Origin of the sequence: Dermacoccus sp. CCH2-D9 (genome assembly GCF_001556795.1) — a bacterium.
Lineage (GTDB): Bacteria > Actinomycetota > Actinomycetes > Actinomycetales > Dermatophilaceae > Dermacoccus > Dermacoccus nishinomiyaensis.
On record NZ_LSJT01000009.1, the window covers coordinates 1 to 56367 of the forward strand.

General features: G+C 69.3%; 53 protein-coding genes and 2 pseudogenes (1 of these 55 only partly in view). 17 read left to right on the forward strand and 38 right to left on the reverse strand.

Annotated features, from left to right (window positions below; genetic code table 11):
• Positions 1-115: 115 nt before the first annotated feature.
• From hemB to AX669_RS00775, 14 genes are all read right to left on the reverse strand, one after another.
• A complete protein-coding gene (hemB, locus tag AX669_RS00715; RefSeq protein ID WP_006943473.1) occupies positions 116-1081 on the reverse strand; it encodes a porphobilinogen synthase in 966 nt (321 codons plus the stop codon).
• Positions 1081-2730, reverse strand: coding sequence for a bifunctional uroporphyrinogen-III C-methyltransferase/uroporphyrinogen-III synthase (locus AX669_RS00720; RefSeq protein WP_062255976.1), 1650 nt, complete (start codon positions 2728-2730; stop codon positions 1081-1083). Before AX669_RS00720 ends, hemB begins: the two co-directional genes overlap by 1 nt.
• Complete coding sequence (hemC, locus tag AX669_RS00725) at positions 2727-3710, reverse strand: hydroxymethylbilane synthase (RefSeq protein ID WP_062255978.1); 984 nt, start codon at positions 3708-3710, stop codon at positions 2727-2729. Before hemC ends, AX669_RS00720 begins: the two co-directional genes overlap by 4 nt.
• A complete protein-coding gene (locus AX669_RS00730; RefSeq protein ID WP_062255980.1) occupies positions 3707-5008 on the reverse strand; it encodes a glutamyl-tRNA reductase in 1302 nt (433 codons plus the stop codon). Before AX669_RS00730 ends, hemC begins: the two co-directional genes overlap by 4 nt.
• Positions 5005-5679, reverse strand: a complete 675-nt coding sequence (locus AX669_RS00735) for a redox-sensing transcriptional repressor Rex (protein ID WP_006943965.1) — start codon at positions 5677-5679, stop codon at positions 5005-5007. Before AX669_RS00735 ends, AX669_RS00730 begins: the two co-directional genes overlap by 4 nt.
• 196 nt (positions 5680-5875) lie before the next feature.
• The gene (locus AX669_RS00740) at positions 5876-6178 is read right to left on the reverse strand and encodes a glutaredoxin family protein (RefSeq protein WP_006944000.1); all 303 of its coding nucleotides are present in this window, start codon (positions 6176-6178) and stop codon (positions 5876-5878) included.
• Between the two features lie 85 nt (positions 6179-6263).
• A complete protein-coding gene (locus AX669_RS12850; protein ID WP_003792170.1) occupies positions 6264-6362 on the reverse strand; it encodes a 30S ribosomal protein bS22 in 99 nt (32 codons plus the stop codon).
• Between the two features lie 236 nt (positions 6363-6598).
• On the reverse strand, positions 6599-7795 hold the full coding sequence (locus tag AX669_RS00745) for an acetoin utilization protein AcuC (RefSeq protein WP_062255982.1): 1197 nt from the start codon (positions 7793-7795) through the stop codon (positions 6599-6601).
• 4 nt (positions 7796-7799) lie between these two features.
• Positions 7800-8357: a GNAT family N-acetyltransferase gene (locus tag AX669_RS00750; RefSeq protein ID WP_062255984.1), complete on the reverse strand. Its 558-nt coding sequence runs from the start codon at positions 8355-8357 to the stop codon at positions 7800-7802.
• Positions 8358-8622: 265 nt separating this feature from the next.
• Positions 8623-9432 (reverse strand): pyrroline-5-carboxylate reductase, encoded by an 810-nt coding sequence (proC, locus tag AX669_RS00755; RefSeq protein ID WP_038569452.1) that lies wholly within the window; start codon positions 9430-9432, stop codon positions 8623-8625.
• A 1-nt stretch (position 9433) separates the two neighbouring features.
• Positions 9434-10378, reverse strand: coding sequence for a hypothetical protein (locus AX669_RS00760; RefSeq protein ID WP_156444877.1), 945 nt, complete (start codon positions 10376-10378; stop codon positions 9434-9436).
• Between the two features lie 93 nt (positions 10379-10471).
• Positions 10472-11278, reverse strand: coding sequence for a sugar phosphate isomerase/epimerase (locus AX669_RS00765; RefSeq protein WP_062255988.1), 807 nt, complete (start codon positions 11276-11278; stop codon positions 10472-10474).
• The gene (locus tag AX669_RS00770; protein WP_006944028.1) at positions 11275-12198 is read right to left on the reverse strand and encodes a Ppx/GppA phosphatase family protein; all 924 of its coding nucleotides are present in this window, start codon (positions 12196-12198) and stop codon (positions 11275-11277) included. The genes AX669_RS00765 and AX669_RS00770 overlap by 4 nt, the downstream gene beginning before the upstream one ends.
• Before the next feature lie 18 nt (positions 12199-12216).
• A complete protein-coding gene (locus AX669_RS00775; protein WP_062255990.1) occupies positions 12217-13068 on the reverse strand; it encodes a hypothetical protein in 852 nt (283 codons plus the stop codon).
• An 88-nt stretch (positions 13069-13156) separates the two neighbouring features.
• Here AX669_RS00775 and AX669_RS00780 point away from each other — a divergent pair, with 88 nt between their 5' ends.
• From AX669_RS00780 to AX669_RS00810, 8 genes are all read left to right on the forward strand, one after another.
• Entirely contained in the window at positions 13157-14008 is an 852-nt protein-coding gene (locus AX669_RS00780) for a hypothetical protein (RefSeq protein WP_062255992.1), read from the forward strand.
• Between the two features lie 264 nt (positions 14009-14272).
• The gene (locus tag AX669_RS14120; protein WP_369815047.1) at positions 14273-14413 is read left to right on the forward strand and encodes a hypothetical protein; all 141 of its coding nucleotides are present in this window, start codon (positions 14273-14275) and stop codon (positions 14411-14413) included.
• A gap of 24 nt (positions 14414-14437) precedes the next feature.
• On the forward strand, positions 14438-14506 hold the full coding sequence (locus AX669_RS14125) for a hypothetical protein (RefSeq protein ID WP_235006304.1): 69 nt from the start codon (positions 14438-14440) through the stop codon (positions 14504-14506).
• Between the two features lie 27 nt (positions 14507-14533).
• Complete coding sequence (locus AX669_RS00790) at positions 14534-15526, forward strand: phosphotransferase enzyme family protein (protein WP_006943978.1); 993 nt, start codon at positions 14534-14536, stop codon at positions 15524-15526.
• 189 nt (positions 15527-15715) lie between these two features.
• The gene (gene radA / locus AX669_RS00795; RefSeq protein ID WP_006943940.1) at positions 15716-17095 is read left to right on the forward strand and encodes a DNA repair protein RadA; all 1380 of its coding nucleotides are present in this window, start codon (positions 15716-15718) and stop codon (positions 17093-17095) included.
• Positions 17096-17453: 358 nt separating this feature from the next.
• A complete protein-coding gene (locus AX669_RS00800; RefSeq protein WP_006943934.1) occupies positions 17454-18299 on the forward strand; it encodes a CoA ester lyase in 846 nt (281 codons plus the stop codon).
• Between the two features lie 132 nt (positions 18300-18431).
• On the forward strand, positions 18432-19529 hold the full coding sequence (gene disA / locus AX669_RS00805; protein ID WP_062255994.1) for a DNA integrity scanning diadenylate cyclase DisA: 1098 nt from the start codon (positions 18432-18434) through the stop codon (positions 19527-19529).
• On the forward strand, positions 19526-20422 hold the full coding sequence (locus tag AX669_RS00810; RefSeq protein WP_006943954.1) for an A/G-specific adenine glycosylase: 897 nt from the start codon (positions 19526-19528) through the stop codon (positions 20420-20422). The genes disA and AX669_RS00810 overlap by 4 nt, the downstream gene beginning before the upstream one ends.
• Before the next feature lie 41 nt (positions 20423-20463).
• On the opposite strand, the gene AX669_RS00815 is transcribed toward AX669_RS00810, so the two are convergent.
• From AX669_RS00815 to AX669_RS00830, 4 genes are all read right to left on the reverse strand, one after another.
• Positions 20464-21051 (reverse strand): gluconokinase, encoded by a 588-nt coding sequence (locus AX669_RS00815; RefSeq protein WP_006943996.1) that lies wholly within the window; start codon positions 21049-21051, stop codon positions 20464-20466.
• A gap of 160 nt (positions 21052-21211) precedes the next feature.
• The gene (locus AX669_RS00820) at positions 21212-22666 is read right to left on the reverse strand and encodes a GntP family permease (RefSeq protein ID WP_006943952.1); all 1455 of its coding nucleotides are present in this window, start codon (positions 22664-22666) and stop codon (positions 21212-21214) included.
• Between the two features lie 157 nt (positions 22667-22823).
• Positions 22824-23324 (reverse strand): amino-acid N-acetyltransferase, encoded by a 501-nt coding sequence (locus tag AX669_RS00825; RefSeq protein ID WP_038569464.1) that lies wholly within the window; start codon positions 23322-23324, stop codon positions 22824-22826.
• 164 nt (positions 23325-23488) lie between these two features.
• Positions 23489-26113: an ATP-dependent Clp protease ATP-binding subunit gene (locus tag AX669_RS00830; RefSeq protein WP_038569468.1), complete on the reverse strand. Its 2625-nt coding sequence runs from the start codon at positions 26111-26113 to the stop codon at positions 23489-23491.
• 249 nt (positions 26114-26362) lie between these two features.
• Here AX669_RS00830 and AX669_RS00835 point away from each other — a divergent pair, with 249 nt between their 5' ends.
• A complete protein-coding gene (locus AX669_RS00835; RefSeq protein WP_062255995.1) occupies positions 26363-27817 on the forward strand; it encodes a hypothetical protein in 1455 nt (484 codons plus the stop codon).
• A 72-nt stretch (positions 27818-27889) separates the two neighbouring features.
• On the opposite strand, the gene AX669_RS00840 is transcribed toward AX669_RS00835, so the two are convergent.
• Positions 27890-28396 (reverse strand): DinB family protein, encoded by a 507-nt coding sequence (locus tag AX669_RS00840; RefSeq protein WP_082740416.1) that lies wholly within the window; start codon positions 28394-28396, stop codon positions 27890-27892.
• 39 nt (positions 28397-28435) lie between these two features.
• Complete coding sequence (locus tag AX669_RS00845) at positions 28436-29230, reverse strand: Ku protein (protein WP_062255998.1); 795 nt, start codon at positions 29228-29230, stop codon at positions 28436-28438.
• A 49-nt stretch (positions 29231-29279) separates the two neighbouring features.
• Between AX669_RS00845 and ligD (AX669_RS00850) the strand changes: the two genes are divergently transcribed.
• Both ligD (AX669_RS00850) and ligD (AX669_RS00855) read left to right on the forward strand, forming a co-directional pair.
• Positions 29280-30260, forward strand: a complete 981-nt coding sequence (gene ligD / locus AX669_RS00850; RefSeq protein ID WP_062256000.1) for a non-homologous end-joining DNA ligase — start codon at positions 29280-29282, stop codon at positions 30258-30260.
• Entirely contained in the window at positions 30257-31135 is an 879-nt protein-coding gene (ligD, locus tag AX669_RS00855) for a non-homologous end-joining DNA ligase (protein ID WP_062256001.1), read from the forward strand. Before ligD (AX669_RS00850) ends, ligD (AX669_RS00855) begins: the two co-directional genes overlap by 4 nt.
• Before the next feature lie 121 nt (positions 31136-31256).
• Here the strand turns inward: ligD (AX669_RS00855) and AX669_RS00860 are convergent, their stop codons facing one another.
• The 5 genes from AX669_RS00860 to AX669_RS00880 all read right to left on the reverse strand — a co-directional run bounded on the left by AX669_RS00860 (position 31257) and on the right by AX669_RS00880 (position 34726).
• Positions 31257-31592, reverse strand: a complete 336-nt coding sequence (locus AX669_RS00860) for an Lsr2 family protein (RefSeq protein ID WP_006943971.1) — start codon at positions 31590-31592, stop codon at positions 31257-31259.
• Between the two features lie 160 nt (positions 31593-31752).
• Positions 31753-32007, reverse strand: a complete 255-nt coding sequence (locus AX669_RS00865) for a hypothetical protein (protein ID WP_062256003.1) — start codon at positions 32005-32007, stop codon at positions 31753-31755.
• 71 nt (positions 32008-32078) lie between these two features.
• The gene (panC, locus tag AX669_RS00870) at positions 32079-32936 is read right to left on the reverse strand and encodes a pantoate--beta-alanine ligase (protein ID WP_062256005.1); all 858 of its coding nucleotides are present in this window, start codon (positions 32934-32936) and stop codon (positions 32079-32081) included.
• 90 nt (positions 32937-33026) lie between these two features.
• Entirely contained in the window at positions 33027-33977 is a 951-nt protein-coding gene (locus AX669_RS00875; RefSeq protein ID WP_062256007.1) for a Rossmann-like and DUF2520 domain-containing protein, read from the reverse strand.
• A gap of 191 nt (positions 33978-34168) precedes the next feature.
• Positions 34169-34726 carry a hypothetical protein gene (locus AX669_RS00880; RefSeq protein WP_006943968.1) on the reverse strand — a complete coding sequence of 186 codons (558 nt, stop codon included), beginning with the start codon at positions 34724-34726 and terminating at the stop codon, positions 34169-34171.
• Between the two features lie 70 nt (positions 34727-34796).
• Here AX669_RS00880 and AX669_RS13505 point away from each other — a divergent pair, with 70 nt between their 5' ends.
• Entirely contained in the window at positions 34797-35945 is a 1149-nt protein-coding gene (locus tag AX669_RS13505; protein WP_062256009.1) for an SAM-dependent methyltransferase, read from the forward strand.
• A gap of 131 nt (positions 35946-36076) precedes the next feature.
• On the opposite strand, the gene AX669_RS00890 is transcribed toward AX669_RS13505, so the two are convergent.
• The gene (locus tag AX669_RS00890; RefSeq protein ID WP_006943974.1) at positions 36077-36619 is read right to left on the reverse strand and encodes a CGNR zinc finger domain-containing protein; all 543 of its coding nucleotides are present in this window, start codon (positions 36617-36619) and stop codon (positions 36077-36079) included.
• 83 nt (positions 36620-36702) lie between these two features.
• On the opposite strand from AX669_RS00890, the gene AX669_RS00895 reads away from it, so the two are divergent.
• From AX669_RS00895 to AX669_RS00905, 3 genes are all read left to right on the forward strand, one after another.
• A complete protein-coding gene (locus AX669_RS00895; RefSeq protein WP_006943939.1) occupies positions 36703-37788 on the forward strand; it encodes a DMT family transporter in 1086 nt (361 codons plus the stop codon).
• A 452-nt stretch (positions 37789-38240) separates the two neighbouring features.
• Positions 38241-39416 (forward strand): NADH-quinone oxidoreductase subunit D, encoded by a 1176-nt coding sequence (locus AX669_RS00900; protein WP_062256011.1) that lies wholly within the window; start codon positions 38241-38243, stop codon positions 39414-39416.
• A gap of 334 nt (positions 39417-39750) precedes the next feature.
• Positions 39751-40659 carry a DUF6801 domain-containing protein gene (locus tag AX669_RS00905; RefSeq protein WP_156444878.1) on the forward strand — a complete coding sequence of 303 codons (909 nt, stop codon included), beginning with the start codon at positions 39751-39753 and terminating at the stop codon, positions 40657-40659.
• 182 nt (positions 40660-40841) lie between these two features.
• Here the strand turns inward: AX669_RS00905 and AX669_RS00910 are convergent, their stop codons facing one another.
• The 10 genes and pseudogenes from AX669_RS00910 to dacB form a co-directional block, all read right to left on the reverse strand.
• A complete protein-coding gene (locus AX669_RS00910; protein WP_062256014.1) occupies positions 40842-41375 on the reverse strand; it encodes a DUF3180 domain-containing protein in 534 nt (177 codons plus the stop codon).
• On the reverse strand, positions 41372-42343 hold the full coding sequence (gene folK / locus AX669_RS00915) for a 2-amino-4-hydroxy-6-hydroxymethyldihydropteridine diphosphokinase (RefSeq protein WP_062256016.1): 972 nt from the start codon (positions 42341-42343) through the stop codon (positions 41372-41374). Before folK ends, AX669_RS00910 begins: the two co-directional genes overlap by 4 nt.
• The gene (gene folP / locus AX669_RS00920) at positions 42340-43293 is read right to left on the reverse strand and encodes a dihydropteroate synthase (protein ID WP_369815048.1); all 954 of its coding nucleotides are present in this window, start codon (positions 43291-43293) and stop codon (positions 42340-42342) included. The genes folK and folP overlap by 4 nt, the downstream gene beginning before the upstream one ends.
• A 29-nt stretch (positions 43294-43322) precedes the next feature.
• Positions 43323-43916 (reverse strand): GTP cyclohydrolase I FolE, encoded by a 594-nt coding sequence (gene folE / locus AX669_RS00925; RefSeq protein ID WP_006944026.1) that lies wholly within the window; start codon positions 43914-43916, stop codon positions 43323-43325.
• A 5-nt stretch (positions 43917-43921) separates the two neighbouring features.
• Entirely contained in the window at positions 43922-45970 is a 2049-nt protein-coding gene (gene ftsH, locus AX669_RS00930) for an ATP-dependent zinc metalloprotease FtsH (RefSeq protein ID WP_006944042.1), read from the reverse strand.
• A gap of 237 nt (positions 45971-46207) precedes the next feature.
• Positions 46208-46759 carry a hypoxanthine phosphoribosyltransferase gene (gene hpt / locus AX669_RS00935; protein WP_038571717.1) on the reverse strand — a complete coding sequence of 184 codons (552 nt, stop codon included), beginning with the start codon at positions 46757-46759 and terminating at the stop codon, positions 46208-46210.
• Between the two features lie 73 nt (positions 46760-46832).
• On the reverse strand, positions 46833-47894 hold the full coding sequence (gene tilS / locus AX669_RS00940) for a tRNA lysidine(34) synthetase TilS (protein ID WP_062256018.1): 1062 nt from the start codon (positions 47892-47894) through the stop codon (positions 46833-46835).
• Positions 47891-48946 carry a zinc-dependent metalloprotease gene (locus AX669_RS00945; protein ID WP_062256020.1) on the reverse strand — a complete coding sequence of 352 codons (1056 nt, stop codon included), beginning with the start codon at positions 48944-48946 and terminating at the stop codon, positions 47891-47893. The genes tilS and AX669_RS00945 overlap by 4 nt, the downstream gene beginning before the upstream one ends.
• Before the next feature lie 91 nt (positions 48947-49037).
• Positions 49038-49211 (reverse strand): annotated as a pseudogene (locus AX669_RS00950) (ferritin); the annotation flags it as partial.
• A 781-nt stretch (positions 49212-49992) separates the two neighbouring features.
• Entirely contained in the window at positions 49993-51390 is a 1398-nt protein-coding gene (dacB, locus tag AX669_RS00955) for a D-alanyl-D-alanine carboxypeptidase/D-alanyl-D-alanine-endopeptidase (protein WP_171969843.1), read from the reverse strand.
• 124 nt (positions 51391-51514) lie between these two features.
• Between dacB and AX669_RS00960 the strand changes: the two genes are divergently transcribed.
• The gene (locus AX669_RS00960; RefSeq protein ID WP_006943947.1) at positions 51515-52105 is read left to right on the forward strand and encodes an inorganic diphosphatase; all 591 of its coding nucleotides are present in this window, start codon (positions 51515-51517) and stop codon (positions 52103-52105) included.
• 366 nt (positions 52106-52471) lie between these two features.
• A pseudogene (locus AX669_RS13735) lies at positions 52472-53671 on the forward strand (CapA family protein).
• A gap of 36 nt (positions 53672-53707) precedes the next feature.
• Here AX669_RS13735 and AX669_RS00975 read toward each other — a convergent pair.
• Together AX669_RS00975 and AX669_RS00980 are read right to left on the reverse strand one after the other, a co-directional pair.
• Positions 53708-54961: a TerD family protein gene (locus AX669_RS00975; protein ID WP_006944027.1), complete on the reverse strand. Its 1254-nt coding sequence runs from the start codon at positions 54959-54961 to the stop codon at positions 53708-53710.
• A 38-nt stretch (positions 54962-54999) separates the two neighbouring features.
• Positions 55000-56367 carry the 3' portion of a nitrate/nitrite transporter gene (locus AX669_RS00980; RefSeq protein WP_062256028.1) on the reverse strand. 21 nt of this gene lie beyond the right edge of the window, so only the last 1368 of its 1389 coding nucleotides appear in the window; the start codon falls outside the window, past its right edge; its stop codon occupies positions 55000-55002.

Genomic DNA, 56367 nt, shown 5'->3' on the forward strand with positions numbered 1-56367 from the left:
TCGTTAAAACCTTCGCAACCTCAGGCCCCAACGAGCCAGATCGCCAGCGCACGATTTTTTTTGACGCGCTTCCTCAACGCTCGTTGGAACCTTCGCAAGCTCAGGCCCCAACGAGCTAGATCGTCAGCGCGTAGTACGTCAAGATGATCGACGCGCCGGCACGCTTGATGCACGTCAACGACTCGCGGATCATGCGCTCACGATCGATCCAACCGTTCGCTGCAGCCGCCTCGATCATCGCCATCTCACCCGACACCTGATACGCCGCGACCGGCACCGTCGCGGCAGCCGCGACGTCCGACAGCACGTCCAGGTACGGCAGCGCGGGCTTCACCATGAGGATGTCGGCACCCTGCTCCTCGTCGAGCATCGCCTCACGCAACGACTCGGTGCGGTTGCGCGGATCCTGCTGATACGTCGCGCGATCACCCTGCAACGAACTCTGCACGGCCTCACGGAACGGGCCGTACGCCGCCGACGCGTACTTCGCCGAGTACGCCATGACGGCGACGTCGTCGTGCCCCGACAGATCGAGCGCCGCACGGATGACACCGATCTGGCCGTCCATCATGCCGCTCGGCGCGAGCACATGCGCACCGGCCTGCGCCTGCGCCACCGCCATCTGCGCGTACACGTCGAGCGTCGCGTCGTTGTCGACCCGACCCGCGTCGTCGAGAACCCCGCAGTGACCATGGTCGGTGAACTCGTCGAGGCACAGATCACCCATGACGAGCAGGTCGTCACCCACGGCGTCACGCACGGCACGCAGCCCGACGTTGAGGATGCCGTCAGGATCGAGCGCACCCGAACCCACGGCGTCCTTCGACTCCGGCACGCCGAACAGCATGACGCCTGCGATGCCGGCGTCACGCGCGCGCTTCGCCTCCGCGACGAGCGAGTCGAGCGTGTGCTGCACGACGCCCGGCATCGACGCGATCGGCGTGTTCTCCGAAGCGTTCTCGCGCACGAACACCGGCAGGATGAGGTCGGACGGCGAGACGACCGTCTCGGCGACCATGTCGCGCATCACCGGCGACGTGCGCAGCCGCCGCGGACGGTGCGTCAGATCGTAGCTACCCATCAGGCCTTCACCTTTCGTCGGGCCGCCCCGCGTCGATCGCTCGGGCGGCGTACCTTCTCCCCAGACTCCGCGGCCTCGTGGGCCAGCGACCGGCCGTAGCCGGCGAGAGCGTCGACGAGGGACGCCGCCGACGCCTCGGGCGCGACGACGTCGACGCGCAGCCCGTGCTCCTCGGCGGTCTTCGCCGTCGCCGGGCCGATGCACGCGACGACGGTCGACGTGTGCGGCTTGCCAGCGATGCCGACGAGGTTGCGTACCGTCGAACTCGACGTGAAGCACACGGCGTCGAACTTGCCCGACTTGATCGCCTCACGCACCTCCGGCGCGGGCGGGGCCGCGCGCACCGTGCGGTACGCGGTGACGTCGTCGACCTCCCAGCCCATCTCCTCGAGGCCCGCGACGAGTGTGTCCGTCGCGATGTCGGCGCGCGGCAGGAAGACGCGGTTGATCGGGTCGAGATCCTCGTCGTAGTCGGCCCACACCTCGAGCAGACCCTGTGCCGACTGCTCACCCGACGGCGTCAGGTCGGCCTCGAGGCCCCACTCGCGCAGCGCGTTCGCCGTCACCCCGCCGACGGCCGCGATCTTGACGCCCGCGAACGCGCGCACGTCGAGCCCGAACTCCGCGAACTTCTCGCGCACGGCGCGCACGGCGTTGACGGACGTGAATCCGACCCACTCGTAGCGCCCCGTGACGAGGCCCTTGACGGCCTTCTCCATCTGCTGCGGCGTGCGCGGCGGTTCGACGCTGATCGTCGGCACGACGGTGCTCGTTGCGCCGTGCGTCGCGAGACGCTCGATCATCGAACCCGACTGCTCCTTCGTGCGCGGTACGAGCACGTTCCAACCGAACAGCGGCTTGTTCTCCCACCACGACAGCAGGTCGCGGTGCGCGACCGTCGAGCCGACGATCGCCATGACGGGCCCGTCGAACGAGGATCGCTTGAGCACGGCGGGCACCTCGTCCAGCGTCGTCGTCACCGTCGACTGCGTGATCGTCGTGCCGTTCTCCGTCAGCGCGACGGGCGTGTTGCCCCGTCGGCCGGCCTCACGCAGTTCGCACAGCGACGTCTTGAGCGCGTCGGCCTGGCCGAGCACGACGACGGTGATGCACGCGTCGATCGAACGCGCCCAGTCGATCTTCGGGTCGCCTGCGGTGACGACGTGGACGGTGCGCGCCTTCGCGTCCGTCAGCGGCACGCCCGCGTACGCGGGCACCGCGGAGACGGCCGAGACGCCCGGGACGATCTCGAAGTCGATGCCCGCCTTGGAGCACGCGAGCGCTTCTTCGGCGAGGCCGTGGAACGTCGACGGGTCGCCGTCCATGAGGCGCACGACGAGCGGCTGCTCGCCACCTCGAGCCGAGCTGTCGGCGTCATCATGCTGCGCTGCAACGGATTTCGCAGTCTTGACGACGAGCTTCGCGCGGCTCGCGGTGGTGAGCTGCGCGCCCGCGTCGCCGTAGCCGGCGTCGACGAGTTCGACCTCGTCGCGCACGAACGGCGCGACGAAGCGCTCACCGCAGATCTGGTCGAAGATCACCGCGTCCGCGTTCTCGATGAGGCGCGCGGCGCGCATCGTCAACAGGCCCGGGTCGCCCGGGCCCGCGCCGACGAAGGCCACCCTCGCGTGGTGCTGGTCGGTGCTCATGCGCCTGCCTCCTTCGTGCTCGTCGTGGGATTCGGTGCCTCGCGCGGCGGGATGACGGCGCCCGCGCCGTCGTCGAGCAGCGTGCGGGCGAGCGCCTCCCCGACGGCGGCCGGGTTGTCGTAGGAGCCGACGTCGCTGCGGCGCAGCTCGAACGAACCGTCGGGCGCACCGACGAAGGCGCGCAGTGAGATCTCGAGCGAGCCGTCGGGCTCTTCGACGATCTCCGCGAGCGCGCCGACGGGTGCCGCGCAGCCGGCTTCGAGGGCGCCGAGCACGGCGCGCTCGGCGGTGACGGCGGCGCGCGTGTCGGCGTCGTCGAGCTCCGCGAGCGCGGCGATGACGCGTGCGTCACCCTCGCGGCATTCGAGCCCGAGCGCGCCCTGGCCGGGGGCGGGCAGCATCTGCAGCGGGTCGATCGTCTCGCTGATGGCGCCGGTGCGTTCGACGCGCGTCAGCCCGGCGCGCGCCAGGATGACGCCGTCGAGTTCTCCGCTCGTCACGTAGCCCATGCGCGTGTCGATGTTGCCGCGGATGTCGCGGATCTCGAAGCCGAGCCCGAGCGCCTGCAGCTGCGCGGCACGTCGCGGCGAACCAGTGCCGACGACGGCGCCTGCGGGCAGTTCGCCGAGCGTCAGACCGTCACGGGCGACGAGGGCGTCGCGCGGGTCCTCGCGCACGGGGATGCCGGCGATCACGAGGCCCGGTTCGGGCGCGACGGGCAGGTCCTTGAGCGAGTGCACCGCCATGTCGACCTCATCCTCGAGCAGTGCGCGGCGGATGGCGGCGGCGAACACGCCCGTGCCGCCCATCTGCGCCAGCGAGGCGCGGTTGACGTCGCCCTCGGTCGTGATCTCGACGATCTCGACGGCGTGGCCGTGCGCGCGCAACTGTTCGGCCACCCACGTCGACTGTGTCATCGCGAGGTGGCTGCGTCGGGTGCCCAGGCGGATCGGCGCGGCGTCGGCTGCTTGGCTGTTCATGGCATCTCCGGGGGAACCGTGACGACGCGCGTCTGCGCGGGATCGAGGTCGAAGAGGGCGGAGAGCACTGCGGCGTAATCACTCTCACCGACAGCACCACCCTGGCTGGCAAGTTCTTTCACCCGCACCGTGGGCGTGTGCAGGAGTTTCTCGACGACGCGGTGCACCGTCAGCTGCACCTGCGCGCGAGTCGTCTCGTCGAGGTCGACGCGGCTGTCGAGGCGGCTCAACTCGGCGGCGACGATGTCGGCGGCGTTGGCGCGCAGCGCCGCGACGGTCGGGGCGACGCGCTCGGCGCGGCGCGCGACGACGTAGGCGGCGACCTCGCTCGTCACGAGGTCCTGGACGGCCTTGATCTCCGCCTCCGCGCCGGGCTCGCCCTCGACCTGCGGGCCGAGGTCGCCGAGGCCGAGCACGGCGACGCCGCGCACGCAGGAGACCTCGTCGGCGACGTCGCGCGGCAGCGCGAGGTCGACGTAGACCTGGGGGCGCCCTTCAGGATTCGCGCGAGCCGCGAGCGTCGCGTCGATGACGTGGCCGACAGCGCCGGTGCACGACACGACGAGGTCGGCGGCGGCGAGGGCGTCGGGCAGTTCGTCGATGGGGCGCGCGGCGCAGCCGGCGGCGTCGGCGAGGCGGCGGGCGGCGTCGAACGTGCGGTTGACGACCGTCACCTCGCCGAGGCCGTGCCGGATAAGCGTGTGGGTGGCGAGGGAGCTCATGGCGCCCGCCCCGACGACGACGGCGCGCACACCCGACAGGTCGCCGAGCATGTTGCCCGACAGGTCGAGGGCGCGCTCGACGAGGGAGCGGCTGACGGTGTCGATGCCCGTCTCGGAGTGCACGCGCTTGCCGACGCGCAGCGCCTGCTGCACGAGGCGCGACATGACGGGGCCGATGCGCCCGGAGCGCTGCCCCTCGCGCAGGCTCTCGCGCAGCTGGGCGAGGATCTGGCTCTCCCCCACCGCGAGTGAGTCGAGGCCGGCGGCGACGTTGAACAGGTGCGCGACGGCGCGTTCGTCGAAGTGGACATAGAGGTGTTCACGCAGCTCGCCGAGGCCGACACCCGTCGCGGCAGCGAGCGCCTCACCGATCTCGGTGACGGCGCCGTGGAACGTCGTCGCATCGGCGTACACCTCGACGCGGTTGCACGTCGACAGCACGATCGGCTCGTCGACGTTCTCCCCCGCGAGCAGCCGCTCGAGCAGCGCCTGCTGACCTGCGGGGTCGAGAGAGGCGCGCTCCAGCACGGCGAGTGGCGCCGAGCGGTGGGACAGGCCGAGGACGATGACGCTCATGCCAGGAGCTCCTTCGTGGTGCGAGAGCGGGCGAGGCGTGAGTGCTGCTCACGGAACGCGAGGATCTGGAGTTCGCCCGCCATGTCGACGCCGCGCACCTGCACGTCGGCGGGCACGGTCAGGACGGTGGGGGCGAAGTTGAGGATGCTGCGCACACCGGCGACGACGAGGCGGTCGGCGACCTGCTGCGCCGCGGTGGCGGGCGTCGCGATGATGCCGATGACGCCCTCCCCCGGCTCGGGTCGCAGCGCCTCGAACGGGACGATGACGCGGCCGCCGACGTCCGTGCCGACGACGCGCGGGTCGTCGTCGATGAGCCACTTGATGTCGAAGCCCTTGACGCCGATGCCGCCGTACGTCGCGAGCGCACGCCCGAGGTTGCCCATGCCGACGATGGCGACGGACCACTCGCGCTCGAGGCCAAGAGCGCCGGCGACGTGGTCGGCGAGGGTGACGATGTCGTAGCCGACACCGCGCACGCCGTACGAGCCGAGGGCCGACAGATCCTTGCGCAGCTTGGCGGAGGAGACCCCGGCCTGCTCGGCGAGCGCCTCGGAGGAGATTCGCTCCTGCCCCACCGCGGCGCGCTCGTTGAGCACGCGTAGATACACCGGTAGCCGATTCACGGTGGCGTCGGGAATCTCCCGGCGCTCTACGTGCTCGGTGCTCACGGCAGCTACGGCCTTTCCTCGGGGCTCACGCGCTCACTTCGCGGTGCGGGGCGCGTATACCAAACGCCCGCACAGGCGTTCGCGGGACCCCCCGAGCTTAGACCTTGTGCACCGAGGCACAAAGTGGCGTGACGTCGTTCACGTCCGCGTGATGACGCGGAATGAGGGCCATTTCGACACGACGGGACCTTGGTCCCTACCTCCGCCGACGCCCGCCCGTGACTGCTCGGCGCAGCCGATCCTCGTCGACGCGCCAGTAGTCGTGCTGCTTGCCGTCGACCAGCGTGACGGGGATCTGCTCAGCATACTTCGCGACGAGATCGGGCTGCTCGAGCATGTTGATCTCCTCCACCTCGGCGCCCGTCTCGGCGGCGACCTTCTCGACGACGGCGCGCGCGTCGTCGCACAGGTGGCAGCCGGGCTTGGTGATGAGGGTGATTCTTCTCACAGCATCATCGGGGGTGCGCCCGAGAGCGCGTCGCAGCGGGGAGACGTTCATCGCATCAGCCTAGGAGCATGCCCCGAGCATGCAACAGGCCCCTGCCGCGGGGCGGCAGGGACCTGGAGCGTCAAAAGTGATCAGGTCACTTCTTGTTGCGACGCTGGTGACGCGTCTTGCGAAGCAGCTTGCGGTGCTTCTTCTTGGCCATGCGCTTGCGGCGCTTCTTGATGACGGAGCCCATGAGTGAACCGTTCCTTACCTGTTGTCCTTGGCGATGCCCGTGCCGACATTCGCCGGTGCGTTCCTGCCCCACCGCGAGGTGGGTCGGCCACGGGAATATCTGAGCCATCCTATCGTCTGCTGTTTTGCTGCGCGACTCGTGGGGGTGACGCGCCGTTCACCGGCGAGTGCTTCGACGTCCCGTCGTGGCGCTCGCGCCCATCGCCCACGGGTCGTCACTGCCGGGCAAGGTGGACGTCAGTCGAACCAGACGTCGAGGCCATGATGCGGGAAGACGGCTTCGCGTGTCGCCATGACGGCCTGGTCGACCTGCGACTCGGGATGCATGCCGGAGGCCCACGACTGGAACCACACGTCGTCGTTCTCGGCGACACCGTCACCCATCTTCGTCGGCGCCGTGCGCCCCGTGATGGCCTCGACGTGGCGGCGCCACTCGTCCGGCGTCGGCGTCTCGAGCGGGATCGGGTGATCGGCGGCGATGGCCGTCAGGTGCGTCCACGAGCGCGGAACGACGTCGACGAGCTCGTACCCGCCGCCGCCGAGCGCGACCCAGCGCCCGTCGCACACGTCGTGCGCGAGCTCGTGCAGCGACTGATGCGCCATCTTCTGCGCGTCGACCGTCAACACCATGTGCGCGAGCGGGTCGGAGTAGTGCGAGTCGCAACCGTGCTGGGTGACGAGCACCTGCGGCGCGAAGGCCGTCACGACAGGGTGGACGACGGAGTGCAGCGCGCGCAGCCACTCGGCGTCGCCCGTGCCGGGCGGCAGCGACACGTTGACGGCCATGCCCTCGGCCTCGGGCCCGCCGCAGTCGCGGGCGAAGCCGGTGCCGGGGAACAGCACGGTGCCCGACTCGTGGATCGAGATCGTCAGCACGCGCGGGTCGTTCCAGAACGTCTTCTCGACACCGTCGCCGTGGTGGACGTCGATGTCGACGTACGCGACGCGCTCGACGCCCTGATCGAGCAACCACTGGATGCCGATCGCCGCGTCGTTGTAGATGCAGAAACCGCTCGCCGCGACGGGCATCGCGTGGTGCAGGCCGCCGGTGAAGTTGACTGCGTGCTCGTACTCACCGGTGTGCACGGCCTGGACGGCGCGCAGCGTACCGGCCGCGATGAGCGCGGAGACGTCGTGCATGCCGACGAACGCCGGGTCGTCCTCCGTGCCCAGACCGAACGACGTATCGGCGTCCGCCGGGTTCGCCGATGCGGCCATGACAGCGTCGACGTACGCGCGCGAGTGGACGCTGAGGAGGAACTCGTCGCTTCCGTCTGGCAGGCGTGGCGCCTCGACGTCGACATGCCCCAGAACGCCGAGACCCTCCGCGAGGCGCGCAGTCAGCGCGAGCCGCAGAGGGTTCATCGGGTGACCCTCACCGAAGTCGTACCGCGTCAGCGCGGCGTCCCAGATGACGAGGGTCGGGTGGGGCATGACGTCAGTGACGCGCGTCGAGGACGTCGCTCGGGATGGAGGTCTCGTCGGCACCGACCGGGTAGACGAACGCAGCCTCTTCCTCGGACTCGGTGTCGGACGAGTTCGGGTTCATCGGACGACGGTGCTCGGTCGGCAGGAAACCGCGGCTCGACGCGAACGCCACACCACGCGCGTTGTCGGTGCCGACCCAGTAGATGACGGCGCCCAGGCTCTCCTTGCGCGCCTGCTCGAGAACAGCTTCGAGCAGCGCGACGGCGACGCCCGTGCCACGCGCGTCGGGTGTGACCCACAGGCCGAACAGCTCGCCGTACGGCGACTCCTCGTCGTCACGCACATCGCTGCGCAGCGAGACGACGCCGACCTTGTCGCCGTTCTCGTCGGTCGCGAGGATGCGGCGCGCACGCGCCATGCGTCGACGCCACGCGCTCTCGTCGAGCTGCTTCTCGGCGGACGACGACGCCGCGAAGGCCTCGGGCGACTCCTCGAGAGCGCTCAGGCGAACGTCGCGGTAGATCTGCCAGTCGTCTTCGCCAAGGGTTCGTACAGTCAACGCAGTCATACACATATCGAACCACGTTTGGCTGAGCCGATGGGCGCTGGGGGTGCCGTGCGCCGAATGCCGGGAGCAGCGGCCGCGATGAGGCGCGCAATCTGCTTGCCCGTCAACGTTCTCGGATGGGTGAACATCGGGTGAACGAGCGATCGAGGGGCGGACGGAAGCGAGTCGAGGAAGCGCCGAAGCGTCGCACGAAGGACACGCCCCACTGATTCAGCCGTGTTGATTCTTCCCTGCTGGTTCTTCCCGCCGATCGAGCCCTACGAGCTCAACCCATCGACGCAGACTTGTCGTGGCAGGCCTTCATCGCCGCCACCATCGCCGCGCGCACGGCCCGCTGGTCGAGTTCGGCGAGCGCCGTGATCGTGGTCCCGCCGGGGCTCGAGACCTTCTCGCGCAGCTGGACGGGCGACTCCCCCGACTCCGCGAGCATCGTGCCCGCGCCGACGATCGTCTGAACGGCGAGCCGGTGCGCGACATCGCGCTGCAGGCCGAGCAGGACGCCCGCCTCGATCATCGCGTCGGCGAGGTAGAACAGGTACGCCGGGCCGCTGCCGGAGACCGCCGTCACGGCGTCGTGGTCCTTCTCGGCGACCGTGATGACATCGCCCGACGCGGCGAGGAGCGTCTTCGCGCGCGCCAGTTGGTCGTCGTCGCAGTGTGCGCCGGGCGTCACCGCGTGCATGCCCGCCCCGACCATCGCGGGAGTGTTCGGCATGACGCGGACGACCGCAGCGCCGTCGGGCAGGTGCTCCTCGAGCGAGATGGTCGATCGCCCCACGGCGAGGCTGACGACGACGGCGCCGTCCGCGAGATGCGGGCCGATCTCCTCGAGCACGTCGTCGAGCTGGTACGGCTTCACGCCGAGCACGACCGTCTCGGCGCTCGCGACGGCGTCGGGGTTCGACGTCATCGTCGCGACGCCGTACTTCTCGCGCAACTGCGTGCCACGCTCGACGCGACGCGACGTGGCGACGACGTCATCCGCGTCGAAACCGCCTGCGAGAGCGCCGGCCATGACGGCCTCGTTCATGTTGCCGGTGCCGATGAACGCGATGCGGCGGGCGGACTTCGTCATGTCATCTCCTGCGTCGAACGGGGTTGGGCAGCGTCAGTGCCAAAGACGGCCGCCCCGCGAGCGCGCTCGCGACGTATGTCGACCACATCGGGCCGTACGGGACGACGACGCGGCGCGCGAAGGCGTCATCGTGGTGGGTCGGGGCCGTGATGCCGAGCGGGGTGACGACCTCGGCGCCCTGCGCGTCGTGGCGGCGCACGAGGGAAGCGGCGATGTCGAGCAGCAGCGCGTCGTCGGTGTCGAAAGCCGTGACGGCCTGCGCGTCGAGCAGCGCCTTCGTGATGTCGACGAACGCGTTGCCGCTCTCGCGCGCCGATGTCATGCCGAGCGCGGCGTCGAGGCGTTCCGTCGTCAGACGCACGCGACGCCCGTTCGTGGCGAGGTCGCTCAGGTCGTCGGACGCGCCGCGCAGGCGGGTGGGCAGCACGATGCCGGTCTCCGGAAAATCCTGGCGCAGTTCGTCGCCGAGCACGTAGACGGCCTGGATGTAGAGGGGGTCGGTGACGGTGAGCGTCAGCGTCACCCCCGCGTTGCGCGCGGCCTGCCCGACCTCGCGCAGACTGTTGATGAGGACGCCGCCCGAGACGTCATCGGCGAAGACGCCGAACGTGCCGACGTCGATCGTCAGATCCGGTGACGGCGCGCCGCTCGCGGCGAGCGCGCTCACTGCGCCGATCGTGTCGGCCTGGACGGTGAGCAAGTCGTCCGTGCTCGCCGGCGGCACGAGCAGCGGGCGCCACGAGATACGGGGATGTTCGTCGGGGCTTTCAGCGGTAGTGCCGGCTGCTGCGCTCGTGAGTTCGTCGGTGACGCGGATGGCGTCGTCGATGCTCTCACCGGCGACGAGCGACTTCGCCGCGGCGCGCGCGATCGGCCCACGCGACGCCGCCGAGACGACCTTCGACGTGGCTGCGGGCAGACGCGGACCGAACGAGTACTTCGGCATCGGCGCCACCTCCTTCGTCGACGTTTCGACCCAGCCTACGTGGCCCACCGTGCGTCAGCACACCGTCTCGCGGCTCCGCACGGGGCGGGTTCGTCAGAACGGCGAACTGATGCGTCCGGCCCCGATCGCGAGGTGCAGCCGCGCGAACGCGAGCGCCTCGGCGAGGTCGACGAGCCGGTCTTCGTCGGACAGGCGTCGCGTGCCGACCTCGACGACGACGTCGCCGCCGAACTGGTCACGCGCGAGCATCTCGAGCATCTGCGCGCACGGCTGCGTGCCGCGCCCCGGAACGAGGTGCTCGTCCTTGTAGGAGCCGAGCCCGTCGGCGAGGTGGATGTGGCTGAGGCGATCGCCGAGTTCTTCGGCAACGGCGATGGCGTCGCTGCCGGACGTCGCCGTGTGCGACAGGTCGAGCGTCGTGTGCGCGTAGTGGTTGCGCCGCAGATCCCAATGGGGCAGGTACGCCTGCACCTCGCGTCCGCGAGCGCGCCACGGGAACATGTTCTCGACGGCAAGCTTGATCTCCGGGTGGCGGGCCTCGCGTTGCGCGACGCCGTCGACGAACCCCGTCGCGTACTCCTTCTGCCACCGGAACGGCGGGTGCAGGACGACCGTGCCGGCTCCCACGTCGCGCGCGAGTTCGACGGAACGGTCGATCTTGCCCCACGGCTCGTTGCCCATGACGCGTTGCGTGAGCAACAGCGTCGGGGCGTGGATCGCCAGGATCGGCACGCCGTGACGTTCGGACAGCTCGCGCAGGGCCCGCGCGTCCTGGCTCGCCGGTTCGGTCCAGACCATGACCTCGACGCCGTCGTAGCCGAGTTCGGCTGCGATGCGGAAGGCCGCCGCCGTGCTCAACGGGTAGCACGACGCGGTGGACAGACCGACGCGGATGCTCACGCCAGCGCGTCCAATCGGCGCAGGATGAGCCCCTCGCGCAACGCCCAGGGGCACACGTCGAGGGAGTCGACGTCGAACAGATCCATCGTCGCCTCGATGACGACGGCACCGGCGAGCACCTGCGCGCTGCGTTCGACGCTGACGCCGGGCAGCTGCGCGCGTTCGGTCGCCGTCATCGCCGCGAGGCGCGGGACGAGGTCGCTGAGGCCTGCGCGGGCGAGCGAGCGCGGCGCGAACGGGCCGTCACTCGACGGCGCGGCCCCCGTCAGGCGCGCGAGGGAACGGATCGTCTTGCTCGTGCCGACGGTGCGATCAGGTGTGCCCCAGCGCGTCAGATCCCGTGCGACGCCGGCGATCTCGGCGCGCACGCGCGTGCGCAGGGCACGCAGATCTTCCGCGGACGGCGGATCGCCCGCCAGCTCACGCGTGAGGCGCCCGGCCCCCAGCGGCAGGCTGACGGCGGTGTCGGGCGTCTCGTCGATACCCGTCGCGAGTTCGAGCGAGCCGCCGCCGATGTCGATGCCGAACAGGCGCCCGCTCGACCAGCCGAACCAGCGGCGCGCGGCGAGGAACGTCACGCGCGCCTCCTCCTCGCCCGTCAGCACGCGCAGCTCCTGGCCGGTGTGCTCACGCACATGATCGAGGACGGCCTGACCGTTGGGCGCCTCGCGCACCGCGGACGTCACGAACGACATGAGTTCGCTGATGCCGGTGTCTTCGGCGATCGTCACGCATTCGCCGACGAACTGCGTCAGATCGGCGATACCGGATGCGTCGATGAAGCCGTCGGCGGTGACGTGTTCGGACAGGCGCAGCACGCGCTTGTGCGACATCGCGGGCAACGGCTGGGCGCCGGGGTGCGCATCGACGACGAGCAGGTGCACGGTGTTGGAACCGACGTCGATGACTCCGAGGCGCATGGTCGCAGGGTATCCGGCTCAGCGGAACGTGGGGTACCAGGCGTCGTAGTCGGTCTCCAGCTGGGTGAGGCCCTTGTGGAAGTGCCGCTGCGCGAGGGTCTCGATGTCGGTCGTCGTCGTGACGGCGTCGGTGTAGAACGCCATGACGGCGCCGTTGCCGTACGTGTCGCGCAGGAAACGCGCGAACGTGAACGCCACGTAGTACGCGTCGGCGGCGTTCGCGCCGCGCAGTTCCTCGTCGCTCGGCAGATGCGGACGGATGTCGGTGCGCTTGTGCGGCGCCTGCGGGACGAGCTTCTGGCCGACGTACTCGGCCCACCCCTCGAGCAGCCACAGCGGCCGCGTCTCGCGCAGCTTCTCGAGCGTGAGGGCGTGGAACGCCTCGTGTGCGAGCGTCTCGCGGGCCGTCACGTCGTTCGCGTGACGCACCGTCCACGGCGCGACGACGACGAACGGCAACGTGCCGCCGCGCGTCACCGTGCTCGCGAGCTGGCTGCCCGGCTCGGTGCCCGTGTACTTCTTGAAGTCGGCGTCGTCGCGCGGCACGACGACGAGCAACGGGTTCGCAGAGGCGTGACGGTCGAGGCCGCGCACGGCGGAGACGGCGCGCTCACTCGCCGTCACGATGCCGGAGGGGATGACGGCGTGCGCACCGGCGACGATCATCGCGCCACCCTTCGACTGCGTGCGCGGCGTAGCCCCGGCCTTCTCGGCGATGCCGCTCTGCGCCATCCGGGCCGCGGGCGTGGTGGCGGGGCTCGTCGTCGAACTCGAGGTGGCGCTAGAGGTGTTGCGCGTCGTGAGGGCGCTGCACCCGGTCAGCAGGGAGAGTGCGAGGGTGCCGGCAGCGAGGCTCGTGCGCGAGGTCATGCGTGGCCTCCCCTGTCGGCGTCGCGGGTGTCTGCGGCGGAACCTCGACGATACCCGCGCCGGACGGCGAGCACCTATCATCGCGGGCGTGGCTGAATGCGATCTCGAGATACCGCGCACCTGGGTCGAGTTCGACGACCCGGCGAGCGAGGCGGACGCCGTCGAGCGCTTCCGCTGCGACCTCACGTGGTTGACGTCGAACTGGACGTGCACGTTCGGCGACGGATGCTGCGGCATCGATGCGTCGAAGCCCGACCTGGGATGCTGCGTGCTCGGCGCGCACTTCACCGGCGACGAGGACGAGGCGCACACCGCGTCGGTCATGAAGACGTTGACGCGCGACGAATGGCAGTTCTACGACGAGGGCCACTCGGCTGACGGCTGGGTCGAGGTCGACGAGGACGGCGACCGCAAGACGCGCGTCGTCGAGGGTGCCTGCATCTTCTTGAACCGGCCGGGATTCGGTGACGTCACCTCGTCGGTGGAGGGTTCGGACGACGTGAGGACGGCCGGCCCCGGCCTGGGTTGCGCGCTGCATCAGAAGGCGTGGGCGACGGGCGTCGAGCCGTGGTCGCTCAAGCCCGAGGTGTGCTGGCAGTTGCCGATCCGACGTTCGTATCGTCGCGTGACGCTGCCCGACGGTGAGGAGTATCTCGAGACGACGATCGCCGAGTACGACCGTCGCGGATGGGGTTCGGGCGGGCACGACCTCGACTGGTACTGCTCGGGCAACTCCGAGGCGCACGTGGGAGCCGAGCCGGTCTACGTCTCGCAGCGACCCGAATTGGTCGAGCTCATGGGCCAGGACGCCTACGACGTGCTCGTCACGTACTGCGAGGCGCACCTCGCAGCGGCTGCCGCGCTGGCCGTCACCCCTGCCGGACGCGACCTGCTGCCGTTGTACGTGCATCCCGCGACGCTGGAGGCCCAGGGCCGCTGACGCACTGTCGTGCATGAGGATGTGGTGCTCGGTGGGGCGGCAGGCATGGCCGGCTCACACCCCTTGGCGTTCAGTACCGTGACCGTGGAAACATTGGGATGTGGCGACGGGCGAAGCGAGCCCTCGACGCCGCCGTCAAGCCCCAGAGGAGCACTGTGCCGTGAACGCGACCGCCCCCTCTGCCGCCGAGTACGGCTACCGCGTGGTCTGGTCATCGGTTGATGGCGAGTTCGTCGCCACCTGCGCCGAGTTCCCCTCGCTCTCATGGCCGGCCGACTCCCAGACGCCGCGCTCACCGGCATCGCCACCTTGGTGGACGACGTCCTGACCGACATGCGCGCGTCGGGTGAAGAACCGCCGCTGCCTTTTTCGCGGCGGACGTACTCGGGAAAGTTCAACGTCTGACTGCCGCAGGAGCTTCACCGTCGACTGGCGCGGGAGCCGGCCCAACAGAATGTCAGCCTCAACCAGTACGTCGTGAGCAAACTGGCGTCGTGACGAGCTGCGGCATGGTGCACTGCCGGGGTGACTCTTGAACCGGCCGTGGAGATGCTCTGGGAAGATGCCGACCCGCCTGTCGTTCTCGCGGAACGGTTCGGCTTCGACTCCGCAGGTGCCGCGGCAAACTGGGTCGCGGGCGCGCTTTCTTCTCGGTACTCGCTGGCACCTGACGCCTGCGACCGCATCATCCTCAGTGACGGCAACGCTCTCGCGTGGGTCACGTGCGATGGCGAACCGTTCATCGCAAAGTGGTCCGTGGTGCCGGATCGCTTCGCGCGGCTGGCCGCCACGGCGCGGCTGACGACATGGCTCGGCGATCGCGGGCACCCTGTCTCCGCACCTGTCGCCGCACTGGACGGCCGCACTCAGCTCGAGCTCGACGGCATCTCACTCAGCGTGCAGCGGGTCGCGCCCGGCCAGCACCTCGACGTCGGGGATCTGCAGCTCGTCCGTGAGGCAGGCGCCACACTGGCTCGACTCCACGCCGACCTTGCCGCTTACCACGACGCCGCTGATTTCCCGCGGCCACGAACGCCCGCCCTCTCGTCGAAGGAATCCATCGAGGCCTGGGCTGCAGGTGATCTGCAGCATCTGCCGGCTGACGCGGTGAGACTTCTCGTGCGCATGCTGGCGAACGTGTCGGATGCCCAGCCGCCCGCACATCTCGTCCACGGCGACTACCGGTCGGCAAACATCCTGACGCGGGACGGTGAGATCACGGCCGTGCTCGACTTCGAAGAGTTGCGCTTCGACTCCCCCGTCGGTGAACTCGCGCGATCCGCCGTCATGCTCGGCACGCTCTTTCACGGCTGGGAACCGGTCTCTCCCGCTGTGCATCGAGCCTTCAAGGATGGCTATGAGGACGTCAGAGCACTGTCGGAGGACGAGTCGAGATGGTGGCCCCTTCTGACGCTGTGGTGGTCGCTGCTCATGGTTCCGGCCGGCGACGATCCGACAGGGTGGGGTGCGGCTACCGACGAGATGGCGCGCCGCCTGACCCGCGACACCGAGTGCTGACCTGGCCGGGTGCCGTCATCCCTCGATTTTCGCCGATCTTGCGTCATGAGCGCGCGCCGTTTTCACGCGTTGATGACACAACATCGCGACGGCCGTGGCTGAGGGGGCGAAGGACGCTCCCGAGGGCGGCTGAGCGCACGATTACCCGCTATCCCGGGGTTGTCGGCGCTCACGTCTAGGGTTTCGACCATGGCGAGCAAGGCTTCGAAGCGAACGACGTACCGCTGCACCGAGTGTGGGTGGCAGACGGTCAAGTGGGTCGGGCGATGTGGTGAGTGTCAGGCGTGGGGCACCGTCGAGGAGGTCGGCGGGCCCGTCGCCGTGCGCACGCAGGCGGCGTCGAAGGTCGCCAACCCGGCGAAGCCGATCCGCGAGGTCGACGCGACGAAAGCCTCCATCACGACGACGGGGGTCGGCGAGTTCGACCGCGTCCTCGGTGGTGGCCTCGTACCGGGCGCCGTCATGCTCGTCGCGGGAGAGCCGGGCATCGGCAAGTCGACGCTGCTGCTCGACGTCGCCGCGCGCGCGGCACGCGCTGACACGAAGGTGCTCTACGTCAGCGGCGAGGAATCCGCGGCGCAGGTGCGTCTGCGCGCCGACCGCACGGACGCCGTCGCCGACACGCTCTACCTCGCGAGCGAGACCGACCTCGCCACCGTGCTCGCGCACATCGATGCGGTCCAACCGACGTTCCTCGTCATCGACTCCGTGCAGACGATCGCGAGCGCCGAGGTCGACGGTTCGGCCGGCAACGTCTCGCAGGTGCGCGAGGTCGCGGCCGCCATCATCCAGGTGGCGAAAGCCCGCAACATCTCGACGGTGCTCGTCGGGCACGTGACGAAGGACGGTTCGATCGCCGGCCCCCGTCTGTTGGAGCACCTCGTCGACGTCGTCATCACCTTCGAGGGCGAACGTCACTCGCGTCTGCGGCTCGTACGCGCGGTCAAGAACCGCTACGGGCCGACCGACGAGGTCGGTTGCTTCGACCTGTCCGACGGCGGCATCCAGGGTCTGTCGGACCCGAGCTCACTGTTCCTCACCTCGCGCGACAAGCCCGTCGCGGGTACGTGCGTCACGGTGACGCTCGAGGGTCGCCGACCACTCGTGACGGAGGTACAGGCGCTCGTCGCGCCGTCGGCAGGTGGTTCGCCGCGCCGCACGACGTCAGGGGTCGACTCCTCGAGGACCGCGATGATCCTCGCCGTCCTCGAACGCCGCGCGGGTGCCCCCGTCAGCCGTGCCGACTGCTACGTCTCGACGGTCGGGGGCGCGAAGCTGAGCGAACCGGCGTCCGACCTCGCCGTCGCGTTGTCCCTGCTCAGTTCGGCACAGGAGAAACCGCTGCCGGCGGGGCTCATCGCCGTCGGCGAGGTGGGACTTTCGGGAGACATCCGCGCCGTCAGCGGTGTGGCGCGACGTCTCGCCGAGGCCGCGCGCATCGGGTTCGACAAGGCGATCATTCCTGCCGGGTCGCTCGGCACCGAGAAAGCCCCCGCGGGCATGCGAATCGCCGAGTGCGCCGACCTCGGCTCGGCGATGCGTGCCGTCGGAACGGCATCAGGTGATTGAGCGGCCCGGTCAGCGATGCCCCGAGGGCCCGGATTCCCACCTGCCAGTTGAGTCGTTTACGTCCCGACGATTCAGTCACGACTGACTCATCCTCACCCACGTGACGCAGCCGCCCCGCCACCGCGCCCGAGACACCCCAGGCGACCATCAGCACCCCCACCGACCACGACGTGATCCATCCACCCACCCCGGCCACGGTTTCCCTAACCTGGAAGACAACCCCTCACCACGTGTGGCCACCATCACAGGCCGCGATCGGTACTGCGAAGTAACCCAAACCCGGCACTAAGGTGCCAGAGGCATCGAGCGCGCCGCATGGCTGCGCCGAGTACGACGACGACCTGAGGATGAACCAGACGTGTTTTCCGGACGTAACGCCCGCGCTGCCGCTCTGCCCGCGCAGCTGTCCCGTAGCTGGCTGCTCGCCAGCGCCATGAAGCCCGAACTCTTCGACGCGGCCCTCGCCTCCGAGGCCGATTCCGTCATCTTCGACATCGAGGATGCCGCGCCTGCGGCCGACAAGTCCACGGCGCGCGACAACGTCGTCAAGGCCCTCGAGGACGGCGCGACCGGTTGGGTGCGCATCAACGACATCAACACCGAGTTCTGGGAGGACGACCTCAACGCCCTCCACGGCATCCCCGGCCTGCGCGGCGTCATGCTCGCGAAGACGGAGAAGCCCGAGCACGTCACGCTGACGGCGATGCGCCTCAACCCGGGAACCCCGGTCCTCGCGCTCGTCGAGTCGGCCATCGGCATCGAGAACGCAACGTCGATCGCGTCCGCCCCGGGCACCTTCCGCCTCGCGTTCGGTGTCGGCGACTTCCGCCGCGACACCGGCGCGGGCGCCGACCCGATGGCGCTCGCGTACGCACGCTCCAAGCTCGTCGTCGCCTCCCGCGTCGGCCAGCTGCCCGGCCCGATCGACGGCCCGACCCTCACCGACTCCGAGGACGAGCTGCTCGAGGCGTGCAAGGTCACCCAGAACATGGGCATGACGGGCAAGCTGACGCTGCGCATCGACCAGACCGACCCGATCAACCGTGGCCTGTCCCCCAGCCACTCCGAGATCGAGTGGGCCGCCGAACTGCTCGACTCGCACGAGCACGGCGGCGGTACGCGCGACGGCAGCTACGCGCCGCGCCTGGCACGAGCGCAGAAGATCCGCAATCTCGGTGAGTCCTACGGGCTCTGGACGGTCTGATCAGCAGACATCGCGACACCTGAGCGGGTGGGTGCGGGCCGCCACGTCACGATGTGGTGTCGGCGCGTGCTCGCCCGCACCCGCAGTCAGTAGAGTTCACGGTGGGTGAGGAACGAGACGAGCAGGTGGGTCATGGCAAAAGAGGCAAGTGTGACTGAGCGATCCAACGAGGCCCTGCTCTGGGAGACCCTCGCCGCCATCGCTCCCGGCACCGAACTGCGTGACGCGCTCGAACGCATCCTGCGCGGGCGCACCGGAGCGCTCATCGTCGTCGGGCACGACGACGTCGTCGACAAGATCTCGACGGGCGGCTTCCCGATCAACATCGACTTCTCCGCGACGCGCCTGCGCGAACTCGCGAAGATGGACGGCGGCATCGTCGTCAGCTCCGACCTGGAGAAGATCATCGGTGCGGCGATCCAGTTCGCCCCCGATTCGAGCATCGAGACGCGCGAGTCCGGCACCCGTCACCGCACGGCCGAACGTGTCGCGAAGCAGACCGGTTTCCCCGTCATCTCCGTCAGCCAGTCGATGCAGATCATCGCCGTGTACGTCGGCGGCATGCGTCACGTGCTCGAGGGCTCGCCCGCGATCCTGTCGCGCGCCGGGCAGGCGCTGCAGACGCTCGAGCGGTACAAGAAGCGCCTCGACGAGGTCACTGGCTCCCTCTCCGCTCTCGAGATCGAAGACTTGGTGACGGTGCGTGACGTCGCCCAGGTGCTGCAGCGCCTCGAGATGGTGCGGCGCATCAGCGAGGAGATCTCCTCCTACGTCGTCGAACTCGGCACCGACGGACGCCTCATCGACCTGCAGCTGCAGGAACTCATCGGCGCCCTCGGCAACGACCGTGAACTCGTCATCCGTGACTACCTGGAATCCGCACGCGACGGCTACCCGCTCGAACAGGCCGACGCGAACCTCGCCTCGCTGAGCAACGACGACCTCATCGACGTCAGCGCCAACGCGCGCGCGGTCGGCTTCCCCGTCGCGGGTGACGCGCTCGACGCCCTCGTCACTCCGCGCGGCTACCGCCTGCTGTCGAAGGTGCCGCGCCTGCCCGCCGCCATCATCGATCGCCTCGTCGACCACTTCGGCAGCCTGCAATCCCTGCTCGCCGCCGACTTCGACGACCTGCTCACCGTCGACGGCGTCGGCGAATCGCGTGCCCGTGCGGTCCGCGAGGGTCTCTCGCGCCTGGCGGAGAGCAGCATCCTCGAACGCTACGTGTGAGCACGCCGCTGCCCGAGGAGCGTCGCGACGACCTCGTCGCACGTCTCAACGCCTGGTTCCTCGATGCCGCGCGCCCGCTGCCATGGCGCTCCCCCGACACGACGCCGTGGGGCATCTTCCTGTCCGAGGTCATGAGCCAGCAGACGCCCGTCGCGCGCGTGGCTCCGATCTGGCAGGAATGGCTCGAGCGCTGGCCCACCCCGTCGGACCTGGCGGCCGCCGCGCCAGGTGAGGCCGTCCGTCACTGGGGCCGCCTCGGCTACCCGCGTCGTGCCCTGCGGCTGCACGACGCCGCCGTCACGATGGTCGAACGGCACGGCGGCGAGGTGCCGTCGACGCACGACGAGCTGCTCGCGCTGCCCGGCGTCGGCGAGTACACGGCAGCGGCTGTCGCGTCGTTCGCGTTCGGTGAGCGCGTCACCGTCATCGACACGAACATCCGACGCGTCGAGGCGCGTACGGTGACCGGCGTCGAGTTTCCCCGACCCAACCTGAGCGCCGCAGAACGCCGACTCGCCGCGCTGCTGCTGCCGCAGGACGATCACGTGCTGTGGAACGCCGCGTCGATGGAGTTCGGAGCGGTCGTGTGCACCGCGAAGGCCCCCGCCTGCGGTACCTGCCCGATCATCGACGCCTGCGCCTGGCAGCTCGCGGGCGCGCCCGTCTACGACGGCCCCGCCCGGCGCGGGCAGGCCTGGGCCGGCACCGATCGGATGGTGCGCGGCAAGCTGCTCGCGGTGCTGCGCGAGGCGCACGGCCCCGTCGAACGCGCCCGCCTCGACGAGGCCTGGGACGACGACGCCCAGCGTGAGCGCTGCCTCTCATCGCTCATCACGGACGGTCTCGTCGACCCCATCGACGACGAGCTGTTCGCGCTGCCCGGCCACCGCTGAGCCACCCCCTCAGACGACGATGTCGGTCGGTCAGTGAAGCGTCAGCTCGCGTGATCGGCGTGCGGCCCGGCCTCCGTCGGCTTCACGTACGCAGCCTCGGAGTTGGCCGGCGCGTGGAGGTGGAGCGATTCCATCACCTCGGCGAGAACCGCTTCCTGCCCACCCTTCGCCTCGACGACGATGCCCGGCTCGTCAGCCTGCAGCGGCTCGAGCGTGTCGAGCTGGCTCTGCAGCAGGGACGCCGGCATGTAGTGGCCCTTGCGCTCGGCGAGACGCTGTTCGAGCTGCTCGCGCGAGACGTCGACGTGGCAGAACGACACCGTCGGGCGCCCCTCGCGGAGCAGCTCACGGTAGCTGCGCTTGAGCGCACTGCACGTGATGACGGCGCTCTTGCCGAGGCTCTCGTGCTCGTCGATCCACTCGCCGATCTTCGTCAGCCACGGCCAGCGGTCCTCGTCCGTCAGCGGGATGCCGGCGCGCATCTTCTCGACGTTGGCCTGCGGGTGCAGGTCGTCGCCCTCGACGTACGTCCACCCCATGGCGTCGGCGAGACCCGTCGCGACGGTCGTCTTTCCCGAGCCCGAGACGCCCATGACGATGACGAACTGGGACTGCGGTTGTGTGCTCATGCTTTTCACCCTAACGTTCGATTCTTCACCCGAGAACTGGCTCTGGCCACCGGCCCGTTCGCGGACATCGGTCCCCCTGGACGACGAACCCCCTTGCGCGCAGATGCACCCGGGTGCATCTGCGCGTAAGGGGGTTCGGTGAGTGCGAGCGCCCTGCGTCTCAGACGATGAGGTGCAGGATCCAGACGCAGGCGAAACCGACGACGGAGATCACCGTCTCCATGAGCGACCACGACTTGAGCGTCTGCACGACGCTGAGACCGAAGTACTCCTTGACGAGCCAGAACCCGGCGTCGTTGACGTGGCTGAAGAACAGCGAACCCGCGCCGATGGCAAGCACGACGAGGGCCAGCTGGTTGGAGTCGAGGTGCGCCACCATCGGCGCGACGATGCCGGCCGCGGTGATCGTCGCGACCGTCGCCGAACCCGTCGCGAGACGGATGCCGACGGCGACGAGCCACGCGAGCAGCAGCGGCGAGAAGTTGCTGCCGTCGGCCCAGTCCTTGATGACGTTGCCGACGCCCGCGTCGACGAGGAGCGTCTTGAAGCCACCACCGGCGGCGACGATGAGGATGATGCCGGCGACGGCGGGCAGGCCCGCGCTCATGATGCCGTTCGTCTTCGCGATCGACAGGCCGGCGCCCTCGCCGAGCAGGATCATCGCGACCATGGTCGAGATGAACAGCGCGACCGGCGGGTTGCCGAGGAACTCGATGACGGACAGCGCCGTGCCCTTCTTCATGCCGGCGATCTCGGCGATGGCCGAGATGAGCATGAGGACGACGGGCAGCAGGATGCACGTGATCGCTGCACCGAACGACGGGCGACGCGTGGGCGTCGTGTCGTTCTTCGCGTCGACGGCGGTGGCGCCGTCGTGCTCGCCACCGCCATGCGCGCCCGAACCCGCGTCGCGGACCGAGCCGTCGGCAGCGAGCGCCGCAGGAGCATCGACGGGCACGAGACGCGCGACGAGGCGCCCGAGCAGCGGGCCGGCGACGATGAGCGTCGGGATGGCGGCGATGATGCCGAACAGCAGGGTGCGGCCGGTGTTGGCGTGGACGGCCTCGATCGCGGCGGCGGGGCCGGGGTGCGGCGGCACGAAACCGTGGAGCACCGACAGGCCGGCGAGGGCCGGGATGCCGATGAGCAGCACCGGCTGCTTCGTGCGGCGCGCGACCGACAGGACGATCGGGATGAGCAGGACGACGCCGATCTCGAAGAACATCGGCAGGCCGATGATCGCGGCGACGAGCGCCATCATCCACGGCAGTGCGGCGGCCTTGACGCCGCCGACGAGCTTGTCGACGATCGCGTTGCCGCCGCCGGAGTCGGCGAGCAGCTGACCGATCATCGCACCGAGGGCGACGAGCAGACCGACGGAGCCGGCGGTCTTGCCGAAACCGGTCGTGAAGCTGTCGACGGCGGGCTTGCCTGGCACCTGGGCGACGGCGGCGAGCGCCGCGCTGCCGAGGATGAGGCCGAGGAACGGGTGGAGCTTGAACGCGCTGATCGCGAGGACGACGACGGCGATGCCGGCGAGCGCCGCGAGGGTGAGTTGCCCGGACGACGCGTGGGAGATCGGCCCGGTCGCGTCCGCTGCAAGAAGGTGAACCATGTGCGATGGCCCTTCCCTGATGGGTGGTCAATGAGGCGCGGCCACTCGTCCAAGAACGGCCAACCGGCTCACAGTAGTCGTCGAGCCCATGCATGCACCTCTGCATCGGCTGACGAATGGACAACAAACGTTTTGCTCAACCGCGCTCTTCCGAGCGTCAGAGCGTCAGCAGCATGCGCGTGTTGCCGAGGGTGTTGGGCTTGACGCGGTCGAGGTCGAGGAATTCGGCGACACCTTCGTCGTACGACTGCAGCAGTTCGTCGTAGACGGTTCGCTCGATCGGGATGCCTTCGATCTCGACGAACCCGTGGCGCGCGAAGAAGGCGGTCTCGAACGTCAGGCAGAACACGCGGTCGACGCCGATGATACGCGCCTGGTGGATGAGGGCGTCGAGCAGGCGCCCTCCGACGCCGTGGCCGCGGACGTCGCCGGACACGGCGAGCGTTCGCACCTCCGCGACGTCCTCCCACATGACGTGCAGCGCACCGCATCCGACGATGTCGTCGTCGAGCTCGGCGACGATGAACTCGCTCAGGTTCTCGTAGTAGCTGACGGCCGGTTTGTCGACGATCGCCTTCGACTCCACGTACGGCGTCACGAGCCGTCGGATGCCTCGCACATCGGCGGCGCGGGCACGGCGAAGCACGACGGAACTCATGCACTCCACCCTAGGCACTCGCTTCGGGGCCGCAGCCGCGCGTCCCAGCTGACGAACCCCGTCAAGCCCACCCGACGAGAACACGACGGTGCGGCCCGCCTCCCCCCAGGGAGGCGGGCCGCACCGCACAGGTCACCGCGCATCAGACACGGTCGGAACGTCGATCAGACCGCGGCAGCGCCTTCGCCGCCACCGGGACCACCGCCGACGGCGCCACCGAAGTCGATCGGACCCGACAGGTCGTCACTGCTCGGCGTCGCGCCCTTCATGTCGGTGTCGACCTTGTCAGACGCCCGCGTGTGCTTCGACAGCGAGATCGGCGTGCCGGAGAACGTGAACGTCGCCTCCTTGCCTTCGCCCTCGACGTCGACGAGCACGAGGTCGCCCTTCGAGATCTCGCCGAAGAGGATCTTCTCGGACAGCTGGTCCTCGATCTCGCGCTGGATCGTGCGACGCAGCGGACGTGCACCGAGAGCCGGGTCGTACCCGCGCTTTGCGAGCAGATCCTTCGCGCCCTGCGTGAGCTCGATCGCCATGTCCTGATCCTTGAGGCGCTCGTCGAGCTTCGCGACCATGAGGTCGACGATCTCGACGATCTCGGCCTGCGACAGCTGCGGGAACACGATCGTGTCGTCGACACGGTTGAGGAACTCGGGACGGAAGTGCTGCTTGAGCTCCTCGCCGACCTTCGCCTTCATCCGGTCGTAGTTGCTGCGCTGGTCGTTGCCCGCGGCGAAGCCGAGGGAGACGCCCTTCGCGATGTCGCGCGTGCCGAGGTTCGTCGTCATGATGATGACGGTGTTCTTGAAGTCGACGACGCGGCCCTGGCTGTCGGTCAGGCGGCCGTCCTCCAGGATCTGCAGCAGCGAGTTGAAGATGTCGGCGTGAGCCTTCTCCACCTCGTCGAACAGCACGACCGAGAACGGCTTGCGACGCACCTTCTCCGTCAGCTGGCCACCCTCTTCGTAGCCGACGTAGCCGGGGGGCGAACCGAACAGACGCGAGACGGTGTGCTTCTCCGCGTACTCGGACATGTCGAGCGTGATGAGCGCGTCCTCGTCACCGAAGAGGAACTCGGCGAGCGACTTGGCGAGCTCCGTCTTGCCGACACCCGTCGGGCCGGCGAAGATGAACGAACCACCGGGACGGCGCGGGTCCTTGAGGCCCGCACGCGTGCGTCGGATGGCCTGCGACAGCGCCTTGATGGCGTCGTCGTTGCCGATGACGCGCTTGTGCAGCTCGTCCTCCATGCGCAGCAGACGCGAGGACTCCTCCTCCGTCAGCTTGAACACGGGGATACCGGTCGACGCGGCGAGAACCTCTGCGACGAGCTCCTCGTCGAGGACGGCGGCGAGATCGACGTCGCCGGCCTTCCACTCCTTCTCCTTGGCCTCCTTCTCCTCGACGAGCTTGCGCTCGTCGTCACGCAGGGCAGCGGCCTTCTCGAAGTCCTGGCTGTCGATGGCCGATTCCTTCTCACGACGCACGTGAGCGATCTTCTCGTCGAACTCGCGCAGCTCCGGCGGAGCCGTCATGCGACGGATCCGCAGACGCGCGCCCGCCTCATCGATGAGGTCGATCGCCTTGTCCGGCAGGAAGCGGTCGGTGATGTACCGGTCGGCCATGTTGACGGCCCCGACGAGCGCGGCGTCCGTGATCGTGACGCGGTGGTGCGCCTCATAGCGGTCGCGCAGACCCTTGAGGATCTCGATGGCCTGCGGGATCGTCGGCTCGTTGACCTGGATCGGCTGGAACCGGCGCTCGAGCGCCGCGTCCTTCTCGATGTGCTTGCGGTACTCATCGAGCGTCGTCGCACCGATCGTCTGCAGCTCGCCACGAGCCAACATCGGCTTCAGGATCGAGGCAGCGTCGATGGCACCCTCGGCCGCACCGGCACCGACGAGGCTGTGGATCTCGTCGATGAACAGGATGATGTCGCCACGCGTGCGGATCTCCTTGAGCACCTTCTTGAGGCGCTCCTCGAAGTCACCGCGGTAGCGCGAACCGGCGACGAGCGAGCCGAGGTCGAGGGTGTAGAGGTGCTTGTCCTTGAGTGTCTCCGGCACGTCACCTGTGACGATGTCAGCGGCAAGACCCTCGACGACGGCGGTCTTGCCGACGCCGGGCTCACCGATGAGCACCGGGTTGTTCTTGGTACGGCGCGACAGCACCTGCATGACGCGCTCGATCTCCTTCTCACGCCCGATGACCGGGTCGAGCTTGCCCTCACGGGCAGCCTGCGTGAGGTTGCGACCGAACTGGTCGAGCACCGTCGAACCGGCCGGGGTGCCCTCGGCGGGGCCACCCGACGACGACGCGCCGACGCCCGCGGCCTGCGGCTCGCCCTTGCCCTGGTATCCGGACAAAAGCTGGATGACGGTGGTGCGCACCGTCGACAGGTCTGCGCCGAGCTTGACGAGCACCTGCGCGGCGACGCCCTCACCCTCGCGGATCAGGCCGAGCAGGATGTGCTCGGTGCCGATGTAGCTGTGACCGAGCTGCAGCCCCTCGCGCAGGGACAGCTCGAGAACCTTCTTCGCGCGCGGCGTGAAGGGAATGTGGCCGGACTGCGTCTGCTGCCCCTGGCCGATGATCTCCTGAACCTGCTCGCGGACGGCGTCCAGCGAGATACCCAGGGATTCGAGCGCCTTCGCGGCGACGCCCTCCCCTTCGTGGATGAGGCCCAGGAGGATGTGCTCCGTGCCGATGTAGTTGTGGTTGAGCATGCGCGCTTCTTCTTGCGCGAGCACCACGACCCGACGGGCGCGGTCGGTGAACCGTTCGAACATGTCATCTCCTCGATGCCGAGATCTCACACGATGCTAGCCGGGGCGGGTGACGACGTCAGCGTGACGCCGCATCCACCACCGGTCTTCGAAGGTGCCAACGCCGCGTGTGCCCGCCGTGTTCCGCTCCGGGCGCGTTTGGCTGCTGCGTTCGCCCAGGGCGGAACCTCGCGCCCCGATCCCGGTCGGCAGGGGCGCATGCCCTCGTGGGTCTGCCCCACCCATGACGGTCGTCACGGATAGGCTGGACACGTGACTGACGGCCCCCTCGAGCTTCGCGTCTTCGGCCTCGACTTCGCGGTGAACGTGCAGCCCGAGCGTCGTGACGCCGTCGCGCGTCAGTGGCACTGGTGCCGCCCGGACGCGCCGTCACAGCGCACGATCGCGCCCTTGCCGAGCGCGCCACATCGGGTGGGTCGGGGTGGCAGTTCGGTCGGCAGCGAGAGCGCCGCAGGCTTGCGAGCAGCCGGGACGGCTGAGGTCGAGCCGGTCGACATCGCAAAGACAATCACCGTCGATCGAATCGATGACGCCCCCGGCAGCGGCTCCGACACCGGCGACTACACGCTGACGACGACGCTCACCGGCCGCGCCATCTCGGCGCGTGCGGGCGAGTTTGTCATGCTCCACGCCGGTGGCGTCTGCGACCCTGACACCGGCGTCGTCGCCGGTCTGTTCGCAGCATCGGGCACCGGCAAGACGACGGCGACGCAGCACTACTGCACGCACGGCTACGGCTACGTCACCGACGAGACGCTCATCTTCAACGACCGCCGCGACGTCATGCCCTACCCCAAGCCGCTGTCGGTGCTCGTCAACCCGGGTGTCTCCGGCGTCAAGACGCAGCACTGCCCCGAAGACCTCGACATGGCGCCGCCTCGTGAGGGCGCGTTGCGGCTCGGGCCGCTCGTCCTGCTCGACCGCATTCGTGACGACGCCCGCCCTGACGAGAGCGTCAACGGCGGCGATGCGGAAGCTGACGCCAAGCGCACCGCGCCCGACCGTATCGATGCCGAGGACGACAACAGCGCCGGCACTCACGAGCCCGGCGAGGCAGAGCTGAGCGAGATGCCGCTGTTCGAGGCGTTGACGCTCATCCTGCCGCAGTCGTCGGCGATGCCGCAGATCGACGGTTGCCTCGACCTGCTCGCCCGGATAGCCCTCGCCGGCGGCGGCGTCCAACGTCTGCGTTATCGCGAGATCGCCGACACGCTCCCCCTCTTGCGCGACGTGTTCACGCTGGCGCCGCAGGAGCCGTTCTGGCGTCACGTGCCCGGCACGTGGTGGACGCAGCAGCCCGACGTCGACCCATACGTGCCGCTCGCGTCGGCGACGCTGGATGCCGCCGTCACGGCCGGCGATGGCGACGATGATCGCGCCTTCGCCACGCGCGAGGATCCCGTCGCGAGCCCTGCGGACAGCGCCGAGGCCCTGACCAACGACACCGTTCTGACGCTCGCACCCTTCGTCGACGCCCTCGTCGACGAGGACGCGCTCGAGGTGCTGACGCTCATCGGCTCGACGCCCGCGCACCTGCACGGTCTCGGCGCCGTCATCCACCTGACGCTGCTCGACGGCCCCCGCTCGCTGGCTGACCTCGTCGACGTCTGCACCGCAACCCTCGGCGAGCACCCGGATGCCAACGCGCTCGTCAGACGTGCGGCCCACGACCTGCTGACGAACCGCGTCGTCCGCGTCATCCGCTGACACCTGCCCCGCTGGGGCGTTCCGCGCCGATCGACATGGCCGGCGCCGCCAACAGCCGGGGCGCCGAGGCGATCACCTCGAGCGGCTACGTTCCATGAGGACCTGTTCGCGCAGGATGTCGGCGTGCCCGCAGTGCTGGGCATGCTCGCGAAGCACGTGGAGCAGGATCCAGCGAACGCTCAACGGGCCGCGCCGGTTTCCTGACCAGATGGTGTCGCCGCCCACCCCATCCACGGCGCGTCGCGATCGTTCGCAGGCGCGAGCGAAAACGTCGAGCACGGACGCCGACGTGTCGGCGTCCGTCAGGTCGAACGACTCGTCGGGCCCGGGCTGCAGGCCGAGTTCTGCACGGCTGCGCCCTGTACGGGCCTCCTCGAACCAGACCCGTTCGACGAACGTCGCGTGCTTCACCAGGCCGAGCAGCGTCGTCGTCGACGGGACGAGCCGACGTCGGGCCTCGGCCTCGCTCAACCCGTCGAGGGACGCAGCGATCATGGCACGGTGCTGGTCGATGAACACCCCGATCTGCTGCTCGAACGAAGCGTCGTAGACGTCGGGCGCGTCGGGGTTCGCCATCATCGTCCGAGTATCACACGGCGCCCAACGCGGCTGAGCGCGTCAGCTCGCTGCTTCGCCGCGTGCTTTCTTGGCCCGGTCGACGCTGGCCTGCAGGGCGGCGAGCAGGTCGACGACCTCGGCGCTCTCCTCCGGCTTGTCTTCGGGTTCCTTGACCTCGCCGCCCGCGAGCTTGGCCTCGACGACCTCGCGCACGGCCTGCTCGTAGGTGTCCTCGTACGCCTCGGGGTCGAAGTCACCCGACAACGACTCGACGAGCATCGCCGCCATCGCCTGCTCCGAATCCGTCACCTCCGCCTTCGTCTCGAGGACGGCGAAGTCGGGCTCGCGCACCTCGTCGGGCCACAGCAACGTCTGCAGGACGATGGCCTTGCCCTCGACGCGCAGGACGGCCACCGTCACGCGCGTGCGCAACGACACCGTGACGACGGCGACGCGCCCGCTCTCCTCGAGCGCGCTACGCAGCAGGGCGTACGGCTTGAGTGCCGCCTTGTCGGGCTCGAGGTAGTAGACCTTGTCGAGCACGAGCGGGCTGATCTGCTCGGCCGGCACGAACCGGTCGACGGCGATCTCCTTGCTCGTGACGAGCGGCAGGTCGGCAAGGTCTGCGTCCGTCAGCACGACCATCTGCCCCTCGGGCGTCTCGTACCCCTTCGCGATGTCGCTGTAGGCGACCTGCTCGCCGTCGATCGAGCAGACACGCTGGTACTTGATGCGTCCGCCGTCCTTCTCGTGCACCTGACGGAACTGCACGTCGTGGTTCTCCGTCGCCGAGTACAGACGTACCGGCACGTTGACGAGGCCGAAACTGACGGCACCCTTCCAGATCGCTCGCATGCCCTTCGCGCCCTTCTCGCTCGTGCGGTGTCACATCTAGGGTGAGCCTATGCGCCCGATGCTCGCGACACCGACACCTCACGTGCCGAGCGGGCCCGCGTGGCGCCACGAGGTGAAGTGGGACGGCATCCGCGCCATCGTCACCGTCCGCGGCGGTGAGGTGACGATCGCGACGCGCTCCGGCGCCGACTGCTCCGCGCGCTTCCCCGAGATCACCGGTTCACGCCTGCGCGACTTCGACGACCTCGTCCTCGACGGCGAGCTCGTCGCCCTGACGAACGGGCGGCCCGACTTCCGCGCTGTCATGCACCGACTCGCCCCCGGCGGCGGACGCTCACGCATGCGCGCCGCCAGCCCCGACGAAGCCGCGGCCCTCGCACGAACTCCTGTGCAGCTCATGACGTTCGACGTGCTGCGCGCCGCCGGGCACGACGTCATCGCCCTGCCGTGGAGCGCGCGTCGTGAACTGCTCGACGGCGCCGGAATCGGTGGCTCGGGCGACGACGGATCGAGCGCCACGGCCTCCGCGATCCAGGTGCCGCCCGCGCATGACGACGGCGACGCGCTACTCGCCGCGACCCGTGACGCGGGCCTCGAGGGCGTCGTCAGCAAGCGCGTCGATTCACCGTATCGCCCGGGCGTGCGCAGCGAGGACTGGCTCAAGAGCGTCCACCGCACCCGCGAGACGTTCGTCGTCCTCGGTTGGCGACCGGTCGACGGCACCGTCGGCGCGCTGGGCGCGATCCTCGTCGGCGAATGGGCCGACGGCGAGCTCATCTATCGCGGACGCGTCGGCACCGGATTCTCGGCCGCGGCCGGGCGCGCGCTGCTCGAGTGGCTGACGCCGGCGCCCGAGCCGGCCGTGCCGCGCGATGCTCTCGCCGCGGAGGACGCCGGCGGCACCCACTGGGTGCGCCCCGAGATCCTCGTCGACGTCACCCACCTGGGGCGCAGCGCGGGCGGGCGGCTGCGTCAGCCCGCATACACCGGGCTGCGCCTCGACATCGCCGCACGTGAGGACGACGCATGAGCCCCGAGGTGAGCCCCACCGTCGTCGAGGTCGACGGGCGGACGCTGCGCCTGACGAATCTCGACAAGATCCTGTACCCCGCGACGGAGACGACGAAGGGTGAGGTACTGCACTATTACGCGAGCGTCGCACCGCGAATGCTTGCGCAGATGAAAGACCGACCGGTCACCCGGCTGCGTTTTCCGCATGGTGTCGGAAAACTCGAGTTCTTCGAGAAGAACACCCCATCGGGTGCACCGCACTGGATCGAACGCGAAGAGATCGACAAGGTCACATACCCGTTCGTCGATTCCGTCGCCGCCCTCAGCTATTTCGCGAACCTCGCCTCCCTCGAATTCCACACACCACAGTGGCGCTGGCGGGATGGCGAACGCGAAAATCCTGACCGCATCGTTCTCGACCTCGACCCGGGCGCTCCCGCGGGGCTCGACGAATGCGCCGCGGTCGCCGTCATGCTGCATGAACTGCTCGGTTCACTGGGCTGGCCCAGCGTTCCCGTCACCTCGGGCAGCAAGGGAATGCAGATCTACGCACGCCTCGACGGCACCCATTCGAGTGACGACATTCGCGAGTTCGCCCGCACCCTCGCGGAGAAGCTCACCGAGATGCGCCCCGAACTCATCACCGCGAAGATGACGAAATCACTACGCCCCGGCAAGGTGTTCATCGACTGGTCGCAGAACGTCGCGGCCAAGACGACCATCACCCCATGGTCGCTGCGTGGCCGCAACCGGCCGTTCGTCGCCACGCCGCGAACGTGGGACGAGATCGAGACGGCCCGCACCAAGCCCGGCTCCCTGCGGCAGCTCGACCTCCACGAGGTGCTCGACGAACGACTCGACCGGCCCGACCCGATGGACGCCCTGCTCCGCTGAACGAATCAAACAATGAGACGAGAGCACGCAAGCGCGTCGAGCCGACAAGACAGAAGGACCCTGCACTTTCCACACGGAAAGCACAGGGCCTCTCTGGAAGTTCTTCGCGCCGTGGCGAACGTCAGTTCTTCGTGGCGGCGTCGTAGGCCTTCATGAGGTCGGCCGAGACGCGGCCGCGGTCACTGACCGTCCAGCCGTTCGCGCGGCCCCAGTCACGAATGGCATTGAGGTCGGAACGACCACCGCCGCGCGTCGAGGACGCCTTCGACTGCTGCTTACGACCGCCGACACGACGAGCGTGACCGACCCAGGTGGCGAGAGAATCACGCAGCTTGGCGGCGTTCTCGTCGGACAGGTCGATCTCGTAGTTCACACCGTCGAGGGCGAACTGGATGGTCTCGCTCGCGTCCGAGCCGTCGATGTCGTCTTCCAGCGTGACATGGATGCGCTGAGCCATGGTCGGCTCCTTTCGAAGTGCGAATGATTCTGCCTCGCGGGGGCGAGGCGACGAACCCGACATTACCGTCCGATACGCGAAAGAGTGAAACCCGGCAACCGATTTCGCTCTTTCCCCGAGTATTTTCTCAGACGCAATTCACGCGCCTGGAATGGGGCGATCATTCCGGGGGCTTCGTCGCGCGAGAACTCATCGTTCCGGGTGCAGCCTTCGGCAGGTGCGCATTCTGCAGACGCGCCTCCTCGTCGCCGGGCGCGACGGCACCCTTCGTCAGGTCGTGTTCGCGCTCCCATTGCGCCTGCGCGACGCGTTCACGCCGGTCGCCCTCGATGATGTGACGCAGGATGAGGTAGAACAGGCCGAGAATTCCGATCGACGGAATGAGCGTCTCGATGGCCGGCCACAGGCTGTCCACGGGCTCCACTTCCTTTCACGTGCAGCCGCCTCGCCGGGCCGCTCCAGGTGTTCAGTCTACGAGGCCGCGGTTCAGGCCTCGCGACCGCCGACGACGAGGGGGACGTTGTCGATCAACCGGGTCGTGCCGACCTTGGCCGCGACGGCGAGCAGCGCCTCCCCGCGGAAGTACTCGGGCACCTGCTCCAACGTGACCGGGTCGACGAGCACGAGGTAGTCGACGAGGGCCAGCGGTTCGCGCACGAGGACGTCCCGCGCAGCGCGCCGTACAGCGGCGGGGCCGGAGTTACGAGCGGCCTCACCGGCCTGGAGGGCCTTCGACAGGCACAGCGCGACCTCGCGGTCGTCGTCGCTCAGATAGGCGTTGCGGCTGCTGAGGGCGAGCCCGTCGGACTCGCGGACGGTCGGTACGCCGACGATCTCGACGGACATGTCGAGGTCACGCACCATGCGCTTGATGAGCAGCAACTGCTGCGCGTCCTTCTGGCCGTAGTAGGCGCGCGTCGGGTGCACGATGTTGAGCAGCTTGTTGACGACCGTCAGCATCCCGTCGAAGTGCCCGGGGCGCGACGCACCTTCGAGGACGCCGCCCAGCGGGCCCGCCGAGACGCGCACGCCCGGCTCACCGTCGGGGTAGACGACGTCAGGGCTCGGAGCGAACACGAGGTCGGCGCCCTCGCGCTCGCAGATCTCGAGGTCGCGCTGCAGCGTGCGGGGGTAGCGCGACAGGTCCTCCCCCGCCGCGAACTGCAGCGGGTTGAGGAAGATCGTGACGACGACGGCGTCGTTCTCCTCGCGCGCGCGACGGATGAGCGTCGCATGCCCCTCGTGCAGGGCCCCCATCGTCATGACGACGCCGACGCTGCCGCCGAGGCGTCCGCGGGCGTCGGCGAACTCGGTGCGGGCGTGGGTGACGACAGGTGCGGTCATGCGTGGCTCCCGGTGGCGTGGTCAGGGACGGGGCTCGAACCTGACGGGGTGGGTGTCGGAGATTGTGGAGGAACGATCGGAGCGGACGGATCAGGGCGTCGGGGGCTCGGGGCCCACCCCGCCCTGGTCTGGTGGCCCGTCGAGCGCGGTGAGGACGGCGTCGATCTGCGTCGGGGTGAGAGCGCCGCGCGCCGAGCTGCGTTGCGCGGTCGCGAGCGCGAGCGCGCGGTAGGTCGGGGCAATGTCGAGTGCCACACCAGTGTGGGCGAGCGCGTCGAGCATGTCGAGGTGACGCGTCAACGTGCCCGCGTCACCGCGCGCGACGGGGCCCGTCAGCGCCTTGTCGCCGCGTTCGAGGGCGTTGTCGAGCGCGGCCTCGAGCAGCGGACGCAGCAGGCGGCCCGGGTCGTCGACGTCGATGCGGCGCAGCAGCTCGGCGGCCTGCGCGACGAGGGTGACGAGGTGGTTCGAGCCGTGCGCGAGCGCCGCGTGGTACTGCGTGCGATCGGCCTCGTCGACGGTGAACGGCTCGCCGCCCATGTCGAGCACGAGCGCGTCGGCGACCATGCGGTGGTCGGGCATCGCCGTGACGGCGAACGGGCAGCCGGCGAGGCGCGTCAGGTCGACCGCGGTGCCGCTGAACGTCATCGCCGGGTGAATCGCGAGCGGCACCCCGCCGGCCTCGACGACGGGCGCGAGCACGCCGATGCCCTGCGCGCCGCTCGTGTGGACGACGATGCGCGGGCCGAGCGTGCCGGGGAAGTCGAGGCCGTGGACCAGAGCGGCGAGTTCGTCGTCGGGCACGGTGAGCAGGACGAGATCGGCGGCCGCTGCGACGCCGGCCGGCTGCTGGACGGGGACTCCGGGCAGCAGCGCCTCAGCCCGCTCGCGGCTCGCCTCGGACACGCCGCTGACGGCGACGACGTCATGCCCCGCCTTGCGCAACGCCGCCCCCAGCACCGCACCGACTCGCCCCGCACCGATGACGCCGACGCGCAGGCTTGGCGCGCCCGGGAGCGGGGTCGGCTGCTCGAAAGTCACCCGCCCAACGCTACTCCCGTCCGCGAGGTCCTCGAATCACTGCGGGGCCGTGTGCTCGGTGAGGGATGCGCGTTGGTCACTCGACGGGGGCGCCCGGCGCTCGATGCGTGCGTTTCGGGCCGCTCGACGGGACGCGGCGTCGCACGTCGGGCCGTCAGTGCGGGCGACTCGTTTCGATGCGCTGCCGGCGCTCAGGCGCGGGGCAGTCGCTCGATCAGATGCGTCAGCTCACGTCGCGAACAAACGCGGACGATCGGCAGCTGAGGTCGTCGAGCTGCGACGTCGCCGATGAGCCCCCGGTAGCGCGCGTGGCCCTGCCACGACCAGCGCACGATGTGCTCGGGGTCGGTGAAGAAGGTGCGCAGAGGGCCTTCGGTGTTCCCGTTCCACAGTTCTTGGCGAAACAGACGTCGCCGCAGCGTCCGGCTGACGACCTGCCGCGTCACGGTGCCGCGCGGCAGATCGAGCCAGATGAGCAGTTCGGCGCGCTCGGCGAGCAGGCCACGCACCTCGCTGTATTGCCACTCGGTGACCCACGCCTCGGTCGCGACGAACCGCGCGACGTCGTCATGAAACTGCGGGCGCGGTTGCCACCCGGGGCCGTGGAACAGCGCGTCTATCTCATGATGCGGCACCCCGATCCGATCGCTGACGAGCGCACACGCCGTCGTCTTGCCGCTGCCCGACGGCCCCGCGATGATGACGCGTCGCGCCGGCGGCAGGTCGGCGTCGAGCGAGAGGAAGGGCATGGCCCCATTCTGCCGCTGTCATGGTCGGCACATGGGCGGTCGACGCGTGGGCGCGACGTAGAGTCGCGACGTGACGCAGCAGTTCGAGAACTCCGACATGCCGGTGAGCCACGCGGTGCCGTGGCGCGACGCCTGGCAGGCCGCGCTCTACGGCCGTGACGGTTTCTATCGACGTGACGAGGGCCCCGGGGGCCATTTTGCGACGAGCGCGCAGGGCATTCCCGGCGTCGATGAGGTGCTCGCGCAGGCGATCGTCGCCATGGCCGAACGCATCGACGCGGACGTTGTCGTCGACTTCGCCTGCGGCCGTGGCGAACTGCTGGCCACCATCAGCCGGTTCGTCGATGACGTCGACCTCGTGGGCGTTGACGTCGTCGAGCGTCCGCCCGAACTCAGCAGCCGCATCGCCTGGGTGCGTTCTGCGGGAGGGGCGTCGATTCCGTCGCTCGACGTCATCGCAGGTCGTCGGGCGTTCGTCGTCGCGCACGAGTGGCTCGACGTCGTGCCGTGCGACATCGCGGAGGCTGACGACGACGGTGTCCTGCGCGAGGTACTCGTCACGCTCGACGGGGACGAGACGCTAGGTGCCCCACTCCCTCCCGACGCCGCCCGGTGGGCCGCCCGTCATGCCCCAACGGCGATGCCTGTCCACGTCGGCGATCTTCGTCCACATTCGTCGGCGGCCCAGCCCACGATCGATGCCCCCGACGATCCACCGCCCCACCCCGTGCCTGACGACGCCCTACCTCCGGCCGATGGCCGCGATAACGCCACCCGTCGCGAACCCGGCGAGCGCGTCGAGATCGGCATGACGCGTGATGCGGCCTGGGCGGCGCTCGTCGCGGAGGTGACGCGTCATGCCGCGGCTGGCAGCGTCGTGGTCGGAATCGACTACGCGTCCACGAGCGGTACGCGGCCGCCGTTCGGCACCCTCACCGGCTTCCGTGACGGCAGCGAGTGCGCGCCCGTTCCCGACGGTTCGTGCGACGTGACGGCGCACGTCGCGCTCGATTCCCTCGATGCCGACGACGTGCGCACCCAGCGCGACGTACTGCTCGAACTGTTCGGCGAGCTGGCCCTGGAACCCGTTCCGCTCGCCCTCGCCTCGAGCGACCCACCCGTCTACCTCGCTCGCCTCGCGGCCCGCTCGGCGCTCGCGACGGCCACGCATCCGGGTGGCCTCGGAGCCTTCGCGTGGTTCACGCGCACGATCGGCTGACGCGGCCGCCGCCACCCTCGACCACCCGCAAACGCCCGTCGTGCCGGGTTGTCGCCCCCGCCTGGCACGATCAGCCTCGAGACGCGCCACCTGGCCGCGTCCGGCGAGGGGGAGTCGAACGGAGCCGAGCGTCAGGACACCGATTCGGCCGCCTTGCGCGCGCGATAGGCGGCGACGTTGGCGCGGTTTCCGCACCCGCGATCGCAGTAGCGGCGGGAGCGGTTCTTCGACAGGTCGACGAGCACTCCCCCGCAGTCACCGGCGCACATCTTGAGGCGGTCGAGTTCGTCGGCGCGGATGACGTCGACGAACGCCATGACGGCGTCGACCGCCATGCGGCTCGCCAGTGGCGCGTCGGACGGCGTCGCGTGCAGGTGGTAATCCCACTCGTCGTGACGCACGAGTTGCGGCAGCGCACGGTACTGCAGCATCACCTCGTTGACGAACGCGACGAGTTCGTCGCGCGACAGTGACCACGCCTCGAGGAATCGGGGGCGCAGGGCGCGCACCTCGTCGAGTTCGGCGTGCGTGCGCTCGTGCGTGCCGGTGTACCCCCAGGACTCGACGAAGGCGTCGAGGTCGGCGATCTCGGTGAGGGTGTCGTCGGGCGTGGCGGTGTTGACGAGCGCGGCGACGGACAGCAGACCGTCCTCCGTGTCATGACCAAAGGGCATTTTGACTCCTGACCTCTTCCAGGTCTAACGTAACCGGTGTTCCTGGTTTTGACCACTTACACGAGAGTTGGAGGTGTTCCCCCATGGCTCCCAGCCAGATCGCACACGACATCGAGCCCATCCCCGTCGCCACCCGCAGGCGCGCGGGCCGATCCGGCGCGATGTCCCACACGAGCATGGGCCTCATCATCGCCATTGTCTCGTGTGCGGCGTTCGGCACGTCCGGTTCGTTCGCGAAGGCACTGCTCGGCTCCGGGTGGACGCCCGTCACGGCCGTCGCGGCCCGCATCAGCATCGCAGCGCTCGCGCTCGCCATCCCGACGGCGATGGCGCTGAGTGGGCGCTGGCACGTGCTGCGCGACAACATCAAGCCGATCGTGCTCTACGGCATCTTCGGCGTCGCCGGCTGCCAGCTGTTCTACTTCAACGCCGTCACGCACGTCAGCGTCGGTGTCGCACTGCTCATCGAGTACCTCGCGCCGATGCTGCTCGTCGGCTGGGCGTGGGCGCGCTACGGCCGCACGCCGCGGCGCTTGACGATCGCCGGGACGGCTGCGGCCATCGTCGGGCTGCTGTTCGTGCTCGACGTGTTCAACGGTTTCAGCGTCGACCCCATCGGCATCGCGTGGGCGCTGGGCGCAGCGCTGTGCCTGACGGTGTACTTCGTCATCGCGGGCGACGAGGAGTCGGAGCTGCCCCCGATCGCACTCGCCGGTGGCGGCATGAGCGTCGGCGCCGTCATCCTGCTCGCGATGTGCGCACTCGGCGTGCAGCCGGTCTCGGTGAGCACCGCCGACGTCACGTTCGCCGGTTCGCAGATGCCGTTCTGGGTGCCGGTGCTCGGCCTCGCGCTCATCGCTGCGGCCCTCGCCTACGCGACGGGCATCTACGCCGCCCGCGCACTCGGCACGACGGTCGCGTCGTTCATCTCGCTGCTCGAGGTGCTGTTCGCCGTCGCCTTCGCGTGGATGTTCGTCGGCGAGGCCCCGACGCTCGTCCAGGTCGTCGGCGGCGCGTTCATCGTCGGCGGTGTCGTGCTCGTGCGTCTCGACGAGTCGCGTCACGCGGAGAGCTTCGGCCCCGTCGTCGCGGCCGAGCACGACGCCGAGATCGAACGCTGGCTCGACGACGTCCGCCCCACGCGCGACGAAGAGTGCGTCACGCGCTGAGCCGCTGAGGGCCTATGGCCGCACGACGCTGTCGCCTCGGCCCCTCGGCCCGGAATCGACACGAGGTGCGCAACCCACCGGGGTTGCGCACCTCGGAGCCGAAACGCCGCCATGCGCGATTACAGCCCTGAAGGACCGCGCTGAGAGCCGAAAGCCCGCATGGTGGAGTTTCAGCCCCCACCCGACGTTCGCGCACCGCACTGGGCGCACGCGCCCGAGGCTCCCCACCACGCCGATATACCGACGCGCCGCGCACGGCCCCGCCATGATGGCCCCGGCGCTACTCGCGACGTCAGTCCTCAGCCGCAACTCGGCCACCACGGCCACCACGGCCCCCAGGTCACCTCGCCACGTCGTCGTCTGCCACGTCGTCACGCCTCGCCGCCCACGTGCCCCACTCCATCAGGGCGCGGCGCCGCGGCGGGCGTCGTCGCGTTTGGCAAACTGGGGGCATGTCGTCTCCTGCGTCGTCCCCGCGTGAACTCACCGTCGGCATGGGCGCGGGTGGGCTCGCGACGTCGGACATGGTGCTCAACATCGGCCCGCAGCATCCGGCGACACATGGCGTGCTGCGCCTACGCATCACGCTCGACGGTGAGCGCATCACGAAGTGCGAGCCGATCGTCGGGTACATGCACCGCGGCGCGGAGAAGTTGTTCGAGGTGCGCGACTACCGTCAGATCCTCGTGCTCGCGAACCGTCACGACTGGCTATCGGCGTTCAGCAGTGAGATCGGCGTGGCCCTCGCCGTCGAGAAGATGCTGGGCATGGAGGTGCCTGAGCGCGCGACGTGGACGCGGACGCTGCTCTCCGAATTGAATCGCGTGCTCAATCACCTCATGTTCCTCGGTTCGTATCCACTCGAATTGGGCGCCATCACGCCGATGTTCTACGTGTTCCGTGAGCGCGAAGAGCTGCAGGGCGTCATGGAGGAAATCGCGGGCGGCCGCCTGCATTACATGTTCAACCGCGTCGGCGGCCTGCGCGACGACATTCCGGCCGGGTGGCTCGATCGCGCCGCGGCGGCCGTTTCTCTCGTGCGTTCACGCATGCCGGAGATCGAGAGCTTCATCGTCGGTAATCCGATCTTGAATGCGCGGACGAAGGGCGTTGGCGTCGTTTCTCGCGAGATGGTCGAGCAGTACGGCATCACCGGGCCGATCGCGCGCGCGTCGGGCGTCGACGTCGACCTGCGCCGCGACGACCCATATCTCGCCTACGGAGAGCTGTTCGCTCCGGGCGGGCCGGGGCGCGTCATCACGCGCTCCGAGGGTGATTCGCTGGCTCGTCTCGAGGTGTTGCTCGATCAGACGCATGTGTCGCTCGATCTCGCGGACGCCTGCATCGAGGTGTTGCAGAGCTTGCCGCCGGGGCCGGTGAACGTGAAGTTGCCGAAGGTGCTGAAGGTGCCTGAGGGCGATGGGTATGTGGCGACGGAGAACCCGCTCGGTTTCAACGGGTATTACATCGTGTCGCGGGGTGAGAAGACGCCGTGGCGGTTGAAGTTGCGTTCGGCGTCGTTCAACAACATGGCGTGCCTCGGCGAGGTGATGAGGGGGCAACTCTTGGCCGACATGGTGGCGATCCTGGGGTCGATGTTCTTTGTGGTCGGGGACATAGACAAATGAGTCCCGCCGAGCGGAGCTGAGGCCGACGTCGGAGCTTGCGGAGCATGCCGGCCTTGGCGCAGCGAGGTGGGTCTCATTTATCAATCAGATATCGACAAGTAGATGCAGCCCTTGCGCACGGTACGGGCCCGGCCTTAGCGCCAGGCAGCGACACCGCCCCATCGTTCGTCCGAGCCACGCCGGATCGCGCGGCCCTCGTCTCGCGCACCGAGAAAACCTACGCTTCCGTAGGTGGGCTGCTGCAAAAGCGATGTGTGTCACGTCACATGGGGTTACGCTCAGGTAGGGCCTGCGCCCGTCGACCCCCTGTTTCGACCCTCAGGAGTTGTTTTCCATGAGCAAGCACTCAGTTCGCCCCGCCTCTCGCACCCGCCGCGGTCTTGCATCGGTTGGCGCCCTCAGCCTCGTCGGCGGAGCTGCCCTCATCGGCATGGCCACCACGGCGAGCACTGCGTCCGCTGCGACCTCGTCCATCAACTACAAGTGCCAATTGACGAACCAGGGCCTCGAGCGAACCTTCACGGACCCGTGGACCGTGACGATGACCGCAGCTGTGCCCACCAATGTGGCACCGGGCGCGGCGATCCCCGCCCCGAAGATCACGGCGAAGGTGACGACGGGCAAGGACGCCGCAGACCAACTGCGTGGCCTCGGCGTGAAGACCATCAGGGGTACGGCGGCAGCGGCGTACACGTTCGGCGGCACCGCCCGCTCTGTCGACCTGACGATCCCCCAGGTCTCGGTGCCCGCGAGCGGCGGCGTCGTGACGAACGCGGAGGGCACCGGCCAGGCAGAGACGGCCCCGGCTGCGGCGGGCACGGTCGATGTCAAGGCCGGCAGCTTCACCTCGAACCAGACGACGGATTCGGGCTTCATCCTCAACATCAGCTGCGCACCGGCAGCGGGCGCCAACACGACGATCGCGACGATCAAGGTCGGTAATGCTGCCCCGTCGACGAGCACGTCGACGTCGACGTCCACCTCGACCAGCCCGACGTCGTCGAGCTCGACCACCACGTCGACGAGCCCCACGACGAGCACCAGCCCGACGGCGCCGTCCACGAGCACGGCCAGCTCCACGGCGATGCCGTCGCCGTCGCACACGACGGGCGGCGGTCAGGGCCCGAAGGTCGAGACCGACTACGTCGGTCACGACTCGATGAACCTCGCCGGCATCGGCCTCGCTGCGGCGGGTGTCGTCGCCATCGGTGGCGCGGCGTTCGCCGGACGTCGAGAGAACTGACGCCAGCCGGCGGGCCTCAGCACCCGCGCCCCGCATGACGATGGGGCCCGTTCACCACGAACGGGCCCCATCGTCATGCGGCCGGCTGTGAAGCGGCCGCGAACTCTTGACCACCTGCGCGGTTCACGGTCGACGCGTGCAGCCGTCCACCGATCCAGCCTGCAAGGAAGCGGGCTTGCGCGTCAGCGTTCGTCGTCGGGAATCGTGCACCAACGCTGCACGACGAACCCCAGCACGCTGAGCACGACGGAGCTGACGACAAGCACCCCGAGCAGCAGCACGGCCGAACGGACGGACGGCACGCTGAGGCGCGCGAGCTGGGTGACGGCCTGCCCCGCATACCATCCGGCGAGGATGCCGCCACCGATGGCGGCCGTCTGCGAGAGCACGACGATACGTCGGGCCGTGTCGGGCGCCACCGTCTCGCGCCCCTGGACGATGGCTGCGGCGGCCGCGCGGATCTCGCTCTCGTCGGACCCGGCGCGGCGCGCGGCGTCCGCTTCCTTCTTCGCCTTCGTGCGGGCGCGCACCTCGTCGCGGATGCGCCATCCGCCTGCGACGAGCAGCCCGCACGCCGCGAGGACGACGAGCACCTCCCACCACGAGTGCTGCGGCACGGCGCGCCCACTGTTGTGCATCAGCTGCAGGAGGCCGCCGCTGATGAGCGCGACGAGCAGCCCCGCGACGACGGCGGTGACCGGTCGGACGGGCTTCATGTCAGGCCTTCCTCGAGGTCGATGTGGTCGTCGTCGTCCCACGACGGGCCGCGGCGCACCCCGGACGCATCGACGCGCTGCACGGCGTCGAGCAGCGGCAGGACGCCGTCAGGGGTGCGCACCGCCATCCACGGCGCCGCCTGGGCCCACGGGACGAGCACGAACGCGCGCTCATGAGCCCGCGGGTGCGGCAGGGCGAGGGGCGACCACGACGCGTCCGCCGCGCCGGCCTGCACCCCGTCGCGCTCGTCGGCGAGCACGATCTCGTCCTCGCGACCGGCCTCGCCGAGCGTCACGACGTCGAGGTCGAGGGTGCGCGCGCCCCAGCGCTCACCGCGAACGCGGCCGTGATCGGCTTCGATGCGATGCAGCTCGCGGATGAGATGCCCCGGCGCGAGCCGGGTGACGCCGACGACGACGGCGTTGAGGTAGTCGGGCTGCGCGACGCCCCCGACGGGGTCGGTCTCGACGAGGGGCGACACCTGGGTCACCTCGAACCCCTCGAGCGCCCGCAGCGAGTCGAGCGCCGCGCGCAACGTCGCGACCCGCCGTCCGAGGTTCGTGCCCATCGCGATGACGACGCGGCGGCGCTGCTCGCGGCGAACGCTCACCGACGGGCCTGCCAACACCCCGGTCGACGGAGTGAACGCGACACCTGCGGGAGCGTGCGGCTTGTGGACGGTGACGTCGACCGCCTCGACGATCTCCCACGCGAGGCAAGCGTCGGCGACGCGCTCGGCGAGCGTCTCGATGAGATCGACCGGCTCGCCGGAGCACACCTCGACGGCGCGCGCGGCGACGTCGGCGTACGACAGCGACGCCTCGAGATCGTCGCTGCGGCCCGCGGGGCCCAGGTCGGCCTCGAGGCTGATGTCGAGCACGAACGAATGCGGGATGCGCTTCTCGAAGTCGAGCACGCCATGGCACGCCGTCACTGCGAGGCCGGTGAGGGTGATGCGGTCACTCATCGGGGCATGCCTCCGCCCACTCGCGCCCCGGCCGACCGGGGCGCCACGGCCCCGCGCGCCGCGGCGACGACGTCGAGCGCTGCGAGCGTCGACGGCACATCGTGCACGCGCACCGCCCATGCGTCGTGCTGGGCGGCGAGGACGCTGGTCGCGGCCGTCGCGGCGTCGCGCGCGGCGGGCGGGACGGACGCGCCGTCCGCGATGAGCTGCGGCGTCCGCCCTGCGACGCCGAGAAAACTCTTGCGCGACGTGCCCCACAGCACCGGCAGCCCGTCGACGTCGAACTCGCCCATGCGCGCGAGCAGTTCCCAGTTCTGCTCGGCCGTCTTCGCGAACCCGAAGCCGGGGTCGACGACGAGCCTGCCGTCGCGGACGCCGGCCTCCCGCAGCGCGGCCACGGACTCGGCCAGCTCGCGACACACATCCGTGACGATGTCGTCGTACGCGGTGTGCTGCTGCTGCATGTCGACGGAGTGCCCGCGCCAGTGCATCGCGACGAACGTCGCGTCACTCGCGGCGGCGACGTCGCGCATCGCTGGGTCGGCGAGCGCGCCGCTGACGTCGTTGATGATGTCCGCTCCGGCAGCGACGGCGGCCTCGGCGACACTCGCGCGCATCGTGTCGACACTCACGCGCGCACCCGCGGCGGCCAGTTCACGCACGACGGGGATGACGCGTCGGGCCTCCTCGTCAGCGCTGGGACGCTGGGCTCCCGGACGGGTCGACTCGCCGCCGACGTCGAGGATGTCGGCGCCCTGCGCCACCAGCTGCAGGCCGTGCTCGACCGCGGCGGCCGCGTCGAACCAGCGTCCGCCGTCGCTGAACGAGTCGGGCGTGACGTTGACGACTGCCATGACGAGCGGACGCCGCACCGGTCCATCCGCACGCGGCGACGAACCGTCGAGCGCATTGCCGTTCGAATCACCTGGAGACGAACGATCCGTGCGCATCTCACTCATGCGTTCCTCCGACGAGTGCGTCACTTGCCCATGACGAGGCTCATCGCCTCGGCGCGGGTCGCGGGGTTGCGCAGTTGGCCGCGGACGGCCGAGGTGATCGTGCGCGCGCCCGGCTTGCGGATGCCACGCATCGACATGCACAGGTGCTCGGCTTCGATGACGACGATGACGCCCTGCGCGTCGAGGTGTTCGACGAGCGCGTCGGCGATCTGTGTCGTCAGCCGCTCCTGAACCTGCGGGCGCTTCGCGAACACGTCGACGAGCCGCGCGAGCTTGCTCAGCCCCGTCACCCGGCCGGACGTGGACGGGATGTACCCGACGTGCGCGACGCCGTGGAACGGCACCAGGTGATGCTCACACGTCGAGTAGACCTCGATGTCGCGCACGAGGATGAGCTCTTCGTGGTCGACGTCGAACGTCTTGACGAGCACGTCCTCGGGGTTCTGTCGCAGGCCCGCGAAGATCTCCGCGTAGGCGCGTGCCACGCGGGCGGGCGTCTCGACGAGCCCCTCGCGGTCGGGGTTCTCCCCGACCGCGAGCAGGATCTCGCGGACGGCCGCTTCGAGGCGCGCAAGGTCGACCTCGGCGCCGACCACGTCGTGCGTCTCAGCCACGGCGCTCAGTCACCCAGGCCAGGCCCGACGTCGCTGGGGCCCTGCAGGCCAGGGCCGGCCGGCGGCTGCGGCGGGTAGAGGCTGATCTCGCCGTCGGGACGCTCGTCGGCGTGCGGGTTCTTGCCGAGGTCGATAGCGCGCTGTTCGGCGGGCGTCATGACCGGGCCGCGCGTGCTGACGTGGCGCTGTTCGCTCGAGAGCCACACCTCACGCACCGGCTCCTTGCGCACGGCGGAGAAGATCTCAGCCAGGCGCGGCGCGTCGAGGGTCTCCTTCTCGAGCAGTTCGAGCACGAGGGCGTCGAGGATGTCGCGGTTGTTGTTGAGCGCGCGCCAGGCCTCGTCGTGTGCGCCCTCGATGAGCTTGCGGACCTCGACGTCGACCATCGCGGCGACCTGCTCGGAGTACTCGCGGTTGTTGCCGCCCATGTCGCGGCCGAGGAAGACCTCGCCGCCGGAGTTGCCGAGGTGCACGGCGCCGACGTTCTCGCTCATGCCGAACTGCGTCACCATCTTGCGGGCGATGTCGGTGGCCTTCTCGATGTCGTTGCTCGCACCGGTGCTCGGGTCGTGGAACACCATCTCTTCGGCGACACGGCCGCCGAGGGCGTACGCGAGCTGGTCGAGCAGTTCGTTGCGCGTCGTCGAGTACTTGTCGTCGGTCGGCAGCACCATCGTGTAGCCCAGCGCGCGCCCGCGCGGCAGGATCGTGATCTTGCTGACCGGGTCGGTGTTGTTCATCGCGGCGGCGACGAGGGCGTGGCCACCCTCGTGGTACGCGGTGACCTTGCGCTCCTTCGCGCTCATCGGGCGCGACTTCTTCTGCGGGCCGGCCATGACGCGGTCGATCGCCTCGTCGAGGGCCTCGTTCGTGATGATCGTGCCGTTGGTGCGCGCGGTGAGCAGCGCAGCCTCGTTGAGCACGTTCTCGAGCTCGGCGCCGGAGAAGCCCGGTGTGCGGCGCGCGACCGACATGAGGTCGACGTCCTTCGCCATCGGCTTGCCCTGGGCGTGCACCTGCAGGATGTGGTGGCGGCCGCCCATGTCGGGCGCCTCCACCGCGATCTGACGGTCGAAACGGCCGGGACGCAGCAGTGCCGGATCGAGGATGTCGGGGCGGTTGGTCGCCGCGATCAGGATGACGCGCGTGCGGTCGTCGAAGCCGTCCATCTCGACGAGGAGCTGGTTGAGCGTCTGCTCACGCTCGTCGTGGCCTCCGCCCAGGCCGGCGCCGCGGTGGCGGCCGACGGCGTCGATCTCGTCGACGAAGATGATGGCGGGGCTGTTCTCCTTGGCCTGCGCGAACAGGTCACGCACACGGCTCGCACCAACACCGACGAACATCTCGACGAAGTCAGAACCTGAGATCGTGTAGAACGGCACGTTCGCCTCGCCGGCGACGGCGCGTGCGAGCAGCGTCTTACCCGTGCCGGGCGGGCCGTACAGCAGCACGCCCTTGGGGATCTTGGCGCCGATCTTCTCGTACTTCTCGGGGTCGGCGAGGAAGTCCTTGATCTCCTTGAGTTCCTCGACTGCCTCGTCGGCGCCCGCGACGTCGCTGAACTTCGTCGTCGGCATGTCCTTGCTGTGCAGCTTCGCCTTCGACTTGCCGAACTGCATGACCTTCGAACCGCCGCCCTGGGCCTGGCTCATGAGGAACCAGAACAGACCGACGAGCAGCAGGATCGGCAGGATGTTCATCAGCAGGGTGACGAAGATGCCCTGACGCTGCGGGTCGTCCGTGTATCCCTTCGGGGGCGTGTGCGCGCTCAGGGAGTCGACGACCTGCTTGCCGCGCGCGTCGACGTAGTCGGCCTCGACGCGCTTGACGTCCTTGAGCTTGCCGATGTCCTGCTTGTCCTTCAGCGTCAGACTGACGCTGTCGGGCGTGACCTTCGCACTCTCGACCTTTTCGGCGTTGATGAGGGAAATGGCCTGCGAGGTGTCGATGCGCGAATACCCGCCGATGTTGCTGAACATGTAGAACAGCAGCGCCACGGCGAGCGCGAGGACCACGTACAGGCCCGGCGTGCGCATGATTTTCTTAGCGTTCATCTGTTTGCGGGGCGAGCCCCGACCCTCTCATCGAAGAAGTGCCAGTCAACAAACCGCCAACGCGCGGCGCGGCGGCGATGTTCCCGCTCCCTGCGCGCGACGACAGCAGATGCGTCTCGATAGGACAGTGTGACCCACTGAACGCGCCGCTGCGCCGCGGGTTCGCGCACAGCGCAACCGTGCGTCGTCCGGCGCGGCCGGTGGCGACGCCGGCGTCAGCGCCGCGAGGACGCTCGATCAGGAGTACACGTGCGGCGCGAGCGTGCCGATGTCGCGCAGGTTGCGGAACTTCTCGTCGAAGTCGAGCCCGTAGCCGACGACGAAGGAGTTGGGGATGTCGAATCCGACGTACTTGCAGTCGATCTCGACCTTCGCAGCCTCCGGCTTGCGCAGCAGCGTGCAGATCTCGACCGACGCGGGGTTGCGCGACTCGAGGTTGCTGCGGATCCAGCTCAGCGTCAGGCCGGAGTCGATGATGTCCTCGACGATGAGGACGTGGCGGCCGGAGATGTCGGCGTCGAGATCCTTGAGGATGCGCACGACGCCGGAGCTCTTCGTCCCCGAGCCGTAGGAACTGACGGCCATCCAGTCCATCGGCACCGAGCCCGGCAGCGCTCGCATGAGGTCGGCCATGACGAGGATTGCGCCCTTGAGCACACCGACGAGCAGCACGTCCTTGCCCTCGTAGTCACGCCAGATCTGCGCAGCGAGCTCTTCGAGCTTCGCGTGAATCTGTGCCTCGGTGAACAACACGTTCTCGAGGTCGTTTCCCATCTGGGAAGAGTCCATCACCGGCTCCTCGTCGTCTCTGCCGGTCTTGCCGGCGCTCGCCACCGCGCGTGCTCGCGGGCGGCCGTCCACGTCATTCTCCCTTGCGGCGTGGGCTGATGGTCATCTCGCCCCCGACGCGTCGAACCTCAACGCTACCCGGGACGTCGATCGGCCCCTGCCCCGACCAGGCGACGAGCAGCCGTTCGACGTCGAACAGGTGCCCGCTCGACAGTTCGGCGTCGCGGGCGCCGTGCAGGACGAGGAGGCGGCGCAGCGCGCGGATGCGCAGCGCCGGGTCGAGCCCGGCCAGCGCTACGACGCTCCACGTCGCTGGCCAGGCGCGCGAGTCATCGGTGCCCGCGGAGCGCGCGAGCGCCTCGTCGGTGAGGCGGTCGAGCAGGTCGGCGTCGCGGCCGGCGGCCGCTGCCGTGCGGAACAGGCTGCGGCGCAGTGTCGGTGCCGCGAGTTCACGTTCGAGTGCCGCGAGGGTGTGGCGCGCGCGCACCCGGCTGAAGGCCGGGTCGTCGTTGTGCGGGTCGTGCCATGGTTCGAGGCCGAGCGCTTCGCAGGCGAGCTCGGTGTCGACGCGCCGCACCGGCCCACCTGGCACGATCTCGGGGCCGAGCAGGAACGGTCGCAGCAGGCGCGCACGGTCGGCGCGCATGCCGGCGAGCGCTCGGGTGCCGCTGCCGCGCATGAGGCCGAGCAGCACCTGTTCGGCCTGGTCGTCGGCCGTGTGCGCGAGTACGGCGCGCGCCGCGCCCACTGCGTCCGCGACGTCGAACAGCGCTCGACGACGGGCCGCGCGGGCGGCCGCTTCGAGCCCTTCCGGCGCGTCGGCGTCGACGATGACGGCGACGGTGCGCACGTCGTCGTCCGCGAAGCCGAGCTGGTCGACGCAGGCGCGGCGCGCGCGTTCGGCGACGTCCGCCGAGCCCGCCTGCAGCCCGTGGTCGACGATGACGACGTCGACCGCGACGCCCTGCTTCGGCGCCTCGAACGCGAGGGCCGCGGCGAGCGCCATGGAGTCGGCTCCCCCGCTGACGCCGGCGACGACGCGCCGCTCACCCGCGGCATCACTCGAGAACGTGCGCTGCAGCGCGGTGCGGACGGCGAGGCGCGTCAGAGCGACGCTGGGGTGCGGGCCACTCATCGGAACAGCGACCCGTGGATGCGTTCGACCCACAGCTGAGGGCGCTGGATCTCGGCGGGCGTCGGCAGGTTCTCGGGGGCGGCCCAGACGGCGTTGAAACCGTCGATTCCCACCTTTTCCTGCACGCCGCGCACGAACGCTGCGCCGTCACGGTACTGGCGCATCTTGGCCTCGAGGCCCATGAGGCGTCGCAGCAGCTTGTCGATGTTGCCGAGACCGGCGCGGCGGTCGCCGAAGCGGGCGCGGATCGTCTCGACGCTCGGCACGATCTGCGGGCCTACGTCGTCCATGACGACGTCGGCGTGGCCTTCGAGCAGGGACATGACGGCGGCGAGGTCGGCCATGCGCGTGCGTTGTTCGGGGGTGGCGAAGATGTCGCTCAGCCCCATCGAGCCCTCCTTGAACGCCTCGGGCACACGTTTGGCGATCTCGCCGACGCGCGTCGCCATCTCCTCGGGCGTCGGCGCCATGTCGACGAGCAGGTCTCGGGCGGCGCTGACGACGTGCTCGCGTAGCCAGGGCACGGCGGTGAACTGCACGCGGTGCGCCTCTTCGTGCAGGCACACCCAGAGGCGGAAGTCGTGCGGGTCGACGTCGAGTTCGCGTTCGACCTGGACGATGTTGGGCGCCACGAGCAGCAGCGACGGCGTGCCGCCGGGTGCGATGTCGTACTGACCGAGCACCTTGCTCGACATGAACGCCATGAGCCCGCCGATCTCTCCCCCGCTCACCTTGGCGGTGATGGCGCGCGCGACCGGCCCGGCGGCGCGTTTGGCGGTGATCTTGTCGACGACGGGCGCGATCATGCCGTCGAGGGAGGCGATGTTGACGTCGACCCACGCGCTGCGGTCGACGACGCGCACCGCGCCGATGTCGTCGGGCGTGACGAGCTGCGCCGTCTGCGCGACTGGATCGTGGGCGCGGCAGGCGGCGTCACGCAGTTCGGCGACGGCGTCGCTCGCTTCGGCGGCACTGAGGCGCGGGCCGCCGCGATGCAGTTTCTTGCCCGTCGTCGCGGCGAAACGCCAGTCGATGTAGCTCGGTTCACCCATGCTGCTCACGCTACCGCGCGGCGCTGACAGCCCCTTGACGGTCGCGAATCGCCCGGCGTCGAGTCCGAGAGCCCACGACGGGGCGGCACGCTCAGACCTCCGTCGTCTTGACGGGGCGGGCGCCGAGTTCGGCTTCGAGACGGAGCAGGCCGGGACCGTCGCCGTCGATGAACTTCAGACGCCCGACGATCTGCGAGACGGTGGCTTCTTCCTCGATCTGCTCGAACGGGAACCAGCTGAGCAGCGGACGGGAGTCGAGGTCGCCGATGTGAGCCCGCCACCTCGACGGACTCCATCGCGTGACGCCCAAAACGGTTCGCGCACCGAGGTCAGTCGACGGGCCAGCGGTAGGGCGTGAGATCCCGTAGAGAGGCGACGTCCGTCGCCGTCACGAGCACCTCTACGTCGAGGTTGTTCGGTGAGAGCTGTTGCACCGTGGCAGCAAGAACAGCGGCCAACGGCGAGCACGATCCCCGCCGAAGTCACTGTGAGCGTCAGGGTCGTCGCCTATGAGGCGAAGCACTGCTGCGCGGCTTGGCGACCGATGCCGAGGGCGGCGCCGATGATGGCCGAGGTGACCGGAGAGGCGCCCATGGTGGCGCTGGCGCCATCTCGTTCGGGCGACCCGTCGAGGTGCCGCCCCATCGGGTGCTACGTCGCCTCGTCAGCGTTGGCCGCGACCTACCGGAAGGACCGTCATGACGTCTGAACCCATGAGCGCGCAGCAGGAATACGACTTCTATGCCGACGCAGCCAACCAGCAGCCCCAAGGCGCGCCTCGTCGGCGGAAGGGAACGGCTGAGCACACCCGTTCCGGTCCGCTTCCCACCCGAGCTGCTCGAAGAGGTCAGGAGCGCCGCTCGAGCTGACGATCGGTCGGTCTCGGCTTGAATCCGCCGAGCCGCCGAGCCGTCGAGCACGAACTGCGCCGAAGCGCCTGAGCGGTGCGTCCGTTCTGGCAGCCTGAATCCACGGTCAACATGAGCGGCGACGCGACAGCCGGCGATTCGACAACGCATGCTGCCGAGCGTCAGCACGTGCTGAGTTCAGGGCAGCTTCGTCAACTCGGTGACGAGGTGATCAACGGCCGTCTTGGCGCCGATGGCGCCGTCGGAGAACGTGCCGTTCGTCGTCACCGCGAACACAAGGGGGTGGCCGCTCTTCGTCGTCGCCAGGCCCGCCAGCGATGACGCGTCAGGCAACGACCCGGTCTTCGCCCGCACGAGACCGGCGCCGTCCTGCGACTCGGCGCGCATGTATCGATCGTGCAGGGTGCCGTTCCACGCCGAGACCGGCAACCGCTCGATGACGCGCGCATACGTCGCATCCTTGCCCGTCGATGCGCGCGTCAGCACGTCGCCGAGCACCCGCACCGGCAGCGTCGTGCCCGACGACAAACCGCTCGTGTCGACGAGCTTGACGCCGCTGACGTCGACGCCCTCACGCTTGAGCACCGACGTCACCCACGTGCCCCCCGCGGCCGAATCGCCGTGCACGCCGTCGAGCGCCGCAGCCTGACGGGCGAGGGACTCAACCATCGAGTTGTCCGAATCCTGCAAGGCGAGCCCGAGCAGGTCGAGCACCGGCGCCGACGTCACCGACCCGAGCTGCTGCCCCGCCGCCGGCTTCGTCACGTTCTTGCCGTACGTCGCCGTGATACCGCGCTTGCCGAGCTCCTTGACGAATGCCTGCGCGGCGTCCTTCGTCGGGTCGGCGACGGCCGGGGTGCGGTTGTCGGCGCGCTCGGAGGCGAGCGCCAAGGTCGTGATGCGCGCCGTGAAACCGTAGCCGAACAGCGCGTCCTCCCACCCCTTCGCCTTGTTCGGCCCGGGCGCGTAGGAGGTGTTCGTGTCGACGGTGACCTTCGTGACGCCCTGCTTCTTCAGCGCCGCCGCGCTCTGCGCCGCGAGGTCGCCGAGGCCGGCGCGACCGGCGACCTTCGTCGCATCGCCCGTCCCCTCGGCGAGGGTCATGTCACCGCCGGCGACGAGCTCGACGGTGCTGCCCTCGAGCGTCGCCCGCGTCGTCAGCCCCTTGTCGAGGTCGAGTTTGCTGTGGGCAATCGCGAAGGCACTCGCGAGCTTCGTCACCGACGCCGGCGTCGTCGCCTTGCTCGAATCGTGTTCGTAGAGAACGGTTCCCGTCGACGCATCGCGTACCGTCACCGCCGTCGGCGAACCGAACCAGGGGTTCTTAAGCGACGCCTCGACCGACTTCTTCACCTCGTTCGCGCTCGGCGCGGCTCCGACGCTCGCCGACGGCAACGGCGCCGACGCGGCCTTCTGCAACGGCTCATACGTCTTGCCCTCGACCGTCACGGCCTTGGGGGTGTTCGTCGGCGCGAGCGTCAGGACGCCCGGCACCACGTCGTAGGCATCGAGGGCGCCGTACCCCGCGAGCGCCGCCACGAGCGCACCGCTGACGGCCCACGTCCGCTTCTTCATCGGGGCACCACCTTCATCGTCCTGCTGCCGCGCCATCGCACGTCGATGACGAGTTTTTCATCCGCGCCCCGGTACGGAACACTAAGGAACGACCATTACACCAGCTATCCGGAGGGCACGAACCATGGAGTTCGACGTCACCATCGAGATCCCGCGCGGCACACGCAACAAGTACGAGGTCGACCACGAGACGGGCCGCATCCGCCTCGACCGCATCCTGTTCACCGCGATGCACTACCCGGCCGACTACGGCTACATCGAGGACACCCTCGGTGAGGACGGCGACCCGCTGGACGCGCTGCTGCTCATCGACGAGCCGACGTTCCCCGGCTGCGTCGTGCGCGCCCGCGCCATCGGTGTCTTCCGCATGGTCGACGAGGCCGGCGGCGACGACAAGATCCTGTGCATCCCCGCGGGCGACCCGCGTCAGGACCACGTGACGGACATCAAGGACGTCTCCGACTTCACGCTCAAGGAGATGTCGCACTTCTTCGAGACGTACAAGGCGCTCGAGCCGGGCAAGTCCGTCGAAGAGGGTTCGCACTGGGTCGACGCCGCGGCCGCGCAGAAGACCGTCGAGGAAGCGCTCGAGCGCGCCAAGGCCGAGGGCATGACGACGGCGCGCTGGGCGATGCCGGGCCACGACGCGCACGAGACCGAGCGCTCCATCGACAAGGCACCCGGCGACTCCCAGGCCGAGAAGCCGACGAAGTGACCCACCCCTGAGCGTCACGCTCAGCGACGCCGCAGCCCCCGTCCGAGTTCGGACGGGGGCTGCGGCGCGTTCTGGCTGTTGGGCAGGGTTGACGATGCGAGATGAGATCCGACGTGGTTTCGGCAGCGTCAACCAACCTGCGCGAATGTGGACGTAGATGGCGAAGGTGGACGCCGTTCGCCGATGTGGACATGAATCGCAGGGGCGCAGGCGGGTCTGCGCCCCTGCGGGGGCACGAGAGTGCTGCGTCACCGGAACGCCTTCAATTGCTGCTGCGGCGGTCAATACCCCGTCTATCGTTGGCACATGAACCAGGGGGCGAGGAACCACGGCATGCGGAAGGCCGCGACAGTGCTCGCGGTGGCCATGACGTTGAGCGCGGCGGCATGCTCATCGAACGACGACGGATCGAAGAGCAGCGGGTCGTCAGGCGCCGGGTCGTCCAACGCGTCAGGGGCCAGCGGTTCTCAGGGCGCCTCGGGCGCGTCGTCGGCGCAACCCGGCTCGTCGAACGCGCCGGGTCTCGCGGCCGGCAAGAGCATCGACATCGGTGGTTCGGGCGACATCCTCGTCCACGTGCCCGTGCGCGACGACGCCGCGCACAATGCGGCGGCGAAGGGCGCGAAGGGCTACGACTTCGACCCGATGTTCGCCAACGTCACCAAGCCGATCAGCGCGCTCGATCTCGCGATCTGCCACATGGAGACGCCGCTGACGACGACGAACACGAACCTTTCCATCCCCGCGACGCTCAGCTTCAATGTCCCGCACGAGGTCGCCGGATCGTTGAAGCGTGCCGGGTTCGACGGCTGTGACCGCGTCGGCAACCACGTCATCGACCGCGGCATCCAGGGCGTCGGCGAGACGAAGAAATCGCTCGACGACGCGGGTCTGAAGAACCAGGGCCCGACGCCGACGCCGAGCACCGGCCAGAGCGCCGTGATGTACGACGTCAAGGGCGTCAAGGTCGCGCAGCTCGCGTACTCGTACACGACCGGAAACGCGGACGCCTCGAACACCGTCGTGCCGCCCGAATGGCCCTGGCTCAAGTATTGGTAGTTCCCCGTCGTCAAGGCCGAGGGCATCCTGGCCGACGCGAAGAAGGCGAAGGCTGCGGGCGCGGACGTCGTCGTCCTCAGCATGCACTGGGGCAAGGAGTACAGCATCCCGGCCTCCACCGAGCAACGCGAACTCGCAGCGAAACTGCTCGCGAGCGACGACGTCGACACGATCCTCGGCACGCATGTCCACGTGCCGCAGTCGTGCGAGAAGATCAACGGCAAGTACGTCGTCTACGGCATGGGCAACTTCCTGAGCAACCAGGGTCCGAGCGTCAATTCGAGCCTCAAACCGTCGACGCAGGACGGCATGATCGTCGACGTGAAGCTGACGAAGGGTGACGACGGCAAGGTGACGCAGCAGCTCACCTACCAGCCGACGCACGTCAACCTCGCCGGGCACGTCATCGGACTCGCGACGCCGACGAAGAACGCCGACGCCTACGGCCGTGTCAAGGCTGCGATGACGCAGCTTGGCAGCAAGTGCGACGCCACCCCCGCGAGCTGACTCGACGTGTCGCCCAGCTGAGCGAGCGCTCCACTCTCACTTGTAGAGGTTGAGCCCCCCGGCGTCCATGTGCACGGTGAGGTGGTCGTCGAGGACGGGGCGCAGTTCCGAGGTCGGCGCGGAGTACAACTCGAGCGAGTCGACGATCACCCCGTCGGGGCTGTTGACGACGATCCCCGGAACGCAGGTGTAGATGTTGTCGTGATCGCTCGCGTTGCTCGCGTCGATGCGGACACTCGTGCCGGCGCCGTTGTCGATCGACATGGACACCTGGTAGCGGCGAAACGACCCCGTGCCGTTCGATTGCGCCGAGTACACGACGGGCAGCACCGCCACGACCTTCGGGTTGAGACGGATCTCGATCGTCTCACTCGTCATCGGCGCAGGCGGGCTCTGCTTCTTGCGGCCGAACAGTCCCCCACCGGTGCGTGCCGTCCGTGCTCGTCCGACGTCGCCGAGATGCGTGACGGCGCCGTCCGAGGAGCGCTGCGTGGCATGGGGCTGCTCCTTGGTCCCGAACGTCGCGACCGTCTCGTCGTGGCCGTCGGCGTAGCGCACGAGAGCGAAGACGTCGTAGTCGGTGGCGGCCGGCCACTCGATGCGAGCCGTGATGACGGGCGACTTCTCGATCGAGACACGCTGCCCCTTCGTCAGGCTGATCGCCCCCGTGCGCTTGCCGAGATCGACCGGGCCGCTCGACGGCGGCGTCGGCGCAGCAACAGGAGGCGCAGCAACAGGAGGCGTGGCGGGGAGCGGTCCAGCTGTCGAGGCGGCCGCGAGGGGCGTCTGAGGCGTGTCGTTCTCGACGCTCACGCCGTGCTCGCGCAGGAGCGCGGGCAGCCCGCCGTCCCATCCTGCGGAGACGTTGCGCACCTTCCAGGCGCCGCCTCGCAGGTAGATCTCGACGAGCACCGCCGCGCGCTCGCTCGTGAATCCGGTTGCGGTGACGGCGTATCGCTCACCGTGCGTGTCGATCGTGACGGCGAGCTGCGGGGACGAGGCGAGCGAGCCCGGCGCCGCGTCGTCCATCGCGACGGCGACCGCGAGACGTTCGGTCTGCGGCGGGAGTGCGGACAGGTCGACGGTGATGTCACCACCATCGAGACGCACCGCGCCCTCGGGTGAGCGGGGCTGGTTGTAGAAGACGAAGTCGTCGTCGGTGCGCACGACCCCGTCTGCGGTCAGTTGCAGCACCATGAGGTCGACCGTGCCCGGCTGGGTGCCGACGACCGTGATGGCGAGGCCGGTGCCGCCGAGGGGCGCGTTGGCTCCCTTGCTCAACTCGTTCATTCCGCCACCCTGGCACAGGCTCGCGACGGCGGAGGGGCTTACGCGCGGGTAGCACCTCGGTGTTCGGCCGCCCCGGCGCGCTCGGTGCGGCGGCGGGAGACGCCCGCGCGCAGGTGCGCGTAGTCGTCGTCGGCGAGGACGACGTCGTGGGTGCGGCGGCGGTAGTGCCACATCATCGCCAGGCCCAGTGCCCACACGAGGTACTGCACACTCATCGCCTTGCGGAACGCCTCGACGTCGTACGTCGCCGGGCCGCCGGGGGCGACGTGGTCGAGCACGAGGCCGATGAGGACGATGCACGTCACGGACGCGACGTAGCCGCCGACGTTGACGATGCCGTTGGCGCTGCCGATGCGTGCGGCGGGGTTGAACGAGCGGGCGACGTCGAAGCCGACCATCGAGCCTGGTCCGCCGAACGCCATTGCGATGCACAGGAGCACGAGCAACCACAACGGTGCACGGCCGGGCCACAGCAGCACGATCGTCCACAGCGTGATGACGGTGAGAACGACGGCGAACACGGCGACGGAGCGTCGGTGCGGGAAGCGGGCGGTGAACGTGCCCATGAGTGGGCTCGTGACGATGATCGTCACGACCATGATGCTGAGCAGCGTGCTGGCGGCACCCTCGGACAGGCCCTGCCCCTTCGTCAGGAACGGGAAACCCCACAGCAGCATGAACACATTCATCGAGAACTGCGCGGTGAAGTGCGCCCACAGGCCGAGCTTCGTGCCGGGCTCGCGCCACACCTGCGCGAGTGTCTGCCCGACGGCGCGCAGGCGGATCGAGTCGCGGCGCTCGTCGTGCGTCGGCGAGTCGATGACGACGAACCACATGACGACGCCGAGGACGACGCCGAACGCCGCCGCGCCGAGGTACGTCGTGCGCCACCCCAGGCTGTGCAGGCTGACGGCGAGTGGGCCTGCCGCGAGGAGTGAGCCGAGCTGGCCGGCGAACCCGGTGATCTGCGTGACCATCGGCGCGCGTCGCACCGGAAACCACAACGCCGCGATGCGCAGGACGCACACGAAGATCATCGCGTCGCCCATGCCGACGAGGACGCGCGCGCCGATGCCCTGCGCGAACGTCGACGCGAACGCGAACCACGCCTGCCCGAGCGTCATCGTCAGCGTTCCGGCGGCCAGCAGCTTCTTCGAACCGAACTGGTCGAGCATCGCGCCGACGGGCACCTGCATGACGGCGTAGACGAGCAACTGCACCATCGCGAACGTCGCGAGTTGTCCGCTCGAGATCCCGAAGCGCTGCGCCGCGAGGATGCCCGCGACGCCGAGCGACGTGCGGTGGAACACGGCGAGGACGTAGACGCTCACCGCCGCGGCCCAGATCGCCCAGGCGCGTCGCCCACCGAGCGGGGCGACAAGTTTCGAGGTGGGCGTGTCAACGGG

What these genes read in the sequence shown, in the direction of transcription:
- AX669_RS00905 (WP_156444878.1), top strand. Translation starts at nt 39,751, where the DNA reads ATGAGCAAGCACTCAGTTCGCCCCGCCTCTCGCACCCGCCGCGGTCTT.
- proC (WP_038569452.1), bottom strand. Translation starts at nt 9,432, where the DNA reads ATGACGAAGTCCGCCCGCCGCATCGCGTTCATCGGCACCGGCAACATG.
- AX669_RS00770 (WP_006944028.1), bottom strand. Translation starts at nt 12,198, where the DNA reads ATGCGCCTCGGAGTCATCGACGTCGGTTCCAACACCGTGCACCTGCTC.
- ligD (WP_062256000.1), top strand. Translation starts at nt 29,280, where the DNA reads ATGCGCCCGATGCTCGCGACACCGACACCTCACGTGCCGAGCGGGCCC.
- AX669_RS00880 (WP_006943968.1), bottom strand. Translation starts at nt 34,726, where the DNA reads ATGCCCTTCCTCTCGCTCGACGCCGACCTGCCGCCGGCGCGACGCGTC.
- hpt (WP_038571717.1), bottom strand. Translation starts at nt 46,759, where the DNA reads ATGGACTCTTCCCAGATGGGAAACGACCTCGAGAACGTGTTGTTCACC.
- disA (WP_062255994.1), top strand. Translation starts at nt 18,432, where the DNA reads ATGGCAAAAGAGGCAAGTGTGACTGAGCGATCCAACGAGGCCCTGCTC.
- AX669_RS00815 (WP_006943996.1), bottom strand. Translation starts at nt 21,051, where the DNA reads ATGAGCACACAACCGCAGTCCCAGTTCGTCATCGTCATGGGCGTCTCG.
- AX669_RS00830 (WP_038569468.1), bottom strand. Translation starts at nt 26,113, where the DNA reads ATGTTCGAACGGTTCACCGACCGCGCCCGTCGGGTCGTGGTGCTCGCG.
- AX669_RS14120 (WP_369815047.1), top strand. Translation starts at nt 14,273, where the DNA reads ATGGCCGGCCGACTCCCAGACGCCGCGCTCACCGGCATCGCCACCTTG.
- hemB (WP_006943473.1), bottom strand. Translation starts at nt 1,081, where the DNA reads ATGGGTAGCTACGATCTGACGCACCGTCCGCGGCGGCTGCGCACGTCG.
- AX669_RS00900 (WP_062256011.1), top strand. Translation starts at nt 38,241, where the DNA reads ATGTCGTCTCCTGCGTCGTCCCCGCGTGAACTCACCGTCGGCATGGGC.
- AX669_RS00895 (WP_006943939.1), top strand. Translation starts at nt 36,703, where the DNA reads ATGGCTCCCAGCCAGATCGCACACGACATCGAGCCCATCCCCGTCGCC.
- AX669_RS00730 (WP_062255980.1), bottom strand. Translation starts at nt 5,008, where the DNA reads ATGAGCGTCATCGTCCTCGGCCTGTCCCACCGCTCGGCGCCACTCGCC.
- AX669_RS00775 (WP_062255990.1), bottom strand. Translation starts at nt 13,068, where the DNA reads ATGACCTCGCGCACGAGCCTCGCTGCCGGCACCCTCGCACTCTCCCTG.
- tilS (WP_062256018.1), bottom strand. Translation starts at nt 47,894, where the DNA reads ATGAGTGGCCCGCACCCCAGCGTCGCTCTGACGCGCCTCGCCGTCCGC.
- folP (WP_369815048.1), bottom strand. Translation starts at nt 43,293, where the DNA reads ATGCGCACGGATCGTTCGTCTCCAGGTGATTCGAACGGCAATGCGCTC.
- AX669_RS12850 (WP_003792170.1), bottom strand. Translation starts at nt 6,362, where the DNA reads ATGGGCTCCGTCATCAAGAAGCGCCGCAAGCGCATGGCCAAGAAGAAG.
- AX669_RS00825 (WP_038569464.1), bottom strand. Translation starts at nt 23,324, where the DNA reads ATGAGTTCCGTCGTGCTTCGCCGTGCCCGCGCCGCCGATGTGCGAGGC.
- panC (WP_062256005.1), bottom strand. Translation starts at nt 32,936, where the DNA reads ATGACCGCACCTGTCGTCACCCACGCCCGCACCGAGTTCGCCGACGCC.
- AX669_RS00760 (WP_156444877.1), bottom strand. Translation starts at nt 10,378, where the DNA reads ATGCCGAAGTACTCGTTCGGTCCGCGTCTGCCCGCAGCCACGTCGAAG.
- AX669_RS00945 (WP_062256020.1), bottom strand. Translation starts at nt 48,946, where the DNA reads ATGGGTGAACCGAGCTACATCGACTGGCGTTTCGCCGCGACGACGGGC.
- AX669_RS00845 (WP_062255998.1), bottom strand. Translation starts at nt 29,230, where the DNA reads ATGCGAGCGATCTGGAAGGGTGCCGTCAGTTTCGGCCTCGTCAACGTG.
- AX669_RS00860 (WP_006943971.1), bottom strand. Translation starts at nt 31,592, where the DNA reads ATGGCTCAGCGCATCCATGTCACGCTGGAAGACGACATCGACGGCTCG.
- AX669_RS00975 (WP_006944027.1), bottom strand. Translation starts at nt 54,961, where the DNA reads ATGAACGAGTTGAGCAAGGGAGCCAACGCGCCCCTCGGCGGCACCGGC.
- ftsH (WP_006944042.1), bottom strand. Translation starts at nt 45,970, where the DNA reads ATGAACGCTAAGAAAATCATGCGCACGCCGGGCCTGTACGTGGTCCTC.
- AX669_RS00840 (WP_082740416.1), bottom strand. Translation starts at nt 28,396, where the DNA reads ATGATGGCGAACCCCGACGCGCCCGACGTCTACGACGCTTCGTTCGAG.
- AX669_RS00890 (WP_006943974.1), bottom strand. Translation starts at nt 36,619, where the DNA reads ATGCCCTTTGGTCATGACACGGAGGACGGTCTGCTGTCCGTCGCCGCG.
- AX669_RS00745 (WP_062255982.1), bottom strand. Translation starts at nt 7,795, where the DNA reads ATGCCCCACCCGACCCTCGTCATCTGGGACGCCGCGCTGACGCGGTAC.
- dacB (WP_171969843.1), bottom strand. Translation starts at nt 51,390, where the DNA reads ATGAAGAAGCGGACGTGGGCCGTCAGCGGTGCGCTCGTGGCGGCGCTC.
- AX669_RS00910 (WP_062256014.1), bottom strand. Translation starts at nt 41,375, where the DNA reads ATGAAGCCCGTCCGACCGGTCACCGCCGTCGTCGCGGGGCTGCTCGTC.
- AX669_RS00820 (WP_006943952.1), bottom strand. Translation starts at nt 22,666, where the DNA reads ATGGTTCACCTTCTTGCAGCGGACGCGACCGGGCCGATCTCCCACGCG.
- AX669_RS00750 (WP_062255984.1), bottom strand. Translation starts at nt 8,357, where the DNA reads ATGACTGCGTTGACTGTACGAACCCTTGGCGAAGACGACTGGCAGATC.
- AX669_RS00740 (WP_006944000.1), bottom strand. Translation starts at nt 6,178, where the DNA reads ATGAACGTCTCCCCGCTGCGACGCGCTCTCGGGCGCACCCCCGATGAT.
- radA (WP_006943940.1), top strand. Translation starts at nt 15,716, where the DNA reads ATGGCGAGCAAGGCTTCGAAGCGAACGACGTACCGCTGCACCGAGTGT.
- ligD (WP_062256001.1), top strand. Translation starts at nt 30,257, where the DNA reads ATGAGCCCCGAGGTGAGCCCCACCGTCGTCGAGGTCGACGGGCGGACG.
- hemC (WP_062255978.1), bottom strand. Translation starts at nt 3,710, where the DNA reads ATGAACAGCCAAGCAGCCGACGCCGCGCCGATCCGCCTGGGCACCCGA.
- AX669_RS00720 (WP_062255976.1), bottom strand. Translation starts at nt 2,730, where the DNA reads ATGAGCACCGACCAGCACCACGCGAGGGTGGCCTTCGTCGGCGCGGGC.
- AX669_RS00960 (WP_006943947.1), top strand. Translation starts at nt 51,515, where the DNA reads ATGGAGTTCGACGTCACCATCGAGATCCCGCGCGGCACACGCAACAAG.
- folK (WP_062256016.1), bottom strand. Translation starts at nt 42,343, where the DNA reads ATGAGTGACCGCATCACCCTCACCGGCCTCGCAGTGACGGCGTGCCAT.